Consider the following 57,671-nt stretch of genomic DNA (forward strand, 5'->3'; position numbering starts at 1 on the left):
GCCCGGCCCCGCGGCTCCAACCTCGTGAAACGACCCGAAATCCGCTCATGGACCCGACCCAGCTCAGCCACCACCATGTCCATCACCCGCAACATCATCCACTACCCATGCGAGTGCCGTTGCAGTATTAGGCGGCGACATATCCGGGACGAGACGACGGGAGGTGTCATTGGACGCGGTCTGATCGCATGGTCCAGCTGCGCTGGGCAACCCTGTGCGCCGGCTGGAGTTGACAGCGCTACGCCGAACCCGGTGCAGGCCGACGCGAACACGAGTGCTCGCGTCACGATACGCCGTCTGACCAATATGATCTCTATTGAGCCTATCGATGTAGCAACCAGCTCTACTGAGTGACGACAACAGTCCACTATAGCCACTTACCGTGGCTGCGCCCTCTACCGTGCCTGGACGATCATCGGGAGATGGTTCGGTCGGAGCGCCGCCGCGGGGACTGCGTGAACCGTGGTCTTGGGTGCGAGCGTGAGCCGCCAGTTTCTGACGACAGTGCTAAGCAGGATGCCCATCACAAGGCGCCCGAGGTGTTCCCCAACGCATCGATGGTGGCCGATGCTGAAAGGAAGGAACGTGTTCTTGATCGGCGTGGAGTCCCACCGGTCCGGGTCGTAGGTCATGGGGTCGGCGTAGAGGGCCGGATCGCGGTGAACGGCCAGTGCGCTGAAGAGGACCGTCGCGCGAGCGGGCAACTGGATAGCTCCCACCTGCACGGGACGCAGGGTACGCCGTGTCTGGATCCACGACACGCTGTGCAGGCGTAATCCTTCGTCGATCACTTTCCGCAGGTAGGGAAGGTTGGGAAAGTCCGTCACGGTCGGTGTGCGATCTGCCAATACGGTGATGAGTTCATTATATAGGCGTTCTTGGATATGCGGGGCTTTGGCGAGTTCGTAGAAGATCCACGCCAGGCTGGATCCGGTGCCATTGGGGATTCCCATCAGCAGTGACTTCACCTCGTCACGCATTTCTACCCGGGTGAGGGGTTCTCGGGTTCCGTAGCTTGTCGCTGCCGCGAGCAGTGGGAGGACAGTGGCGGTCCCTGTTGTTGGGTCCTCGTTGGCGTCGATCAACCGATCAGCCAGGTGGTCGAGACGGGCGCAGTGTTCTTCCCAGCGGCGGTTCCAGGGAAGCGGCAGCCTTTTCGCCGAGGGCGGAGTCAGTATTCGTGGGACGACGGCTCTCTGAATCGCGACGATACAGGTGGTGATTTCGTCTGCCAGGCGATTATCCACGTTGGCGCCGAACAGCGCTTTGTATCCCATGGCGGCGCCGTGGTCGCGGAGTTCCTGGTCCATGGCCAGGTTCTGCCCGTCGTGCCAGGACGATGCCATGGCTTGGGCTTCGGGCAGCATGACCTTGACATAGGATGCGAGGCTGTCTTGATGTGCGGTGGGAGCGATCACTCTGCGCTGGTACAGGTGCAGGGGTCCGTGCGTGGTGCCCAGACCGTTGCCCATGGCTGATCGAAGTTCCTCGTACATGCGGCCTTTGCTGAAGGCTTCCGCGTGGGTGACGAACATGTCGTGTAAGAGCATAGGAGAGTTGATCAGGTAGACAGGTTCTCGGCCGATGTAGCACACCACGACGTCGCCGTGGCGACGCAGCGCTTGGAACGCGGCGACGGGATCGCGCAGCAGGTACGCAATGTGGCCGAGCCCTGCGAGACGCCATGGCGCGACAGGCAGGGGGCCGGATGAACCGGTGGTGGCGGCCATGGCCGTCCCTTCGTGATCGGCGAACTGTGGTCGGTCGCTGGGGAACGAGGACGATCGCGTGGCCTACGCGAACAGCACGGCGTGCCCGTCATCGGCAGATCTGGATCATCGAGGCCAGGGAGAAGCCGGCAGATGGATTTACATGGCGCCTCTGAAGTGGTGTTCGGTTTGACTTGGCCGAGGTTGGACCTTCGCGCAGCGGCAGCGACGGGTCTCGTCGGCGGGCTGGCGGAGTTCTAGATCTGTTGGCGTCATCACCTCGACGGCACCAGTTGCGTATCAGGCCGCGCATTCCGTCCAGGCGACCGGGCCGGCCAAGTAGCTGCGAGCGCCGTGAATCCCAGGACGACACCGGGGCGCGCTTGTCGGCGCTCAGGCGATATTTGCCCATTACCCGCGGCACGTTCCTATCGACGAAATGATCCAGCTGGTGGCAGGCGCGCGGCGATCAGGTCGTTGGCGACGAGTACGGCCTCTTGCGGTGGCACGCGCAGGAAGCGAAACCAGGACAAGTACGAGATCGTGGCGCTCGCCCTCGTTCTTGGTTTCTCGCTGGCAGGAACGATGTCATTCGAGAGTCCCGTCCAGTCCATGAACACATCCAATGACCTTGGTGCGGCCGCCGGGCCGGGCTGAGGTGTGGCAGGAGGTCATTGCGCGGTCCATCCACCGTCCACGGCCATGGCGTGTCCGGTGACGAACGAAGACGCGTCCGAGCACAGCCACGCGGCTGCCTCAGCGATCTCTTCAGGGGTGGCGAACCGACCCACCGGTTGCCTCGCCAACAAGTCCTGTTCAGGGACCAGCCCTTTCCGGATGGCTTCGTCGAGCATCGCGGTGCGGACCCCTCCCGGACAGAGGGCATTGATCCTGATCTTCTGGGTGGCGTACTCCAAGGCGGCCTCCTTGGTCAGACCGACCACACCGTGCTTGGCCGCGACGTAAGCCGAGAGCCGCAAGGAAACTCCGACCACGCCGGCAACTGAGGCGGTGTTGACGATCGCGCCCGATCCTTGGGTGAGCATCTGCCGGATCTCGTACTTCAGACACCGCCAGACTCCGGTGAGGTTCACACCAAGCACTTCGTCCCAGTTGTGTTCGGTGGACTCGTGCAGCGGCGCTATCTGTCCATCGATCCCCGCGTTGTTGAACGCGCAATCCAAGCGGCCGAAGTGCTCGAGCGAACACTGGACGACCGCGGCAACGTCGGCGTCGGACCGCACATCGGTCCGTATGAACACAGCCTGGCCACCGCGCGTCTCCACTTCCGCAGCGACGTCGGTGCCGCCGGCGACATCGGTGTCGGCCAAAACCACGCTCGCGCCATGTGCAGCGAACACCGCTGCCGCGGCCGCACCGATTCCCGAAGCAGCACCTGTGATCAGTGCTGTCTTCCCCTGCAGCAGCGAACCGTCCATACCAACGTCCTTTCCCGTGCCCGCAGGTGCGCGGCACCTCGTCCTTCGTGGTCGTCCGGCTGAGACGGAACCGCACCACAGCCATTTCGAGGTCGCCGCCAAGCGCGAGGATGACCCGGTACCGTCCCTAGAGCGGTGCCGCTGCCTGGGGCGTCACCAGCGTGTCGTACACCGGCATCGTCCCCACCGTCAGGACCCGACCGAGAACACTGACTCAAGCGTGCATGGCGCGATCCCAGCCCTCAGTTTTCGAGGCGAACTGCGCCCGGTAGTCCATGCTGCTCCTGCACACCGCCAGTGTAGGCAGCCGGGCGGTCTGTGCGTTCACGAGAAATGCGGCGCACGTGTTGAACGTGTTGAACGTCAGCCGGCCGTCTCCCAACTGGAGCCCTTTCAGGAGATCGTGACCCACACGGTGGCCATGGCAGTACTGAGGAGAGAACACCCGCCCACGATCAGTTGGCGAGGCTCTACGACAACACGGGAGCCCTCGGTGTCAGTGGCGTCGTGCGCGCTGCGGAGCCAGTGAAGACCGCAGGCGGCCGAGAACGGGTCGAGCATGAGGCGCACCGACGGGTTCGTGCTGCTGTGCAGTGTCTGGACCGCGTCCGCGCTCACCCGGAAGGTGCGGCAGACCTGCGGATCCTGGCCGACTTCCTGATCCGCAGGAAGCATTGATCGCCACGTCCTGCCCAGGCGTCGATGAGCGATCGGAAGCCGTTCGACCTCGATGTCTCGCGCCGGGCAGCGGTGATGAGTGGCTCGTGTCCATCGAGAGGCCTGCGCTCATCAACACACCTCAGTACCGTGCCGCCTTGATGTGCCACGCGAGTATGCCGGACAAGTAGTCCCGCGCACCTTCGCCCCAGGCGGCGAGCCCGGCACATTCGGCGTCATTCAGGTTCAGCCGTGCGGCAGCCTCGGGAACTTCCACGTTCAGCGTGTATTCAAACTGACGCAAGCGCGCACCAACAAGATCGTTGGCGATGGTCACAGCCCGCCACAAGGGGACACCCAGGAAATTCTTAACGATCAAGACAAGGTTGGTCGCACATCCTTCGTCGTCAATTTCTCGCTTGTACGAGAAGATATCGTTGCTCAACGCCATGTAGTCCATAAAGGCACCGAGCAGTGTCTGAATTTCCCGACTAGCCCTGATCTTATCGGGAATCATTACGCCAGTAGAAATGTCCACATACAGCGCCGCAGTGTACGCACCGAATGTTTCCCTCCTGAGCTGCACATATTCAACAAGATCAAGTATTCGCCCTGTTGAAAGGTGAATTATTTCTTGGATCGCACTGTCGCAAAATCGGTTTATCCCGTCCTTCCAGTCTCCGCACCATCGTTTTGGTCGCGCGAAGATTAGTCGAGGCCACAAGTCCGCCAACCCTTCCTCTACCGCGTTACTCGGCGAGGGAACGGGCTCATCTGACGCCAGAGGCATGAAATTCGACAGGCGTTGGACATGCTCTCGCGCACCGTCGATATCCCTCGCAACCTTGTACTGAAGCTGAAAATGGTCGTCGAATGCGAAGTACCAGACCATGGCATCGTGGATCAGTGCGGCTTCATGAGACGGCGCGACAGGCCAGCAATATGCAGTCAACTCAGGGGCGGCGATCGCATGGAACATCGACAAGTTGTCCCAGATCATCCAGCTGTCAGGATGCCCGCCACCGCTGAGCATGCCTGTGGCACGGGCCCAGTTTTCGGACCGCTGAAGCAACACGTCCAGATGCGGATTTACCCGCATCTGGAACGGCATGGGAAACTCAGGTTCTTTGAAGACATTTTGATCATCGTGGTTCAGGTTCATTAGATCCTCCACGGTTCTCGACTGTCCCGGAGTTAGGCAATCGTACGCTTCTTCGTCCGAAGCGGCACCGCCCGCCTGAGTCTAGGGACAACTCCTGGGAGACATCGGGTAACTCGGCGACCCTCACCTGTCGACGGTCGTTGTCGTCAAAGACAAACGCCGCTCTACAAGCGCAACCTGCCGCTTAGTCATCAACAAATGGTTACAGCGGAAACATCAGCAGCTACTGGCACGTTCACGAGCTCCCTACTACTCCAGCAGCACTTCGTGATTATGGTTGGGTAGTCTGTCGATCTTGTGTTGACCGATGAGGATCTTGCTGTCTGGATCGCCGGGCTGGATGACCTGTTCGCGCGGGTTGCGGGTCGTTTCGCCCGGGTCGAGCCACGACGCCGTGCCCGCGCGTACGTGCGTGGCCTGTTGGCGCCATTGGCGGGGAAGAACGGCTGGACCTTGGCCGAAGCCGCCGGTGACGCCACCCCTGACGGGATGCAGCGCTTGCTCAACGCTGCCTCCTGGGACGCCGACGGAGTCCGCGATGACGTGCGGGCCTACGCCATGGAACACCTCGGCGAACGCGATGGCGTGCTCGTGGTCGACGAGACCGGATTCCTGAAGAAAGGCACCCGCTCCACTGGCGTACAGCGTCAATATTCGGGTACCGCGGGCCGGATCGAGAACTGTCAGCTCGGTGTGTTTCTTGCTTACACTACAAGCAAAGGACGCACTTTGATCGACCGCGAACTCTACCTGCCGAAGTCCTGGACCGGTGACCGGGAACGATGCCAGGAAGCCCGTGTGCCCGACGAGGTCGAGTTCGCCACCAAGACCATCCTGGCTCAGAACATGCTCGCCCGGGCACTGGACGCCGGTGTCCCCGCGGCCTGGGTGACCGCCGACGAGGCCTACGGCAAGGACTACAAGTTCCGCACCTGGCTGGAAACCAGGCACATCAGCTACGTCGTGGCAGTGGCTCGCAACCAGACCATCCCCGCCACGGCCGGCACGTCACGGGCTGACCTTCTGGCAGCACAGGCACCCGAGGACGCCTGGAAACGCCGCAGTTGCGGCGACGGCGCGAAGGGGCCACGGTTGTTCGACTGGGCGGTTGCCTCGTTACCGGTGTACGAGGACACCACTCCACCAGGCTGCGCACGATGGCTATTGGTGCGCCGGCCCGGGTGGGGGTTCATCGGACGATGGTGGGCAAGTGGCGTGCCCGGTTCGCGGTCGGGCGCCTGGATGCCTTGATGGATGAGGACAGGCCGGGTCGGCCGCCGTCGATCACGGTGGATCAGGTCGAAGAGGTGATCGTGGCGACGCTGGAGGAGACCCCGCGCAACGCCACGCACTGGTTGCGGACGTCGATGGCGGAGAAGTCCGGGTTGAGCAAGTCGACCATCGGGCGGATCTGATTCACGCAGCCCTCGGTCAAAGATCCTTCTCTCGCAAAGAGAATCATCAACCCAGGGCTGCGTCCATGATCAACCGGGGTGCCCGCCGACCATCGAACCGTTTAAATCACAAGCTTAAGCACGGCACCGAAAAGCAGCGGAAGGCGATCCTGCCCAAGACGGCCAGCGGAGAAGCGCGGTTCTCCTTCGCCATCACCGAGCCGGACGCTGGCACCAACACCTTCAAGATCACGACCAGCGCGAAGCGCCGGGAGGATGGCAGCTACAAGCTCAGCGAATCCAAGCACTTCATCACCGGCTTCAAAACATCGCCGCACTGCCTGGTCGTGGCCCGTACGGACGCGTATGACGACTCCGCGCGCACCAAAGGCCTCACCCTGTTCATCATCGACCCCCATTCGCCCGGCATCGAGGCCACCGAGATGGACCTCGGCATCCACCTCCCGGAGAAGAACTACGACGCTCTCCAGCGACACCCGTTATTACAGTGAGTCACCACTCGCGATCGACACCCCGGATCAACCAATCCGAACAATCCTCATATCCCAGGTCGCAGCGACGTCCTGGCCACGACCGCCTTAACTGAGAGTCACGATCCTGTCTCAGTCACCGCCAAATGGTGTTCATCGTACGCAAACGGGCGCACCGTGACCACACGGCATTCGGACAAATGGCTCACCGGGGCTACGCCATCCCCTGGGCCGCCCTGCCTCAACTGCCCCACCCCCGGGCAAAGGACAACCGGTGAGCAGCCAGCCACGCCCAGAGACGGAAGGAACCCTCATGGCACACCACATCCGCAACACCCTCGCCATCACCGCGGCCGCAGCAGCCGCAGCGACCGCCGCGCTCCTACTCGGCGGCACCACCACCGTCCTCGCCACAGATGGCGTCCACGCCACCGTACACGTCAAGACCGAATACGACGCAGTCAAAGAAATGCATGATGGTATCGCCGAACTAATCAAAATAGAAAAAGAACTCTGACGCCCCGACTGCGACGAATACCCCCACTTCCCGATGTGTAGCGCCGTCCACAGCCTGCGGCCCCTGGTATCCATTTCAGACCCGTGAACGGTGACCGTGGCGAGCTTGTCTCAGGGGACAGTCCGCCAGCGGGATTCCAGCTCCCGGGCGACCCACGCCGCAGTGCGCAGGTGATCACGGACATGACTGAGCCCGTACACCTCGAACACGTCCGCCGACAGCTGCAGAACCATGGTGGGTGAGGGAAAGAGCCGGGCCCGGCCCGCAGGTGCGTCATAGCCTTTCCCTAGCCCCTTCGCCGTGTCCCGATACAACACGCGGACGTGCTCGAGCTGCATGGTGCACCGGAGGATCGCGCCGAGCAGCGCGTCCCACAGGTCACCGGACCGATCCGTCGCCTCCAGCAACGCGGCCAGTATGCCGGGCTCGTCGTACGTGTGCCCGGCATCCGGCACGATCACCAGTTCCGACTCCGGCCACGCTTCGTGCAGGTCCCATGACGACCACCAGACCGAAGTCCCGCGCTGGCTGCAAGCCGACGACTCACTCGACAACGCCGCACAAGCCCTGACCGCCTACGCCGACACGCTGGCGTGGGCGCAGGGGCAGGCCGCGGAAGCGATCACCCAATGGCAGCAAGGCGATACCGCGACCCAGCAGGCCACACAGGCACACGACCAGGCGGTAGTCGAGGCGCGGACACGAACACAGGCCAACGCCGAGCGAGGCGACCCCACCGTCGTCCAGCCGTCGGCGTTCACCGACCCCGGCGAAGCACTGCGGCAGACAGCACGCGACATCCTGAACCGCGCACACCAGCAACTGACCGGAGCAGGCGACCGCTGCGCGGACGCCCTGCGGGTCGAGTCGACCCTGGCCCCGCAAGACTCCCGCAAGCAAGCCGACGCCAACTTCTACGGCGGCATCTGGGACTCGATCTCCGGCGCCGATGAAGCACTCTGGGGCGCGGTCTCAGACCCAGGCGGAACGGTGGCGGCAATGGCACACAACGTCATGCACCCCGTCGAGACCTTCAAAGCCATCACCGCCTGGGACGACTGGGCCAACGGCCACGGCGACCGCGCCCTCGGCAAAATCACCGGCGGCATGCTCCTGGGCCTCGGGTCAGGAAAACTCCTCAAAGACCTACTCGGCCGGACACATCACGACACCGACGCACCGGCCGAACACCGCCCCGGCACCCCTGCCAGCACACCCGAAGCCCGCATTGAGCGGGTGCAACAGGCTGTCACCGACGACCATGGCAATCTGCTCGGTGTCGAGGACAGCAAAGGGGTCCGCATGGTCAACGAGGCACAGCTGAGCCAAGTCCGGCAACACTTCCACGACAACCTCGGCGAACCAACGAAGGTCATCCAGACACCGAAAGGCACAGTCGAATACTGGAAGATCAGTGACGACCCGAAGCAGACAGTCTCATTCCGCACATACAGCGACTCAGAGGGAAATACGATCCACGTTAACGATGTATCCGGTGTTGATATGAAGAGATTCCACGTGGGCGGCTGATCAATGAACACTGAATCCGAGAAATACCGCGAAGACCTGGACTACTTCACCGACTACGCTCGGGACGACTGGGTTCCCATTCACAACGTGTTCGTGTCCGCGAGTAACATCCTCGGCGCTGGCGCCAGCCTGCACCAGATCACCGAGGCCGCCGGGACCATGCTGGAGGCCTTGTTCGCACGCAACGTTCGCGTCGGAGACCTCACCGCCACTGAGCCCGGCTTTCAGACCTGGCCCGGCGCACCCCGCGAGTGGCTGGAGCGAATCCGCAAAGACGTCGAACAACGCGGCGACATTCCCGACCCAGGCGAACTCGGATGGCTGCACATCCCGGCATAGCCGCCACATCCGCGCACACAGCCGATGTCGGTCGACAGCATGACGACGGACAGTTTTCGGGACGGGGTCTGTCAACCAACGGCTCTGGCGCACTTTTGGTGTTTTCGGCCCGACACGCCGGGGTGAGATCCGGCGGGATGGGCACGGAGTGTAATGAATGTTGATGCTATGACGGTGCGGGCATCGAGGAAGAAGGCCGCGGCGCCGGCTGGTGAGCAGGAGCGGCTGGTGGCGGCGATGGTCGCTCAGGCGCAAGAGTCACCTACAACGTCGCCAACTCGGTCGCGATCAAACGCGACCCGGACGGCGTGATCATCTCCTCCACCAGCGCGGCCTACATCCAGGCCCGGATGATCGAGCAGGCCGGGCTCGGTCCGGGCATGAGCGTGCTGGAGATCGGGTCCGGCGGCTTCAACGCCGCCTTGCTGGCCGAGATCGTCGGTCCGGACGGTCGGGTGGTCAGCGTGGACATCGACTCGGAGGTGACCGACCGCGCCCGTGACCTGCTGGAGCAGACCGGATACGGCGACCGGGTCGACGTGGTGCTCGCCGACGCCGAGAACCCGCTGCCGGGGCTGGACGAACCGGTCGACGCGATCCTGGTGACGGTCGGGGCCTGGGACCTGGCACCGGCGTGGCTGGAGCACCTGTCCGAGGGCGGCACGATCGTCGTTCCGTTGCGGATGAACGGAATCACCCGTGTCATCGGCTTCCGCCGCGAGGGCGACCACCTGGAGAGCACCTCGTCCGAGGTGGCCGGGTTCGTCCCGATGCAAGGCGAAGGCGCCCGCGACGAACGGGTCTTCCTGCTGCCCGACCGCAACGGGCACCACGTCAAGCTGCGCTTCGAGGGCGACGTGCCGCCTGAGGTGAACCTGCTGGACGGAGTGCTGGCGACCGAGCGCACCGAAGCCTGGTCCGGCGTCACGATCAAGCACGGCGTGTCCTTCGCCGACCTGCACCTGTGGCTCGCCGTATCCCTGCCCGGCTTCTGCAAGCTGGCCGTGGACGAGGGCACCGACCTGGCCGCCGAACGCAAGGGCTTGGTTCCCCTTCGGCGTGGTGCACGGCGACTCGTTCGCCTACCTGTCCGTCCGGCCCCTTCCCGAAGGCGGCGGAGCGGAGTTCGGCGCGCGCCTACGGAGTACACGGCGACGCCGCCGCCACCGCGATGGTCGACCAGGTCCAGGCCTGGGACCGCCAATCGGTGATCCACAGGTCGTCGAACCACGAGGGACAGCACGCGGCCATGGTGAGGATCGCCTTGCGCAGCAAAGGTTGCGCGGCCTTCAGCCGCTTGTGATAGCCGGACTGGCCCAGCATCGCGGGAAACATCGCGCGCCACCCGGGATCGGCGTGGATGTGCCGGATCCAGCGTCGCTCACTGCCGTAACGCTGCAGCACCTGCGCCACAGCCATCGTGATCAGCTCACTGTCAGTCACCTCCGGACGCCGCCCCCGGCCAGCGCGGGGTGGCACGACATGGTCATCGACCAGCACGTACAGTGCGGTCAGGAGGGTGTCCAACTCATTCGTCACAGTTTGATCTTGGACACCCTCCTCCCATGCCCACACAGCAGCCCCTTCACACAACCTTCACGGAATCACTCATCTAGTGCCCTGCCGTGGCGGCCTCGGCGACCACCGCCAGCTTGACGACCTTGTGGTAGTCGTCGGCAAGCAGGTCGCGGCACTGCTCGCGCCAGGCAACGGGATTCGGCTGACTACGGCCTCACGCTGCCGATAGCCTGGCGTGAAAGGAAAAGGCCACCGTGACGGCGGCGCGGGAGCCGGGCCTCCAGCCCCGCCCGCCGCTAGCGAGTCTTGTCGCTGGAGCTGGCTGAGGCCGGACGTTCCGGGCGAATCTCGTCGACGGGACGGGTCGCAGACACCATCACGGACTCGATTTCCCCATACCGGCGTGGCAACGGCTCCTACCTCCTGCACAACACCTGTTCGATCGTGATCACTACTTAAGGGCACAATGACACACTCGCACGAATACCGGTACTTCGTGGCCTCCGACCGCCCCTTGTGCCTGCCGGGCAATCTCGCGGACACTTCAGCCGCCCAGATGAGGATGACATGACCTCCGTAACGCCAGAGTGAGCGATTCATGCGTTGGCCGCAGCGTTACATCGGCGGCCAACGTTCAGATAATCGCGGCCAGGAAAGGCACCTCAACTTTTACGGTCCTCGTACCTTCCGACAGAACCTTGAGTTGACCATTATGCATCTCCTCGGCAACACAAGGCCGAGACGTCTCACAATAACTGTCGAGTGATTGGTATTCTTCCAAGACATAGGCCACTTCCAGCGTGGCCGGTTTATTGTGCGCGATAGTCACGCTTCGACTCAAGTTGCCGCATATCACATCAGAGTAATGCAAATTTTGAGGCCGAACGACACGACAGTCGGCCGTGTGCGCTTTGTCATCCTGCCATATCACCAGCGCAGCACTCAACACCTTTGGACCAAGCTCGGACCATTCACCCTGCGAATATTCAATTCTTGCGGTAATAACCCCAGCCTCGTAGAAGTCGACTCCACCTTCTGGGAAACTATAGGTAACGGGCGTTCGATCGCTGTTGTACTTCGTCCACACGGAGTTCATGAGCAAAGACTGTGTCGCGACGAGCTTGTTCTCCGAGAAAATCAGGTTTGCCGGCATGCCTTTGACGTTGCGATGTGTCCATGTCAAGTTGGCGCCGGATTCGAAGAGTTCTTTGGCGGTGCCGGGCGGGTCGGCGATCCAGTCGCGGGGTCGGGCGAGGAAGAAGTTCCAGATGATCTTGCCGACGTTGTAGATCGCGAGCCCCACCGCGATCACGGCACCCGCGGGCGGGAACACCAGGCCGATGGCGGTGGCCGCGACACCGATCACCGCGACCACCCCCTGCTCGATGTTCCCGCTCGCAACGGCATCGGCCAACGCGAAAAGATCACCCAGTGGCGGTGTGCGGTTGAGCGCAAGGTACAGCGCGCCCTTGGCGAATTCCACTGCCGTAGACTGGGACAGCACCAGTCCGGCCGGGACACTGACACTGGAAGCCATATCGGCGAACTCACCGGCCTTGTTCACCAGGTTCCGCACCGCCGGGTTGGGACTGGCATTCATGATCTTGGTCAAGAACGTGGCGAGCGAGTCGGCGGTCCACGGTGCGGCGCGACCCTCAGGTGGGGCCACAGACTTCGCCAGCTCGGCCAGGTCCTGGGCTTCCTTCTCCAGATGAGGCTGAAGCTGGTTGATCTGCGGCTCGCTCATCGCGCAGAGCCGGTGATCGAGTTTCCCTTTCTCACACTCGGATTCCGCGACGAACCGCAACTCCTCCGGGGTGGCGTCCTCCGCACCGGGTAGCACATTCTCCAACGGCGGAGGCGGTTCCTCATTCGCCCTCAACAACGCCCTCTGGGCTGCGCTGTGCCCTCCTGCCACAGCGGGCGCCATGACCTCAGACCTTGCCGGCCCGGCAACAGCCGGCGCACCGACGGCTGACGACAGCCCCACAACCGCCACCACCCCCACGACCACGCACTGCCACCCTCGGCTCCGCACCGCCACGACGTCCTCCAACTACTGGGAAACCCATGAGTCCTCGGCATGTCTCCGCCACGACAACAGTGCGCCGCAGCGGCAAGGCACGGCATGCGAAGAAAGAATCCGGCCAACCCGATCCAGCCGGCAATGCACCCGCCCTTCGACCCTAAGCACTCGTTTCCACATTGTCGATCAACCGGCACCCATCGAGTGACCCCACTGATTGAGGTTCCCTCACTCCCGACCACCGATTCCCCGAGTGTCAATGGCCAGTTTGTTCTCCCCGTAGGCGGCCAGGTGGATCTCCCCAACGACGGCCAGATAAGTCCCTGAGCTGCCTCGCGTCTTCCGGACAGTCGCTTAGTGGTTTCTCATGCTGCAAGTCCTCGGCCAGCGCCTCGGCCGCGGTCCGCAACTGCTCCGCGCTTCCGTGGTCGATCAGGATCCTGACCCCCTACCGGAACGAGTACAAACCGGACCCAGGAGCTCACGCCTGCAGACTCGGGATCTCCGTAGGAGGAACGGCCGCACCCTGGACCGGCGCTGCCACAGCGGCCGCCGTCTGCCCTGCCAGCGCGGCACTGGCGACCGCGCAGCCGCTGAGTGTCAGAAATGCCGACGCGGAATCTCTACCATCGCGAATCCCCTTGAGTTTAGAACCTGAAGATCATCAGCAACCTACGACCGGTACAACAAATCCGGACACAGCGGTACCTGCGGTGACTCACTCCACCGCAGGTACCGCTACACAACTTCTAGCGGGCGTCTGTGATCAACTCGGCCTGGCCGCGATCGCCCAGCGTTGATTCGCCGCTCCAGAGCATTGCTGGATGACCAGGCCATTACGTCCCGCGTCCAGACATTTGTCGGACAGCGGATTGGTCAGTGTGCCGTCGGGTCGCCGCACCCATTGCTGGGCATTGCCGCCGTTGCAAGGGTACAGGGTCACCGGAGTTCCGTTCCCGGTGCCGCTCCCCGCCACGTCCAAACACCGATCATAGGCGCGGATCGTGCCGTCACCTAGCCTGGTCCAGTGCTGGGCATTACCGCCGTTGCACCAGTACATGATCACCTGGCCCGCTGCGGGGTTGCTGCCGGCGACGTCGAGGCACTTGCCGTCGGTCTCACCGTCGGTGATACCGACAATGGCGCCCTTGCTGACCGCCTGCGCCGAGAAGTGCCAGCGTTGCAACGCCCGCCCGACGCAGTCTTCGATGGTCAACTCGGCCCCGGGTTCCGCTGACGCTGCGGTCAAGCAGCGCTGCGAGTGCGGGTTGACCAGGCCACCGTCCGGCCGCTGCAACCATTTCTGCGCTTCGCCGCCATTGCAGTCGAAAAGGATCACCTTTGTGCCGGCTGGAGTAGCCGAATTGCTGACATCAAGGCACTTACCGAAAGCACGGACGGATCCATTGTCTACTATGGACCATGCTTGCGGAGCATCGCCGTGGCAAGGATAGACGATGACCGAACCGCTGCCTGGCCTGCCGCCTGCCACGTCAAGGCATTTGTCACCCACCAGTGCCAGGGCGCCGATGGTAGCCGCTCGCAGCGACGGACGCCAGACCTGCTGCGGCTGGCCACTACAGTTGTCGATGGTCAACGTACTGCCATCGACGCTGCCGGTCGCATTGAGGCATTTTCCGGACCGGTTGTTGACCATGCTTCCGTCGGCGCGCACTATCCATTGCTGAGCATCGACCCCGGTGCACTCCACCAACTGAATCGGAGTGCCGGCTGCGGTGTTGCCGTCGCGGACGTCCACACACTTCGAGTAGGCCCGGACAGTACCATCACCGGGTAGCGTCCAGGTCTGCGCCCGGTTGTTCGAACCCCAGCACCCGTACAGCAACACGGTGCCGTTATCGGGGTTCCCGCCTGCGACATCGAGACACTTGTTGTTCAGCCCGACGAATGGGCCTACACCGGTGGCCGCATTGGATTTGATCCGGATGTTGCGGAACCGGACCGGGTCGTTCGGCCCGTTGGTCTGCAGGCCGATGAAGCTCTGCGGGTTGATCCGATCCGGCTCGATAGTGGTGTATTCATTGACCTTCTGTCCATTGAGGACAACGGTTACCTTGTTCCAGGACAGGGTTATCTCATAGCTGTTCCACTCCCCCACGGGTTTGGCCGCGGCGACATCCGGCGCCCGCTTGCCGGCAATGGCGCCAGTAGCCCTATCACCGCTGGTCACGTTCTGAGCGATCTGCACCTCGAGGCCACGGTTGATCGGCACGGCCCCGTTCCCCGCAGGGTGATTGAAACCGACGAACACTCCGGAGTCGGCTTGAGTCGATGTTGCCTTCCAGTCCAGCCTCAAGGTGTAGTCATTGCTGTAAGTGGCAGCCGAATTCCATCTGACACCGGTACCGGACGTCACCCACTCACAGCCTTCTTGGGTCAACCGTCCGTTCTCCGTTTGCTGCCAACCCTGTGGCCCGGTCTCGGTACGGCCGTCGAAAAGACTGGTGAAACCGGTCTCACCGGTGGCCAGCGCACAGCCATCGCCGCCGGTGACCAAGCTAGCGCCGGTGAAGTATCCCTGCACGTCGACGGTTGCCTGTGCTTGCCCACGCTCGTTGCGGATACCCAGCCTGCCGCTGGCACCCAGCGGCGCGAACACCGAACCCGCCGCGCTCTCCCGCTGGCCGACGGACACGTTGGTCACCGGGGTATGCCCCAACTCGGTGGGAGCCACCGACAGTTCGGTGCCCACCCTGTCCTCGGCGCCGGTCACGGTGAGCACTGCGGCACTGGCCGATGAGCTCACTCCGGCCAAGCCGCCCACCTGCACACTAGCCGTGTCGCCTGCTCCGATCGGCCTGCCAGGCACACCGGTCCCCGTGCCGGTATCCGCGATGCGGGCCGGAGTGGTCAGCGCGACGTACTTCGCGCCTTGGCCAGGTGCGAACCAGCCGACCACATCAACGAGGACATTCACCTCCCCACTCTCGTTACGCAGTTTGATGGTGCCGTTCTCGGCGATGCCGACAATGGCGAGGTTGGAGCGCCGGTCGTTGCGTCGCAGATTGAGCGTGGTGCTGGCCCCGAAGGTTTGCCCGGTCGCGGTGATGAAGGTTTCCCCGGTCGCCTCCAACCCGGTGATGTTGACCGCCACTGCGGTGGCGTTGGCTGGAACTCCCGCCACGCCACGGACCTTGAGCGGCATGGTCTCCCCGGCGGTCAGGTGGCCTTGCCGTGGGTTATCGGCGCTACGGCTCTCTGGAATCGCGGTCGGCGGTACGCGGGTATCCAGTACGCGTTCCGGACTGGGCTTCGCGAAGTAGGTCGACGTGCCGTCCTTGCTGAAATAACCGAGTATGTCCACCACGAGCCAGCTGTTACCGGTGTGGTTTCGCAACCGGATCGCCCGGTCTTTGCCCAATGTCGCCACCGTCATCACCGCGGTGAACCCGCCACCTGGCCGCACCTGGAGGGTGGAGGTCTTGGTGGCCGACTGTTCAGGATCGCTTGGTAATACGTCGACCCTGGTCTCGGCATCGGACCTCGCGCCAACGTTGAGGACGACGGCCGTGGTGTCGCTGGGGATATCGGGTACCGGCAACGTCAGCATCTCGCCCGGACCGTAGGGCCGGCTGTGGATTCGCTGGGGATCGGGTAGCGGTGTGTAACCGGCGGGGTCGGCGGTGGGCTTGCTGCCCGGAGTGCCCAGGGACAACGTGCCGTGTCCCCAGTCATTGTCGACCCGGTCACCCTTCGCCCGCGATTTGAGTTCGGCTTCCAGTCGCGCGGCATCCAGTTCGGGATAAGCCGACTTCAGGATTGCGGCGGCGCCGGCGACGTGCGCGGCGGCAGCCGACGTGCCCCGGAACTCCTGTGTGCCATAGGTGGAGGTGCTCACCTGATCGAAGCCGGTGATATCCGGTTTGGTCCGGCCGTCGACGGTGGGTCCACGGCTGCTGTAGTACTGCAGCGCGCCTGATCCGGGCTGGCTGGCGCCCACTGCCATCGCGTATGGCGAAGAGGCCGGTTCGACCACGCTGCCTGCCGGCGTGAAGTGCTGCAGTTGACCATCGCCGCCTGCGACGAACAGGTCCAGTTTGGTGGTGAACCGGGCGTTGTTGTTCTTGAGGTAGACGTAGTAGGTGCGTCCGGACTCATCATTGGTGAAGGTGATCGACTCGGTGGGGCTCAGCCCACCACTGGTTTCGGCCTGCGCCCGAATCGACCTGGCCTTGATGTTCGGGTCGTTCGGCCCCTCCGGCGGACGTGCCTCCTTCATGACATAGAGGTCGAGGTCTTCATTGGTCTTGGGCCAGGCGTCCCAGCGCAACGCGACGGTGACTTCCTGGTTGCGGCCTGCTGGAAATCCGTTGTTCTGGCTGGCCCCGCTGAACTCCACCCAACGGTCACCGCTGGTATCGGCCGCGGTGCCCGCGAAGTGCAAGCGGCCCTGGTTACCGGCCGCCACCGACCACAGAATGCCCGCCTCGCGGCTTCGTTTGACGACATCTGCCGGACTGTCGGGCGCACCGGTGCCGTCACCACGTCCGATACTCGGGTTGAGGAAGCCGACCGCCGAGGTGACGACCTGTACACCCTGCTGCCGCAGCCATTCCGCCGCAGTGGCAAAGCCCATGGCGTCGTCAATACAGGCTAGATAGAACTGGGCCTCGGGAGCCATGTCGTAGACGACCTCGGCGACATTGGTCCCGTGGTCCTTGCTCAGTCCGGTGTCGAGGCAGTTCGTGTTGTTGACGGTCAGCTTGGCGTCGGCGGGTAGTTCGCCAGCCTGCTGGGCCTCACGTACCCCGTCGAAACCGATATCGATGATGCCTACCTTGACCCCGGCGCCCTTCTTCCCATCCTGAATCCACAGGTCGGCCTTGGCCGCAGCGACTCCCTCGGAGGTCACCGCCATCGGGATCGCCCGGTCTGGCAGGCGAACCTCGCGAACACCTGCCTGCTTGGCGATGTCATTGAGCCTGTCCTTGGGCACCGCCGCCTTGACCCGGCCGTTGTCAGCCGCGACAACCGTGCCACCGGCCTTGGTCACCGCGCTGCCGAGAACGTTCTCCTGATCACCCTCCACGTAGACAAGAACCCGGCCGTCCTTGTCCTGCTGAACCCGTTGGCCCGGCATGGCGGACTCCGCCGAGTTCACCCCCGGTCTGTCCGGTTCCGCCCACCCTGGCGATGCGACGACAGCCGCCCCCAGCGTTATTCCCACGGCCAGCACGGCCGCCCGTCGCAGTCTTCTCATTAACACTTTCTCCTGATCACTGTTACTTCTGATGTGGTCGTTGAAAATGACCTATTCGTCTTCGTCTTCAGTCACCTCGGCGAGCAGGCTGGCCCGGTCAGGACCGGCCCTTCGCCCGATTTCCCCGGCCTGCTGTATTTCCTGGTCCGTGTCATCCATCGTGATACGGGTCACTTCGTCGACGTAGTGGAGACTGCGATCGATTATTTCGGTCGGTTGCAGGAACACGATCGGATCCCGGAAGAGGGTGACCGTACTTCCAGCCTCCGGACGCTCCAGTGGAGTCATCGCGTTCACCAACCACTGCGGCGGAGGCGGCGGCTTCGGCACGGACTTAACACCCTGACCAGTCACGCTCGGCTTCTTTGATTTCTTGCCCTTCCTGGAATCACTTCGCGACTTTGAGCCACCTGATTTACCAGATCCACTCGAAGGTTTTCCGGTTTTATTCGGCGGGTTAACCACACGGAAACGAGGTATGCCATTTTCGCCGAGCCAGTCCGCCCCAGGGGCAATGTTCGTGGTTGAGCTGCCCGGGATATTCTTCAGAGATTCTTCCAACTCCTTTAATTCTGCTTTGAACATCCTCGCTATTTTTATCCTGATTGCTTGGAGTGTAAGTTTCTTTGCAATCCACACGATTATCCGGCGACCGATTTCCCGAATAATCAACGCAATCAAGAAAGCGATTACTGGGTTGTGGCCAGTTGGGTCGGCGTGGGCGATCGGGTCGCTGTTGCCGTACGCGTAACGGTTGGCGGCTGACGAGGGCTGCGGTGCGTTGTTCCAGTCGTCGCGGCTGGCGAAGGTGCCGGTGCCCGGCGAGTACCAGCGGGCCGTCATATTGACCGCACCGGTATCACCATCGGTCCAGTCGCCCTGGTAACCGATGTTCGAGGTCTCCACCGACGAAGCCGTCACCTTGCCGAACGGATCGAACGTGCGCTGCCCATCGACGCCTGCGCCGAGGTACCGGCCCACCACGTCGCCGTGCTGGTCGGCGAACAGCATCTTGCCTGGCCCAGTCGCACCGACCGCTTTGTCCGATAACGCCGTGCCATCGGGCAGTCGGCTCACCAGCCGTTTACCGTCGGAAACCGTCTCGTTGGACGTACCCGCGTACTGGAAGGCCGTGCCATTGCGGTCGGTGACCCGGTCCAGGCTGTCGTACCGGTAGTTCGTCCCGCCATCACTCGCCAGCCGGTCGAAGGCGTCGAAGCTAAGTTTGCGGGTCTGGCCGTTCTCGGTGACCGAGGAAAGCGTTCCCCGCGCGGTGTAGTCGTAGGTCGCGCCGCCACCAGACCGCAGCCGGTTGCGTTCGTCGTAGGTGAAGGTCGTGTCCCCGGCCGAGATCCGGTTACTCGCCTTGTCCCAGCCGTAGCCGGTGGCCTTACCGGCCGGGTCGGTCCACGACGTCAACCGGCCCGCACCGTCGTAGTCGTAGCGGTTGGCCGCCGCACCGGCCGAACTGACCGAAGTCTTGGTCTTCAGCTTGTCATCGAGGTCGTACCCGTATTCCACGCCGAGCGGGGTACGCGGTGGCACACCCCCGTCATAGGTCTGCACCACCTTGTCCGACGACAATCTGCCGAACTCGTCGTAGTCGAGCTTGCGGGAGATCCGCGAGGCGACCGCCCGGTCGGTCACAGTGGACAGTCGACCCGCTTGGTCATAACCCTGATCCACGGTTCGACCGGTCAGCGAATCAGCAGTACTGGTCAGCCGTCCCGCACTGTCGTAGCTGAAGCTCGCGGTGCCACTGGCATCGGTGCGGGCGGCCAGCGTGCCGTCGCCGTTGTAGGAATACCTCCCATTGCCTGCTGCTCCGGCCGAGCCGATCAGATTGCCCCGGTCGTCGTACCCGTAAGTCGATTCCCCGGCAACACCGCTGACCTTCGTCGTCCGTCCGTCGGCGTCGTAACCAAAGGTCCGTTCGGTGGTCGCGACCTCGGCCCCCATGCCCTTCTCCACGGACAAGCGACCCTGGGCGTCGTACTCACGCACCCTGGTCACGCCACCCGGCGCGGTGTGCCGAACGGCTTCGCCACCCGCGTTGTACGCGGTGGTCCAGGTGCGTGCGGACAGTTCTTTCCCGTTGGCGGTCTCCGGATCGACCGTCGTCTCGGTGAGCCCCCAACTGTTGTAGGTGTAGTTGGTGGCCCGTTGCTCACCATCGACGAAGCGGCTTCGGTTACCCAGCAGGTCATAACCGAGCGAGGTCTCGATGGACTTGTTCGCGTCGATCCGTTCGGTCTGCGCCACCGGCCGGTTCAGCGCGTCATAACCGTGGGTGGTTCGCCGGCCTTCGGGCGTGGTGCGCGCTACGAGATTGCTGTTCTCGTCATATTCACTTGTGGTAGCGCGCTTTTCCTGGCCTCCGATGACATGCGCGGTACGGGTCGGCCTGCCGCGCAGGTCGTACGTCGTCGTGCTGATCAAGCCAGCCGCGTCGGTCACCGTGGTCGGTCTACCGAGGTCGTCGTAAGCCGTTGTCGTCACGCGGCCGGTGGCATCGGTCTGCTTCGCCATCTCGTCGGCCGCGTTGTACGTGGCACTGGACACGAAGCCCTGCGGCGTTCTGGTCGACGTGACATTGCCTGCGTCGTCGTAGCCCAGCTCGGTGGTGTAGTAAGCGGTCGGCCCTGGGAATCGGTCGACCTCGGTGGCGGTGATCTGCCGCCCTAGCTCGTCGTAGGTGAACCTGCTCTCTGCCCCACTCGGACTGGTCTTCGAGACGAGTTCGCCGTTGCGGTCGTAGCGGCTGATCCCCACATTGGGGGCCGCACCGACCTTGGGCAGCGTGATACTGCGTATCCGGCCGTAGGGATCGTAGCTCTGCTCGGTGACTCGTCCCAGCGAGTCGGTGGTCTTGGTTGGGTTACCGGCCCGGTCGTACTCAGTGGTCGTCCTGGCGTCACGGATGGTCTGGCCACCCGGCGGCGTGTAGTCGGGCAACACCCCACCGGTCGGCCTGCCCATCGCGTCGTGTTCGGTCCTGGTTACCCCACCTGAACTGTCACGAGCCTGAGTGATCTCGCCAAAAGCATTACGCCCCAATACTTCCGCACCAACGAAGCCAGCACGTTTGACCCCATTCACCCAGGCATCGACCGGCGGGTTCGTGGTGGAGACCAGTTGACCGGCCGGGTCGTAGGCGTACCTGGTGCTATGCAGGCGACGGTCCGTCATCTGCTTGAGCAGACCGCGCTCATCTCGATCGTACACAGTGGACAGTGCAACCCCAGAACCGAGTTCAGCATCTTCTCTGGCGATCTGATTGGCGGGGTCGTATGTGTATCGAGTGACCTCGACGCGTCCCGGTGCAACCGCCCCGGACCTTTCGATCCGCTCGGCGTTCCCGTCGCGGTCCCGGAAGTAGGCTGTCGTACGCTTGAGCCCAGCCGGATCGACGGTACTGCGTGATTCATAACCTGCCGCGTCGTACTCCGTGGTTGTCTTGCGATCACCGGCGGTGATCAATTCGGTGACATTGCCGGCGGAGTCGTAACCACGCCGCTCCAGCACGACGTCTCTGGTCTGCTGATCCGGACCGACATAGCCGTTGCGGGTGGTGGCGGCCAGCAAGTCATCGTCGTAATAGCTATAGGCCGTGCGCCTGCCCATCGCGTCACTGACCGAGGACAGCCGGCCGACTGGGTCGTACTCCCGGAGTTCCAGGGTAAGTACGGTCGCCGCGGGGTTATCCGGGTCGACGTCCTTTCCGGACACATTCCTGGCGCGCAGTCGTCCCCGGTCATCGAACTGGGAAGTCCAGCTGAACCCTCGAACATCGGTGATTGTCTGCTCGAGGTTGTTGTTGCGGTACGACTTGGTTTCCCGGCCGCCGTCCGAGAACGTGGTGCTGGCCAGCCGATCGTGTGCGTCATAGCTGAACGTGGTGCTGCGGGTGGCGTCCCCGCCCTTGTCGACGGCCGTGGTGTCTCCGACGGTGGTTTCCACCGTATTTCCGTTGCCGTCGTAGCGATACCTGGTCACCTTGGCATGCGAGACGCCCGTGATCGGGTTGAGCACGGCGGGCTCGGTCACGGACTCGACCTGCGAACGGGCGGTGTAGGTGTACTCAGTGGTACCGAAGGGCGCGTCCGCGCCGTTGGTCACGCTGACCTTCTTCTGCCGTCCCAACTGATCGTAGCCATACTTGGTACGAAGGCCGGTCGGCGAACTGACCTCGGCGAGATCGCCGTTGCGGCGGTAGAAGTACGACGTGACCTGACCCCGCCGTCCCATGTCCTTGAGCAACAGTCCGGCCGGTACGGTGCCCCCATCGACCGCGGCCTCGGTGCCCTTTGTATAGCTGCGCGTTTCGATCGGCTGCCCGGACGCCCCCTGCGGCATAGGCAGAGTGGTCTGCTGCAACCTGCCCAGGGCATCGTAGGTATACGTCGTGCGGAACCGAGTATCGTCCGCGCCGCTGGAGCGGGCATCCGAAGTGGACTCAAGCTTGTCGGTTCGCGGATCGAGCCGGTCCGAACTCGGCTTGAGGTAGGTGGAATAGCTGGTATTACAAGAGTCCTTGGTGCGACAAGACTTCTCACTCAGCACGTTGCCACGGTCATCGGTGGTCTGCTCGGTCCGGTGACCATTCTCGTCGATCACCACCGACGAGAAATCCTTGGTGTTGTACTCGTATCTTCGGCTATGGCCCGAATGTGCACGCTCGACGAGCCTGCCACCGTTATCCGGGTCGAAGATATAGGTCCAGTCCGGATACGGCCCGCGCAACACCACGTTACGACGTGCGGTGGTCTTGTCTCCCACAGTAGTCTCGGTGACTTTCGGGGTATCCAGTCGCCATTCACGACCATCGTGGTCGGTCAGTATGGCAACGCGATCTTGCACGTCGTTGTAGGTGAGCTTGGCGAAGAGCCGGTTGTCCTGCGGCAGCGTGATGCTCGCGAGCTGGTCGATCGGCTGGCCGACCGCGTGATGCTGCTTGGCCGCCAGTGCCCCCAGCGGGTGCTGGTAGAATGCTACCTCGTCGATTGACCCCCCGAAGTAGAAGTCGGCACCGTTGGTAGCGGGCCAATCCTTGCCACTGCCCGCGCCGAGCACCAGGTGACCACGGTTTCCGTGGTCGACATAACCGTTGGCCTGACCTTGTTCGACGCCGTCCAGGTACATCTTCTGGTGGTCAATCGCCGCGGAAACCACCGCATGGTGCCAATTTCCGTCGTTAACCGGCCGTTTGCTGGCTACTTGCCGCGGACCGCTGACCTCACGCATGGAGAATCCGCCATACAGCAAGCCGTCGGTGCCGACATACAGCACCGGTGTGCTCTGCCCCGCGTGGTCGGAGAAGGCCCGATCCGCGTGCGCTATCAAGACACCATTGCGCGTGGTTTTGAACCACAGTTCGACGGCCAGCGACATGCTGCCGGTGGTGAGCTTCTCCGGCAGCGTGACAAAGCTACCGTTGCCGTCGAACGTCGCGGCCTTGTCGACGGTGCCACCCACCGCGCCGTCCGCCCCGAGCACGACGTTGTGGTACTTGCCGGCATTCGCGCCGTCGGCACGGGCCACCGCGTTCGCGGCCGTGTCACCGGTCGTCTCCGCTAGTCGCCAATATGCCTTCGGATTGTCGTCGATTACCGAACTGCGGTAATGCGAACCGACCTGGTAGCCGTAGGTAGTACAGTTCGGTGCCCCACCCGGCGCACACGCCTTGGTCAGCCGGTCGCCCTCGTGTGCGTAAGCCCAGACCAGTGGCTGCGCACCCGGCTCGGGCGCTTCGGTTTGTACCTTCTCGACATGCTTTCCCCGCCAAATCAACGAAAGCGAACGTTTGCTGACGTCGTTGGTGATCGCGACGACCTGGTCGCTGATGTTGTACTCCAGCCGTTCGGTCAACCCTGCCGGATCAATGATCGTGGCCAGCCGTCCCAGTGCGTCGAATTGCCAGCGGCTACCAGAGGCATCGCGCAGCGTGTAGACGGCATCGCGCTGGTTGTAGACCAGGGTGATGTTCTGGCCCGCCGGTGGGGCGTAGTTGCGTTGCTCGCCTGGACCGTCCGGGTTGCGTCCCAGCCGAACCTGCCGTCCGCTCGGAAAAGTGACGACCACGTTGCCGGAGCTGTCGCCGTCTTCGGCCAGCCGCATGTCCAGCCGGGAGGCCCAGCCGACCCCGAAGGCGGTGTCGCGGCGAGGATCGAGACTGTTGTAGGTCCTGGTAATAGTCAGGTCCGGCCCGACGGTGGGCACCGACACATCGGTGGTCGCCGTCGAGTAGTTCCCGATCTGCGGGTCGAGACCAGGCCCCTCAGTGGATCCAGGACTACCGGCCAAATGCGCGGTGATCTGCGGTTGCGGCACCCTTGTGGTCAGCACCAGTGGGCCGACCCAGTTGGGAGTCTCGGCCACGTTGTCATGCACCCGCACGGCCCAGTAGTAAGTACTGCTCCATTTCAGGGTGTTCCGAGGTGGTGCCCAAGACTGCCCGGTCCAGCCGGACTCCTGACAACCTTCGGTCAACTCCTGGTTGGCACAGATGACGAAGCGGTACTTCAGACCGCTGGCAGGCCAGTTGTCCGGATCGATACCCTCGGCGTAGAGCGTCGGAGTCAAGGACTCGACGGTCGCTCCACTGCCCGGCTGCTGCCGGTTACTGGTCGGCGGCACGTTTTCGACCTTGAGCCTGAACGTGCCGTACGGAACCCCGTACTCCTGGTTGAATGCACGCCCCTGTGGGTCGAACATGGTGATCTCTACGTCATAGACCGCCGGAACGAGATTCTGCAGCGGAACGATGAAGTTGCCCTTACCACCTGGCCCGATGTCGACGGCGGGCCCGGTGCCCTGCGAGGTAGCCACCACATTGCCGTCCTGCTTGACCACATAGCCGAGCCGGAAGCCTCCGCCAGCGGGCCAGAGCGAGGAGCCTTGATTGGTGACAACGGCACGTATTTCGCCGTGCCGGTTGGCTGTCGGCAAGGTTACACCGGTGACCTCGTATGCCGCGCCCTCCGAGGAATAGGTGACATCCAGGTACGGCTTATTGGCCGAGTCCACCGCGGCGAACCGTTTCCAGCCATGACTGTCACCCTCATTGGTGGCGCGCAGGCTCAGGCCATGAAACGGTGCGCCGTGAGTCCACTCGCTGACCCGGCGGGGCTCGAGAGGGAATGCCTCCCATGCCGGGTTGACACAGCTACCGGTCTTGCCCGCGTGCGCGAACTCCCTGGTGGACAGTGCTTCCCCCACCGCGGCTCCCGGCCAACGCATGGCCGCGCCTGACCACGGTTCGCTGACCTCGAAGACGGTGACGGGCCTCGGCTCGCAGGTCTGGGACTCGATGTTGTCCACTACCAGCGAGGCGCCCACCACATACTGGTTACGCAGTCGTGTCATGGCGTCGCTGAAACGCAGGTAGGACCGGGAAATGTCCTTGCCACCGTTCGAGCTGCCGACTTCCAGACCGGGCTCACGGGAGTGGTCGGCGGTACTGCCGGTCCGCACGAAGGTGTCGTCGGCATCGGCATCGAACCGCCCGGCCGAGGAGGTGACAACGACCGGGAAGACCCTGGCAGGGTCGTGCAGCCAGGCACTATCGACGTCGGTGCGCAACCGCCACGTGGCCGCGTCGAGTTTGTCCAACGTGTACCGCACACCTTCGGACCGCGCCGGGCGCCCGGCGGAGTCGACCAAATACCCGGTAGGTAGCAGGGCATGGACCTTGCCCTCATCGTCGACCAGATTTACCGCACCGGATGCGGGGTCCAGCCGGGGTTCGAGGCCTCTCGGCCGCAACAGCGAGGAGAACGACGTGGCGGTCTGCGGACCCGCCAGGACCAGGTCTTCGGTGAACCCGGTATTGGTCGCGGCGAACCGCAGATCGACGCCGGGAAGAACGCCTCGATAGCTGACCTTCGAGCCGTCCACCTCGGCGGGTGCGTCGGCCACGCTGTTCGGCCGGTAGCCGAGCCCATGCCGGTCATCGAAGGAGAGGTTCGCGGTGTTCTCAGCGGACATACGCCCGGCGAAGCGCACGTCGGCACGACCGGTCTTCGGCGTGAGCACGCCGCGCTCATCGGGCGCCAAGCCGAGATCGACCGGCCGTAAACTACCGTCCGGCTGACGTACCTGCTTGTCATCGGTGTGCACACGCAGCGTGCGGGTGCCATCCGCGTTGTGGAACGTTTGGGTGCGTTCGGTGCGCTCAGGGACCTGCTCGACACTGGTGTTCGCATCGAACCCGCCGCCTGTACGCGGCTGGGGGGCCACCGCGGGGGTGACCGTCTGTGGGCTGTGTTCGTATCCACGTATCTCGGGCAGGTGCGCTTGGTCGGGCACCGCTCCCGGTGGTCGCTCGGTGTTCCGGGCCGCCACCTCAAGACCCTGCGCCGCGCCGCCCGCACGGACATCACCAGCGGTACCGCTACGTTGACCGGGCGCGGACCCACTCGCGCCTGCAGGCAGCGGACCGGCTGGTGCCAGCTGTTCCACCGCCGATCCGGCAAGCGGCAGCACCACAACCAACACCAGCAAAACCGAGATCCATCGACTCATCGGCCAAACCGACATCGCCAAACCCCCATCAGCACCGCGCTACCTGGACATGCGCATGGGGTTGGACACAGCCCTCAGGTGCGCTCCGGCACTATCACTCCAGCTGACGTTGTCTGGTTCGAAGCTGATCGTTAGACAAACAACTCCCAGACAACCGCTGGGAAACACGAGGGGTAGGCAGCGCATGCCAAGACCGGAACGTCCGCTTGATCCGGATGCCGATCCAATCCAGCGCTTCGCCTTCGAGCTGCGGAAACTCCGGCAGCAGGTGGGCAGCCCCAGCTATCGGGTGCTGGCTCGCCTCGCGCATTACTCCCCCGCGACCTTGGCGGACGCGGCAGGCGGGCGGCGACTGCCCAGCCTCGCGGTCACCCTCGCTTACGTACGGGTGTGCGATGGCGACGAACAAGCCTGGGAAGCACGATGGCGGCACACAGCAGCCGAAGCCGAGGGCATTCCGGCAACACCGGACAACCACAGGGTCGCCGAGCCCGCGCCCTACCTCGGGCTCGCCCGGTTCGAACAAAGCGACGCGACAAAGTATTTCGGCAGAGAGCACCTTGTCGGCGAATTACTGGCCGCAGTAGACCAGCAGCGATTCGTCGCCGTCATCGGTGCGTCAGGGTCCGGTAAATCGTCTCTGCTGCGGGCCGGGCTGCTGCCCAACCTGGACTGCGAGACCCTGCTGATCACACCCAGCGAACACCTCGCCGACGAACGCCGCCTCACCGACGCGCTGACCAGCCACGGCGATCGAGAGTTCGTACTGGTGGTCGACCAGTTCGAGGAGATCTTCACGCTCTGCCAAGACGGTGCCCGAAGACAGGCGTTCATCGCAACACTGCTGGCCGCCACGAAAGAACCCAACAATCGGGCCAGAGTCGTGCTCGGGCTGCGGGCCGACTTCTACGGCCACTGCGCCAGACATCCCGAACTGGTGCCAGTCCTGAGAAACGGACAGGTTCTCGTCGCCACGATGACGACCGACGAGCTGCGGGCGATGATCACCCAGCCCGCGCATCGGACCGGAAACACGATCGAAGGCGCGCTGGTGTCCCGACTCATCGGGGAAACCTCCGGACAGGCCTGTGTCTTACCGCTGGTGTCGCATGCGCTGTTGGAGACCTGGCATCGACGCCGAGGCAATGCGCTCACCCTGGCCGGCTACGTTGCGTCGGGTGGTATCGCCAGCGCGGTCGCCAACTCCGCCGAGCAGGTCTACGCGGCGTTGCAGCCGTCCCAGCAGCGCCGCGCCAAGGACATCGTCCTGCGGCTGACCGCACTCGGCGAAGGTACCGAGGACACCAAACGCCGGATCGCGCGCACGGAACTCGACGACGATCCCGATACCGCGATCGTGCTGCATGCGTTTGCTCAAGCCCGGCTGTTGACACTGGGCGAGGACAGCGTGGAGATCGCCCACGAGGCGCTGATCAAGGCTTGGCCGCGGCTGGGCGACTGGCTGGCCGCGGATCGCGATGGCCTGCGGGTACGGCGGCAGCTGACCGAGGCCACCGATATCTGGGAATCGCACGATCACGATCCCGGCGCCCTCTACCGTGGCGTTCGCCTCGCGGCCGCACGTGAATGGATCGGTCGCGGCAAGGCCGTGCTCACCGTCCGCGAGAGCGCTTTCCTTGAAGCCAGCACGGCCGCGCAAGCCCGGTCCCGCAATACCGCCAAGCGGCACGCCCGGCAGTTCCGCTGGCTTGCCGCAAGCCTGGCCGTACTATTGGCGGCCGCGGTGGGTATCAGCATCGTGGCGGTCGCCGACAGCGAGGTCGCGACCTCCCGTCAGCTTGCCGCCGAGGCACAGAACGAGGCAGGCCGCGATGTCGCCAAGGCGATCCGGCTCGGCCTGGACGCCTACCGCACCCACCCCACCACCGAAGCACGCAGCGTGCTGCTCAGTTTGGCCTCGCGACGTGACTACCAGGCACGACTTGTGCCGCCCGCAGGGAACGTTCCCGACGCGGCGCTGTCCTCCGATGGCCGCTGGCTGGCCGCGGGTGGCGAACCAGGAAAAGTCGTACTCTGGGACGTCGCCTCGCGCAGCCGTAGCGTGGAATTGTCCGGGCAGTTCTCCTTGGCGCTGACGGCTACATTCAGCCGGGACGGGCAGCGGCTCGCCGTCGGCACCGACCGCGGCGAACTGTTGATCTGGAACATTCCCTCTCGCACCTTACTGGTCCGCGGCACGGAGCCCGGTCTGATCTTCACCAATCTCGCCTTCAGCCCAGACGGCCGGTCGCTGGCATCGATCACCGGCAAGAACCTCGAGACCAGCTTCTTCCGGCTCTGGGATCCGCTCACCGCGACGCCGGTGACCACGCTGGACACCCACCAAGGCTTCTACGCCAAGATCGCGTTCGCACCGGATGGCGGGACACTCGCCACCACCGAACCGAACGGGCAGATCACCCTGTGGGAGATGGCCTCCCGATCGCCCCGCGCGGCGCTACCCGGTGGGGCCGGGCCGGCCACGGCCGTGGCGTTCAGCGCCGACGGCCGGCTGATCGCCACCGCGACGAGCGCCCACACAATCCAGCTCTGGAACGCCGAAACCCGCGTGCTGCAAGCGGAGTTGCCCGGGCACCGGGCTGAGGTAACGAGTCTCGCCTTCGTACCGGAAGGCGGAAGGCTGTACTCGTCGGACGCCGATGGAACCCTGCTCGTCTGGGACGCCGTCAAGCACGCTCGGATCGGCCAGTTACGCACCGGTAAACCAGCGTGGCTCAGCCTTGGTGGGATCAGCCCGAATGGCCAACTCGTCGTCGGTATCGACGGCTGGTCCAGCTTTCTGGTCTGGGACCGGACTCAGCTACCGTTTCTCGGCCACACCGGCGCGGTCACCGGGGCCGCCTACGCACCGGACGGGAGAACTCTCCTCAGCGGTGGTACGGACGGCACGCTCCTGGCGTGGGACATCCAGCAGGGAGCCATAGCCACGGCCGTACCGAACGCAGTGAGCAGTACCGCCTTGTCACCGGGCCCGGTGTTCAGCCCGGACGGGAAGCTGTTCACCACCGTCAGCGGCAGCGCCGAGGTCAGCGTGTGGGAGACCAGCAGCCTGCGAAAGGTCATCACACTGTCCGGGCACGCTTCCTCCGTCCGCAAAGCAATCTTCAGCCCGGACGGGAAAACCCTCACCGTCGCCGACAACAGCCAGAGCCTCGTGCGATGGAACACTGCCACCTGGCAACGCACCGACGTGCCGCTCGGCGAGGTGACCGCGGTAGATATCAATTACAGCCCGACCGGGCGGCTCTTCGTTGTCGCCACTCATTTCGGCGCGATCCAGTTCAGAGACAGCGCCAGCCATATCCTTTTATCCACAATGGATACACATGCAGGTCTGATCAGCGCGGTCGCGTTCAGCCCGGACGGAAACACCGTGGCGACCGCGGCTCAGAACGGCACCATCACCTTTTGGGACACCACAGACCCCGCCAGGCCGAGGCACCTCAGCGATATTTCCAGCTACACCAGCCTGATCCACACCATGGCCTACAGTCCGGACGGCAAGAAACTCGCGATCGCCAGTGGCGACGAGACCGTAGCGCTATGGGACACCGGCGACCGCAGCCGATGGGCCACCCTCACCGGACATACCGAGCCGGTCACCTCACTGGCGTGGAATGCCGATGGAACCACGCTGGCCAGCGGCAGCAAGGACCACAGCATTACCCCGTGGACGATCGACACCGAGGCAGCGACCCGGAAGCTGTGCGACGTCCTCGCCCATAACTTCCCCGGAACTCAGCCTGCCCCGCAGATTTGTGCCGAGTGAGAACAAGCCTGCGGAGAGATCGGAAACTGAGGCGAGGTCAATGCTGGTGCCGGTCGCGGTGATGACGCCAACACCGGCCAGGCCGGTGACGATTCCGCCGACGGCGGTCCAGATACGAGCGGCCGAGCGCGCGGCGGCCCCCAGCGGGAACTGGTCGGTCATGCTGCGGTCCCCGTCCCTTTAAACCTTTACGTTGACGCGATGCCATCTGCTCGTCGACAGAAGCGAGCGTTTGAAGTCATTGGTTCAATGAATCGGGCTGGGAACGATCTCCGATGTGCATGCCGAGTTCCGCAATTATCCGAGCGAGGTCATACTCGAGGTTGTCATGACGCAGCCGCAGGTACTGACACTTGACGAGGTGACTGATGTCGTCGGGAAGCGTGGCGTTGGTCAGGCGTTCAACGTCGTTGATGAGGATCGGTATCACGCGTGTGCCGCGCGATAGGGCTTCTGCGATCTCGCGTCGCACCCAATCAGTCCGGTGGTCGACGGCCCTCCCGCCTGACTCGTGCGGTGTACTGAGCCAGCGAGGCCCGATGACGGCTACCAGCACCTGAGCGCGGCGGACTCCGTCAAGCAGCCCGAATTCGTAATTGTCCCCGGGGCGAATTGTTGTGCTGGCGTAGAAGACCACTGTGGTGCCGAAGCACCTGCTCAGTTCGCGCTGCAAGAGAGCCGCGAACCCCGGTTCGTCCTGTTTCCGGAAGTTGATGAATATCCCGCTCATGACGGCAACCACAGCACAGCATGGCGGCGTGCGACCGGCCGTGGCTGGACAGTTCGCGAAAGTGCGCCATCGCGTGCTTGCCCCGATGCTCGACGCTCCCCACACTGTGGCCCATGGGTGTCGACTCAGGTGGTGTGCAACCAGAGCGGGTTGTGGTCGCGCGGGTGTCGAACGCGATCACGGCCGACGACGTTCGTTTGATTCGCCGCCTTCTCGTTGATGATCTCCGGCGAAACTCGCCTATGTACGGATGGCGGTGCCTTCCCTCGGCGATCGCGCTGGCGGTTAGGGATCTGACCTGCGCAGAAGTCCGGACGGGCCTGGTGTTGTTGGCGATCCGGTGCAAAGCAACGGGTGCTCTCTCCGTGGCGGATACCCGACTGTGGATCGATTCAGCCGGATTGCGAGGTGTCCGGGTCGGTGTCCGGACGCTGGCCGAGCAGCTGCGGCTCTCCGTTGTTCGTGCAGTATTCGGCGAACTCGCCAGGGATATCTCCGCACCAGCGCTGATTGACCGCCTCGGCGGTGAAGTCGCGGCCGATCAGGTCCGGTGTCGGAACCGGGGCGTCGCCAGGGATCGTGGCGCGTTTCCACGGCTTGGGGTGTCGACCTCGCAGACCGGCGTCGCGCATGAGCCGCCAGACCCGCTTCGGGGACACGGCGTGCCCGAGCGGGACACGCCCAGCTCGCGGCACATGAACTCGACAGGGAAGCCATCGGAGTCCGCCCAGTCCGCGATCGCAGCGAATTTCACTGCTTGTCTCATCCGAACCAGGTCGCTACTTTTTGCGAACTCGACCTGCATCTTCAGCTCGGCGTTCTCCGCCCGCAACCGCTCCAGCTCGGCTCGTTCGGAATCCTCCAATGGCTTGCCTGCCGAGTCGTCGGACTTCCTGACCTTCTTCACTCAGATGATCTTGACTTCGGGGACGTACAGAATCCAGCGCCCGCCGGCGTCCCGGAACTGTTGTTCCTTCGCCATGATCTCCTCCGCGTGGTTCCAGGCGAAGAGCAACGCATAGTCAGGATAGGGGTCGGCGAACGCCGTGACCGGACGGACCGGCAGGTGCGAGCCGGGGGTGAGCCTGCCCTGCTTGACCAACGTCGTGTCACAGACGAACGGCACCAGGTCAGGGCCGATACCACAGTAGTTGGCAACGGTCGCGCTTTTCGCGGTCGCGCCGTAGGCCACCACCCGGCTGCCCTCGTCGCGCAGCCGGCGCAGGAGGGCGATCAGATCGTCCCGCACCTGTCCGACCGCGTCCGCGAAGTGGTCGAAGGTGGTGCGCTCGGCAAGGCCCCGGGCCTGTTCCTCGGCCAGCAGCTCGGCCGTCGCCGCGGAGGGGGTACGGCTCCCGGCACGGGCGATGGTGTAGCGGACCTCGCCACCGTGCACGGCCAGCCGCTCGACGTCGACCAGCTCGAAACCGAACCGCTGCGCCATCGCTCCCACGGAACGAACCGTGAAGAAGAAAAAGTGCTCGTCATAGATCTGGTCGAAAGCGGTGCGCTCCACGATGTCGCCCAGATACGGGTCCTCGAACACGAAGACACCCGCTGCGGACAGCAGCGCGTCCACCCCACGGAAGATCGACTCGATGTAGGGAATATGGCAGATCGTGTTGGCCGCGTAGATGACGTCCGCGGGCCCTTCGGCCGCGCGGATCTTGCTTGCCGACGACTCCTCGAAAAAGTCGGTACGCACCCGCACACCCTCGCTCCTGGCCAGTTCGGCGACACCACCGGACGGCTCCACACCGAGGTGCCGAACGCCGGCCTCACGAATGGTCTTGAGCATGATGCCGTCGTTGCATCCGATCTCCACGATGAAGGGATCGGCGCCGGTCAGTTCGGTCTCGAGAAAGTAGTGGGCGGTCTTGGCGAAGTGTTTGCTCATCACAGCCGAACCCGAGGAATGATAAGGATATTCCTGGTGGAACATGCGGTCGCGGGGCACTTCCTCGACCAGTTGTACCATCGTGCAGGACTCACATATTCCCACCGCCAGCCGGAAGAAGAACTCAGGCGTGCTGTCGTCGGGCTTCCGGAAGGCATCGGAAAGCGGTTGACGACCAAAATCAATGAACTCGGAGAGAGAACCGGCGCACACGCGACATTCGATCATTTTGGCAGCGTACGGCCACTCACGCAGAAGAACACTAGAGCGTCGCTAGTGCACCCGCCCTTCAGTGATATACGAGTTTTCCTGGAGGAAGCCAATGCCCGGTTTCTAGGATCATCTGGTTCGCTCGGCGAGGATCACAGGACTCCAGGGAGACAAGGCGCATCCATGACCATTCTCGTGTGGGACTATTTGCAGGAGTACGAGAAAGAACGCGGGGACATCCTCGACGCCGTCCAGCAGGTCTTCAGCTCCGGCCAGCTCGTGTTCGGCAAGAGTATGCGGGGCTTCGAGGAGGAGTTCGCCGCATATCATGGTGTTTCGCACTGTGTGGGTGTGGACAACGGTACCAACGCCATCAAACTCGGCCTGCAAGCTCTCGGAGTCGGACGCGGCGACGAGGTGATCACGGTGTCGAACACGGCGGCTCCCACCGTGGTCGCCATCGACGCGATCGGCGCCATCCCGGTGTTCGTCGACGTCCGCGAGGACGACTACCTGATGGACGTCGGCCAGGTCGAGGCAGCCATCACGCCGAGGACGAAGTGTGTACTGCCGGTACACCTCTACGGCCAGTGCGTTGACATGGAACCCCTGAAGGCATTGTGCGCCCGGCACGGCCTGGTCGTACTCGAGGACTGCGCGCAGTCGCACGGCGCTCGCTACAACGGGCTGCTCGCGGGCACGATGGGCGACGCCGCTGCCTACTCGTTCTACCCGACCAAGGTCCTCGGCGCCTACGGTGACGGCGGCGCCACGATCACCTCGGATAGCGTGGTCGAGCGGCGGCTGCGGCGGCTGAGGTACTACGGCATGGAGGACCGGTACTACGTCGTCGAGACACCTGGGCACAACAGCCGCCTTGACGACGTACAAGCCGAGATTCTGCGCCGCAAGCTGCGTCGCCTCGACGCGTACATCGCGGGCAGGCGTGCGGTCGCCGAACGCTACGCCGAGGGCCTGGGCGACACCGGTCTCGTGCTACCCACGGTCAACCAGAGCAACAATCATGTGTACTACCTGTACGTTGTGCGCCATCTGCGGCGGGACGACATCCTGGAAGCGCTCAAGGCCTACGACATCGTGCTCAACGTCAGCTACCGATGGCCCGTGCACACGATGTCCGGCTTCGCCCATCTCGACCAGGAGGCTGGTTCGTTGCCGGTGACCGAGAAACTGGCCGACGAGATATTCTCGCTGCCGATGTATCCCTCGTTGTCGCCAGATGCACAGGATAAGGTGATCGACGCCCTGCGTCAGGTTCTGGCGGCGCTCTGACCCAGAAGTCTCGCCGCACGCACGAGAGAACGGACGACCGATTCCGGCACGTCCGTTCGTCTCGCGCACTGGTGCCCCGTCAGGTCTCCGGTCCGAATGCGATCGAGTCGAAGCTGTCCGGCTGCGCAAGCGGAATGACCTCGAACCGCAAATGCGGGCTGAGCGGGTTGGCGTACAGTACGGACAACAGCTGTTCATGCGAGTCGACGTCGTAGATGTTCAGGCCACCCGCGGCCCCGACCCGTATCCAGCTGTGCCTGATGATCCCCTTTTCCACCAGACCCCGGGTGTACCCGAAGCCATCCGGTAGCCGCCGACGGAATTCGTCCGCGCTGATTCCGGTTGGGTCCTGCGTTGCCAGAACGGCGAACAAGGCCATCTGTTCCTCCTCTTTCAGGATTTCCCCGCCGCGTGGCCGCTTTCCTGCCATTCGGCTTGCGTCGGGCGCGGCATCCGGGCTCGCTCACGCCCGCCGCTCCGCGTAGTCCTTGGCGTGTGCGAGTGTCGTCAAGCTGTTGGTGCTCAACGCGTTCCTGACATAGTCGCGGGCGTCCTCCACGGTGGCCGTTGCTCCGAGAATCGTGGAGATGTTCGCCGGGTTGATCGCCACCGTGTGCTGTGAAGTGACCGAAACCAGGTCGTCGTGTTCCTCGAACAGCCACTGTCCGGTGTGCAGGTCCATCAATGCAGGCACCACGACCTGCTTGTACACGATCTTTCTGCCTGCGAAGCACACCCGTACCGACTTGGTCGTGTGCACCGCCCCGTCCTTGGTCTCGGTGTCCATCTCCAGCAACTGCAGCCCGGGGCTGCTCTCCGACAACGACACCTTGGCAACGTGTGGCAGCCGCTCCGGCCACAGGTGCGCCTCGTTGATGAAGCCGTAGACGTCCTTTGCCGACCCGTCGACCGACACCGTGTCCGCGAACGAGAACGTCAGGTCGTCCCCGTCGATGGCCCGCTCGGCGTTGACCTTCAACGCCGCCAGTTCGGCGGTGCTGTTGCGGTCCACCGCGCGCTCGATCCAGTCCAGTTTCACCGGATCGTCGTCGGCCGCTCGGTAGTCGTGCAGCAACCGAACCCGGCATTCGGTCGCCGATCGGGGTTCGACCAGCCACGTACCGCCCATTTCGGCGACCGGTGGCTGCGAACGCTCCTGCCGGAACTCGACCCGGAGCGCGGCCGGGTCCAGTCGGCGGCGCGAGGTCCAGGTCTTCGCCTCACCGTTGGCGGTGGCCCAGATCTGGATCCGCTCGTCCGAGCCAGTGTGTTCCAGGCGGTCGGCGTGCACGGTCGGCGGGAAGAGCCGCGGCCAGTTTCGTACGTCCGCGATGAGTTGGTAGACCGTGTCCGCCGCGGCGGACACGAGGATTTCGTGCTGTGCCTCACGGGCATCGGACTGCGACATGGCATCTCCTTGTCGATTGTCGTGCTTCCGGGCTGACCTGGTGCCCATGTCCCGGTCAGAAGTTGCCGAGGCCACCGCAGACGTTGATGGCCTGAGCGGTGATCGATCCCGCTGTGCCGGAGACCAGATAGCCGACCAGCCCGGCGACCTCGGCCGGGGTGGAGTAGCGACCCAATGGGATCTTCTCCTGGAAGCGCTCGAGGATCTCTTCCTCGGTGGCGCCCCACGCGGCCGCATATCCCTGCCGCACCCGCTGCGCCATGGGAGTTTCGACATAGCCGGGACACACGGAGTTCACGGTGATGCCGGTGGTGGCCAACTCCTTGCCCAGTGCCTTGGTGAAGCCGACCACCCCGTGCTTCGACGCGGAGTACGGAGCTCCCAGCACCACCCCCTGCTTGCCGGCCGTCGAGGCGATGTTGACCACCCGGCCGCGGTCCTTCGTCAGCATTCCGCCGGTGGTCAGCACCTCACGGGTCATCCGGAACACGCTGTTGAGGTTGGTGTCGATGACGTCGAACCACAGCTCGTCCTCGATCTCCGCGGTGACGCCGCCGCCGCTGCGACCGGCATTGTTCACCAGGATGTCCACTGGCCCGTAACGGTCGACCGCGGCCGTCACGTACCCTCGCACGTTGTCGGCCGACCGAACGTCGCAGGCAGTCCCGTCGACCTCGAAACCGGATGCCCGCAACTGCTTCACCGTCGTGTCGACGTTGGCCGCATCGCGTGCGCAGACGAAGACGCTGATCCCCTGCGCGGCGAGGTTTTCGGTGATCGCCAGGCCGATACCGCTGGTGGCGCCGGTGACAAGAGCCACTCGCCGCTCAGGATCCGACATTTTTCCTCCCAAGACCTTCGATGAGGGCGGGCACATCCGATGTGAAAACCGGGATCGAGCATTCAGCTCAGGAAAGGAACGCGGCTCCGTCCAGCGGCAGCACGATGCCGGACGCGTAGCCCGCCTCGGGTTTCGTGAGCTGCATGATCCACCAGGCGATCTCTTCCGGCCTGCCGGTCCGGCCCGCCGGTATGCTCGCCCGCCGCTGCTCCAGGTGGCGCGCGTTCTCCTCCGGGCTCCAGCCCATTCGTTCGCCGATACCCGTGTCGATCACGCCAGGGGCAATGGCGACCACCCGGATACCGCGCGGTGCGAGTTCGACCGCCCAGGTCCGGGTCAGAAAGTCGAGCGCGACCTTTCCCGCGCCGTATACCGACATTCCCCGCCAACCACGACGGCCGAGGGATCCGGCGGTGCTGATGTTGACCACCGTGCCACCACTTGCCTCCAGTGCCGGAAGCGCGCACTGCGTGAGAAAGAGCGGAGCGTACAACGTGGTCGCGATCTGCTTTTCCGTCGCGGCCCTGTCGATCTCTCCGAGAACGGCGGGAGAGATGACCACGGCGTTGTTGACGAGCACGTCGATTCTGCCGACTTCCCGCTGGGCGAAGTTGACGATCTTCTCCGGCGCGTCCGGCTCGCTGATGTCGGTCACGAGGTAGCGAATACGACGGCACCCGGCTGCGGTTTCCGCCAGGGTCGACTCCGAGCGGCCGACGATGAGGACATCCGCCCCGGAATCGGCGAAAGCCCGTGCGGTCGCCCGGCCGATCCCCGTGCCACCACCGGTGATGACCACGCCACTCCCCTGGTCGCTCCCGCGCGTTGGCCTCATGACGGCAGAAGATAGCGGCCGGCGCCCGAATCGGGGTCAAGCGACAATGAGCGACTTCTGTACCCCGCCATCACCGGGCTCCGTGGCGCGCGGTGCGTTCTTCGAGTTCCGCGACGATGTCGTTGGGGTTCGGGATGGCCAGCAGTCCGCGGCGATCACGTTCGGCTTTCTCCCGGAATTCCGGTTCATCCAGCAATCTCAGGAGTGAACTTCGCAGTGTAGCCGCAGTGAGTTCGCCCGGATCGACGAAGAGGCCGATACCTCGGCCTGCCGACTCCCTTGCCTTGGCATAGGTGTCCCAGTCGTCCTGGTTGGGGACGATGAGCTGTGGAACACCAGTGGCGAGCGCCGTTCCGAACGCGCCCTGGCCGCCGTGGTGGATGATTGCCGAGCAGGTCGGCAGGAGCACGTTCAGCGGAACGAAGTCGACCAGGCGAACGTTCTGCGGAATTTCCGGAACCTGCTCGACCTGTTCCGCGGTCAGGGTGGCGACCACCTCGACATCGAGACCCTCCACAGCTTTGATCATGTCGGCGACCGGCAATGTGTCGCCGCCGATGACCTCACGCCCCGACACCCCGAGCGTCAGGCACACCCGGGTTCGGGCCGGCCGTCGGTGAACCCAGTCCGGGACCGACGACTGGCCGTGGTACGGGACGAAACGCATGGGGACGTAGTCGAGATCCACCGGTAGTCGCAACCAGGACGGCATGGTGTCGATGGTCCACTGGCCCACCGCCATGTCCTCGGTGAAGTCACAGCCGAACCGCGCCAGTATCGGTGTCAGCCATTCACGCAGCGGGTCGTCGCGCAACTCGGGTGGCCTGCGCTCCAGCAGACGGGTGAAGGCGGTGCGCATGTTCGCCATGAAATCGAGTCCGAACAGCATGCGGGCGTGGGCGGCCCCGGTGACCTTGGCCGCGACCGCGCCGGAGAAGGTCAGGGGATCCCAGACAACCAGGTCCGGCCTCCACTGCCTGGCGAACTTCACGATATCGTCGATCGTCCGGTCGTCCGTCATGCTGGGCAACACCAGTGAGCTGTACACAGTGGAGACACCAAGGGTGTACTCCCAGGTGAGCTTCTCAGCACGCGTTTCGGAAATATCGATACCGAGGCTTTCGAACGACTCGTCGCTGTCAAGCTCCTCGTGCAGTTCTTCGTAGGACTCTTCCAGCTTGAGTTCTTCGCCGATCGGCACCGCGATCAGACTGGCCCGGGTGATCTCGTCCACGAGGTCCGGCTGGCTGGCCACCCGGACCTCGTGGCCCGCCGTGTGCAGTGCCCACGCCAAGGGCACCATGCTGTAAAGGTGTGGTTTGGCCGCGAAGGTGGTGAACAAAACGCGCATCAGGCTTCCTAACCGGAGAGGAGATCCGCACTACGCCGGAACGACCGTCAGAGGTAGCCGCTTGACCCCCTGCATGCTGTACGGGTCGTGGTACTCGATCTGTTCCTCGGGCGGAACGACAAGCCGCGGGTACCGGTCCAGCAGCTGACCCAACGCGACTTTGGTTTCCAGCCTGGCAAGGGGGGCGCCGAGGCAGAAATGGATTCCCTTGCCGAACGCGAGATGATGGTTCGGCGCCCGCCGGATATCGAACAGCTCCGGGTCGGAGAACACCTCGGGATCCCGGTTCGCCGAGCTGATCCACACATCCACCATCACGCCTTCGGGGATCTCCCTTCCGCCGATGGCCACGTTCTGTTTCGTGACGCGGTCCACCCACGGAAACGGCGAACGATAACGCAGCACCTCTTCGATCATGCTGTCGGACAAGCTCGGGTCGGCACGCAGATCCGCGGCCGCCGCGGAGTTCCGGCCGAGACACATCACCGAGTTTCCGAGCAGTGCGGTCGTGGTCAAATGGCCGGCGACCAGAAGCAGCGAAAGGAAACCGATGATCTCCTGATCCCCGAGTCGTCGGCCTTCCTCTTCCACCGCAAGCAGTTTGCTGATCAGACCATCGTCCGGCCGCGCGCGATGACGACGGATATGGGCCAGGAGGTACTCGTTCATCTCGTTGATGACCGGCACCATGGCCTCGACACCCGCTTCGCTGAGGATGGCGTCGACACCGTTGTCGACCAGCATCGTCGAGGCCCAGTTCTGGAACATCGACCGGTCCTCGGCCGGCACCCCGAGGACTTCGGCGATCACGATCACCGGCAGCGGATAGGCGAGGTCGGCGATCAGGTCGAACTCGTCCTGGTCACGCACGGCGTCGAGCAGTTCGGTGGTCACGGCCTCCAGCCGGGGCCTGAGTCCAGCGACGAACCGTGGTGTGAACACCTGGCTGACCAGTCCCCGCAGATGCCGGTGCCGCGGTGGGTCCATGCCCTGGAAATTGCCCTTCTGGAAGGCTTCCAGCGCCTCGTTCTCCGGAATGAAGGCGCTGAGGTCGTTGGAGAAGACCGTGAAATCGGTCAGCACCCTCCGGGCGTCCTCGTACTGGAAGACATGCCATCGTCCGGTTCGCTCGTCGAAGCTGACCGGTTCACGTCGCCGCATGTCACTGAGCCAGGCGATCATGTCGTCCATGTCACGGGCCGTGCTGGGAGTGGTCGTCATATCGCCCTCTCTCGCTGGATGCCTGACCTGGTCACCCGTGTACCGAGTCCTTCAGGACACCGACGAGCACCCCACGGCCCGACAGCCCGCCGGGCAGTCGTTCGACCGTGCAACCGGCCTGGACGAACGAATCCTCGTACTGCTCCCCGGTGAAGAGGGTCACCCGGGTCGTTTCGGTCAGGTGACGAATCCCTGATTCCGATTCGGCCACCAGACACTGCACTTCGATCACCGCCGCATCGCCATCCCGGGTCGAATGAGACAGTCTGCTCGCAGCTCGCCCGTCGACCGCGACGGAGTCCGCGGTGACGAACCCCGGAATGAACGAGTCCGCGGACCAGAACGGCTCGACCAGGACGACTCCGCCGGGATTGAGATGGCGAGCGAAGGAACGCAATGCGGAGTTCAGGTCGTCAACGGTCGGGAGGTGCGCGATCGAACTGAACAAACAGGTCACCACGTCGAACTTGCGCCCAAGATCGAACTCGCGCATATCGCTCTGATACAGACGCACTCCGGGCAACTTCGTCTCCGCGAGCGCCAGCATCCGGCCGGAGATTTCCAATCCCTCGACATCATCGAGTTCTTCACGGAAGTGCAGCAGGTGGCTCCCGGTCCCGCAGGCGACATCAAGCAGTGAGCTCACGTCGGGTTTGCGGGACCGGATGAGGTCGAGGGCGGTCTTCGCCTCTGCGACATAGTTCTTCCCCCGGCCGCCGTGGATGAAGTCATACACTTCGACGTACTCTTCTTCGTAGATCTTGTTCTCCTGCATGTGTCCCGCCTTTGCGGTGTTCGTTCGAGTGGGATTGGGTCAACGGTGTTCGACCGTCAGTTTCTCGAGAAGAGGCACGAAGTCGTTCGGACTCGGTTCCGCCAACGTTTCCTGGCGCAGTCTTCGGGCGGCCAGGGTGAACGACGGGTCCGTAAGCAGAAGCTCGACCTTCGCCCGCAAGGCGGCTGCCGTCAGTTCCGCCGCCGGGACACCGAACCCTGCGCCGAGCGCGGCGATGCGTTCGGCGGTGACCATGGTGTCCCATCCGTACGCCAGGATGATCTGTGGCACTCCGTGCAGCTGCGCCGTCGATCTCGTGCCACACCCGCCCTGGTGCACGATCGCGGCACAGGTGGGCAGCAGGTCGTTCATCGGGACGAAGTCGACCACTCGGGTGTTGTCCGGAACGTTGGGTACCTGCGCACGCTGGGAGGCATCGAGTGTCGCCACGACCTCCACGTCCAGATCGGCCATGGCGTCGAGGACTTCGCTGAGCGAGACTATGGTGTGGCCCATTTCGCGTGCGGTCAAGCCGAGCGTCAGGCAGATCCGGGGCCGGTCGGGCGGCGTCCGCAGCCAGTCCGGCACGGTCGAGGGCCCGTTGTACGGGACGTAGCGGACGCCGGTGGTGCGCAGTCCGAGATCGAGGCGCGTGCTGCGTGGCGTGGTGTCGATGGTCCACTGCCCGGTCAGCAATTCTTCGTCGAAGTGGCGGTCGTAGCGCTGCAGAACGGTTTCCAGCCACTCACCGGTCGGGTCCTCCCGGTGTTCCGGAGCCTGGAGCGCGCCCTGCCGCAGGAACTCCTGACGGGCACGCAACGCGATGTCCGGCCCCCAGATGAGGCGCGCATGTGCTGCCCCCGTGACTTTCGCCGCGACCGCGCCGGCGAACGTGAAGGTCTCCCAGACCACCAGGTCGGGTTGCCACCCCTGGGCGAAGTCGACAAGATCGTCGATCATCGGAAAGTTGTTCATGGTAGCGAGCAGCGCGGAAACCATGACGTTCTCCACGCCAAGCAGGTGTTCCCAGGTCCACTGTGCACGGTCGCGGCCGGTGAAATCGAAACCCTTGACGTGTTCGGTGCCCTCCTCATGAACCATCTCGAGCAGGTCCGGCGCCCAGGGGTCGTTGCTGGACCAGTCCGTTGGCCCCACCGGTACCGCGGTCAGACCGGTCTGCGTGATCGTGGGGACCAGGTCGGGCTGGCTGGCGACGCGGACCTCGTGCCCCGCCGTACGCAGGGCCCACGCCAACGGCACCATCGGATAGTAGTGCGTGTTGTGCGCGAAGCAGGTGAACAGCACCTTCATGGGAAGTCTCTTTCTCTACCAGATGGTCACCAGGTATTCGCCCCAAAATGAACCTGGTTCGCGCAGTTTGGTGACCACGTTGCGGCCGAGTCAATTGACAAGACTCGACACTAGGGAGACTGGTTAGAGGGGTACTGAAGAAGAGCTGAATACAGTTGACTCAGCACACGGCCACGCTGAACTTCTTCAGCGGGGACATAGCGGGATACGAGGAGTGTTCCAGCGTACGTGTCTAGCGTGTGCTTCCATGGCTGGATTCACCACGGCAAACCAGATCGATCCGCGGCACTTCGACGACAGTGAGCTGAGCCTGCATCTGCTTACCGCCCGCGGGCTGCAGTGGATGTTCGGCTGCTACGGCGACGATCCGTATGCGTTGATACTTCGCGCTGAAAGCGACGAGCCGCACACGTTGCACCAGCAGATCCGGCAGCGGAGCGCACTGACCCACAGCAGGGTCGGAGCGTGGGTCACCGGCCGGTACGAACTCGCCGCCGAGGTCCTGAACGATCCGCGACTAGGCGCCCGCCTCGCAGGCGGCACGGTACCGGAGCCGGTCTCGTTCTACGCGTTCGAAGGCCTGGAACTGAGCCATCTACTGACACTCGATCACCAGCTGATCGAGCTGGAACGGAACGACCACAATCGGTTGCGCGGCCTGACCGATCCCGTACTGGGCCCGGCAGGACTGCTCGGTCGTCGGGCCGTGCTGGAACGAAACTGCCAGGCCGTGCTCGGCCGCATCGGCCCTGAGTTCGATCTGCTGGCCGACTTCGCCCGGCCACTCGCGGTGGGAGCCGTGGCCGACCTCGCCGGCCTGCCGAATGGCAAGCGTGAGTTGTTAGGCAGGCTGTGCGCTGACGCCGCAGCCGCACCCGATGCGCTGCTGTGCCCGCAACAGCTCGAAACCACCCGACGGCTCACGTCCGCGGTCGACGGCATCCGCGACCTGTTCGCCACGCTGATCGCAGCTCGTGCAGTGGGTACTGACGATGATCTGCTCAGCGAACTGTCGCGCGCGGCGGCGAGTGCCGGGAGGCAAGCCGACGAGGTGCTCGCCGCGTGGATGCTGACCGCGGTCGTCGGTGTCGACGTCACGGCGAACCTGATCTGCAACACCACCATGGCGTTGCTCGAGTTCCCGGAGCAGTGGGACCTACTCAGGGAAGCGCCTGCCCTCGCCCCGATGGCGGTGGAAGAAGCCCTCCGCTTCGACCCACCGGTGCGGCTGGAGAGCCGGATAGCGCACGAGGACGTCGAACTGGCAGGCCAGGCGGTGCGGGCAGGCGAGCAGGTGGTGGTGCTGGTCGAGGCCGCCAATCGCGATCCGGACAGCTACCGCGACCCGGACAGCTTCGACATCGGCAGGCAACCCGAGGTACCGCACCTCGCACTGACCGGCGGCATGAACAGCGCGTTCGTCGCACCTTTCGCCCGATTGCAGGCAGAAGTAGCCATGCGAGCGGTCGTCGACCGCTTTCCGAACCTCCGCATGGCGCCCGCGGGAGTACTGCGCAGACTGAGGTCGCCGGTCACTCGCGGCGTACTGCGGTGCCCGGTGGTGAGCGCCTGATCGGGCGGACCACCACCGGGCCGCGGTGTCAGTTCTTCCGGTGGTAGAGGTACATCGTTGTCGGGGCGAACACCGCGATCACGACGGCCGAGGACAGGAGCACGAGGCTGATCTGCCAGGGGGTCGCCGTTCCGTGCATGAGGCCCCGGGCCGCGGTTGACGCGTGACTGATCGGGTTGAGGTTGACGATGGTCTGCATCCAGGTCGGCATGGTCAGCGAGCTCACGAAGATGTTGCTGGTGAACACCAAGGGAAACATCGTGATCATGCTGGCGAAGGCGACCGACTCGGGTTGCTTGACGAGCAGACCGATGGTGGTGAAGATCCAGCCGATGGCGAACGCGAAGAGCAGGATGAGCAGGATCGCCAACACCGCACCGAGAACCCCGGCGTCCGGCCGGAATCCCAGGGTCAGTCCCAGCACGATGGTCAGGAGGAGCGCGATCAGATAGCGCCCGATGTCCGCGATCATGGTTCCGACCACGGCGGCAGGCTGCCAGAACGGCAGTGTCCGGAAGCGGTCGAAGATTCCCTTGGCGATGTCTGTGTTCAACGCCGTCCCGGTGCTCGCGGTGATCATCACGACGGTCATCACCAGAACTCCGGGCAGGAAGTACTGCAGGTATTCCCCTGTCGATCCGGCGAAGGCACCACCGAACAGGTAGTTGAAGATCAGCAGGAAGATCACCGGCATGAAGAGAATTTCGATCAACTGCATGAAGATGGTGTGCTTGATCTTCAACAGCGTCCGCCAGGACAACGTCAGTGACGCGGCAAGTGGGTTCGGCCGGGGCGGTCGTTTCCGGGCCGCCAGTGTTGAGCGCAGCTTGGCGTCGATTACCGGTTCGGTCGTGGTCACGGGGGTGCTCATGCGGCGTCCTCTCCGGTGGTGGTGTCCTGCGCGGCGCGATGCCCGGTCAGCGCGAGGAAGACCTCGTCGAGACTTGGCTGGCCCAGTGCGAAGTCGGCGACGTCCACACCGGATCGGGCCAGTGCGCTCAGTGCCTGCCCGACTCGGTCGGCGTCAGAGGTGGTCACCGAAAGCGCCGCGGGTTCGGGATCCAGATGTATCGGCGCCGCAAGGGTTTCCGACAGCACGCGTTCCGCGGCGGGCCGTTGGTCCGGGTCCCGTAGCCGGACCCGGACCGTGCCCGACCCGATCGATGCCTTGAGCTGACCGGGCGTGCCGTCAGCGATGATCTTGCCCTGATCGATTACGGCGATCCGATCGGCCAGATGATCGGCCTCCTCGAGGTACTGCGTGGTCAGCAGGACAGTCGTCCCGGTGGAGACGATCGCTCGGACGATCGCCCAGAGTTGGGCGCGGCTGCGCGGATCCAGCCCGGCGGTCGGCTCGTCGAGGAAGAGCAACTCCGGCGTGACGATGATGCTCGCGGCGATGTCGAGCCGTCGTCGCATACCACCGGAGTACGTACTCGCCCCGCGGTGGCCGGCCTGATCCAGGCCGAACGCCTCGAGCAGATCGGTCGCCCGCTGTTTGGCCTCGACTCTGGAGTGACCGAGCAACCTGGCGATCAGCACGAGGTTCTCGTACCCGGTGAGGTCCTCGTCAACCGAGGCGAACTGCCCGGTCAGGCTCACCAGGCTGCGGACCGCGTCCGCCTCACGCTCGAGATCGAGCCCGAACACCCGAGCCGTGCCCGCGTCGGGCCGGAGAAGCGTGGCGAGCATCCGGATGGTGGTGGTCTTCCCTGCCCCGTTGGGCCCCAAGAAGCCGTACACGGTGCCTGCGGGTACGGCAAGGTCGACACCGTCGACCGCACGAGTGTCGCCGAAAGCCTTGACCAGACCAGATGCCTCAATGGCCAGCGTTGAACTCAACATTCCCTCCAAGAATCCGAACCAGAACAATGACCCGAAAAAGACGCGACCAGTAACTCAAGAGAGCACGACAATGCCCTGCGAGTGGCCTGGATATGTCGCAGATCCGGTCGACCTTCTTGCGCTTTCATCAATGTCAGAACGGGGTACATCAAACGGTCCTTTACGGCGAACTCAACTGGGCTCATCGCCCGACCGGGACGCTACCCGGTTTCGCCACGGCTCGCCTATGAGTCGTTTCCGCCGAGGTGAGCATCATCTTCTCGGGGTCGCCTCACTGCTCTCCCGACACGTCATACGGCCGGGGATACAGGCATCCCCGGCCGTATGTGGCGGCTGTTCGCGATCCCGGACCGGATCAGGACCGAGGCTGAACGGAGTGATGTTCAGAATGCGCCGGAGCGGTCCGGTATTCGGCAGTCATCTTCTCGAGCAGTGGAACAAGGTCGTTGGGAGTCGGTTCGGCCAGGATCTCCGTTCGCAACTGCATCGCGTTCTCCGCGAACGACGGGTCGTCCAGTACCTTGATGATTTTCTCGCGGAGTGCGGACGACGTGAGTTCTTCCATCGGCATGGTCAGTCCTGCGCCGAGTTCCTCGATCTGCGCCGCCCGGACCGCGACCTCCGCGCCGTACGCGAGCGTGATCTGCGGGACCCCGTGCAGCTCGGCCGTCGCCCTGGTTCCGGTGCCCCCATGGTGCACGATCGCCGAGCAGCTCGGCAACAAGTCGTTGAGCGGTACGAATCCCGCCAGCCGGACGTTCCCGGGAAGCTCCGGCAGCGGATCGAGTTCCGCCGGATCCACAGTGGCGATGACCTCGGCGTCGACGCCGTCAAACGCCTGCAGGGTATCGGCCAGCGCCTCCCCAAGGCCCTCGACCGCCTCGCTGAGCCCGAACGAGAGACACACCCTTCGCCGCGATGGCGGCGTTCGAAGGAACTCCGGCACCACCGAGGGCCCGTTGTGCGGGACGTACCGCACGCCGATGGTGCGACCGCCCAGGTCCAGCCGGGTGCTCGGCGGCGAAGGGTCGATGGTCCACTGACCGGTGAGTATCTCGTCGTCGAAGTTCTGACCGAACCGATTCAATGTCCATTCAAGCCATTCGGCGGTGGGATCCTCACGATGCTCGGGCGGCAACGTCATCGCCTGGCCGAGGAACTCCTGACGGGCTCGCACGGTGATGTCCGGCGCCCAGAGCAGTCGTGCGTGCGCCGCTCCGGTAGCCCGCGCGGCGACCGCACCGGCCATGGTGAACGCCTCCCAGATCACCAGATCGGGTTGCCAGCTCCGGGCGAAGTCGACCAGGTCGTCGATCATGGGGTCGTTGTTGACCGCCGCGAGGAGTGAGGGAACCATGATGTTCTCAAGCGTGAGCAACCGCTCCGGTGTCCAGCGTTTCCCCTCCCTGTCGTCGAAGTCGAACTCATACACGTACAGCGCGCCCTCTTCGTAGATCTCCTCCAGCAGCTCCATCGCGACCGGGTCGTCCAGGGTCCACTCGGCCTCGGCCGGACCCACCGGCACGGCGGTGAGCCCGCTCTCGGTGATGGTTTCGGCGAGATCCGGCTGACTGGCCACCCGTACCTCGTGGCCTGCCGTCCGCAGCGCCCAGGCCAGCGGCACCATCGGGTAGAAGTGAGTGTTGTGCGCCAAGGTGGTGAAGAGCACCTTCATCGAGAAGTCCTTCCCCCGCTGCGGTCAGCTCTTGCTGGCTGGAAGCCGCAGGAGTCCTCTGGTCGTCGACGCCCGGCGACGCCGGAGCGGGGGGCCGGACCGGCGGAGTCCGGGTAACCGCGAAGCCAGCACGCGTAGCACGCCTTCGGCCTGCACCCGGGCCAGCGGGGTGACCAGGTGGTACACCGAGCCGGGCAGCAGCGGCCGGGCAGGCGCGGTTTCCCGCTCGTGATCGAAGCGCCCGGGATTCTCGAACACCTTCGGGTCCCGGTTCGCGCCGCCGACCAGCACCACGACCGAGCTACCCGCTTCGATCCGCTGTCCGGCGCATTCGAAATCGCTGTGCGCGACTGTCGCGTGTAATCGCACCGGCGGATCAAAACGCAGCGTTTCCCGCACCACCAGGGAGGCGCGGTCCGGATCGTGCACCATCCGGTCCCACTCCTGACGGTGGTCGAAGAGGGCGAGCATGGCGTTCCCGATCAGCTCGCAGGCAACGCGCGCTCCGGCCACCGCGAGCAGAACGTACACCGCCTGGGCGTCGGCCGTATTCGGCAACTCGCTCAGCAGATGGCTCTCGGAACCCGCGGCCTCCCTGCCGAAAAGAGTTCGGAGATCGGCAATGGCCTCGTACATCTTCAGTGTGTGCACCAGCTTCTGCGGACACAGCAGGCTATCCAGTGCCACGGTCGCCGCCGCGCAGTCCCGCACGAGCCGCTCGCGTCCGGGAGCGGAAAGGCCGGACAGTTCGGCCACCAACTCGACCGGTACCGCGGTCGCGATCTTCTCGATCAAGTCGAATTCGTCTTCGACGTCATCCAGTATTCGCTCACATATCCGCTCCACATCGGGCAGATAGCGGCTTGCCGCGCCCGGGCCCAGTACAGGAGCGGTGAGCTCCCGGAACCGGTCGAGCTCTGGTCGTTCGATGTTGAAGAAGGCCTCGTCCAATGGCGTGACCTGTTGCACGACCGACGTGCCGTCGGCTCTCCGCATGCCGAGTGCCGGATGGTCGACCAGCTCCGTCCCGACGTGGTGGTGCGCGGTCACCCACGTCCCGACGCGACTCTGCCATAGCTCCCCTTGCTCGCGAACCCGTTCGTAGCCGGGAAAAGGGTCGTCGTCGTATCCGCGGAGCATCGACGCGTACGCGTCGCCGTTGGCACCGTACAACCACTGGATTCCCTGAGTGAGTTGCAGACGTCGTCCCAACCCTTCGGCAGCCAACACCACGGGGCCCCTTTCCTGTGCGATATGAGACCGAGTTCGTATGTGTTTCCCTCGTTCTGTGGGCAAACGCTATCGACCGGCACTGAAAGTTGACTGAAGTCCGAACAGGATCTGACGCAGCGGAGTCCGATCAGCGCTCGATCAGGGTCCTACCCTTGTGCGAGGCAGGGACTCGAAGCTGAAACGAAGATCTGACCCGGTACGCCACACCGTCTGGACGGGGAACGCCGATGCGCGTGCTATTCACCACGTTTGCCGCAAAATCTCACCTGTATGACATGGTCCCCCTGGCTTGGGCACTGCACACGGCAGGGCACGAGGTGCGGGTCGCCAGCCAACCGGATCTGGCAGAGGACATAACCCGGGCAAGTCTCACCGCGGTTCCGGTCGGTGAGGAACTCAATCTGGATCAGGTTCTCCAGGAGGACACCAGCGACGAGGACCCGTCACTCGCCGATCTCGACATCGCCGAGAACCGGCCGGAGATGCTGACCTGGGACTACGTTCTTCGGGTGTTTCAGTGGTACAGCCCGGTGATGTTCGAGGGCCTTGCGGGTGAGGCGGTGATGGACGACATCGTGGAGTTCGCCCGCGAATGGCGTCCCGATCTGGTGATCTGGGACCCGATGACGTTCTCCGGCCCGGTGGCCGCCCGCGCCAGCGGCGCTGCTCACGCCCGCATGCTGTTCGGTCAGGACTTCATCGGCCGGATGCGCGGGCATTTCATGCGACTCAAGCTGCAACAGCAGCCAGGGAATCAGCAGGACCCGATGGCAGAGTGGCTCGACGCCACGATGAAGCGGTTCAACAGCAGTTTTGCCGAGGAAATGGTGGTGGGCCAGTGGAGCATCGACTCCACACCTGCCTGGATGCGTCTCCCACTCGACATAAACTATGTTCCGGTGCGCTTCGTTCCCTACCACGGTCCCGTCGCCGTTCCCGAATGGTTGTCGGAGCGCCCCGCCCGCCCGCGCGTCTGCCTTACCGCAGGCATCTCTGGTCGCGAGGTGATGGGAGGTGACTGGGTTCCCATTCCGCAGATGCTCGAGGCGGTCGCCGACCTCGACATCGACGTGGTCGCCACACTGGACGCCAGTCAACTCGAGGCTGTCAAGGCGATTCCGGACAACGTGCAGCTGTTCGATTTCTTTCCACTGAACGTTCTGATGCCGACGTGCTCGGCGGTGATCCACCACGGCGGCGCCGGTGCCTTCGGGACCGCGCTGGCCAATGCTGTGCCGCAACTGATCATTCCCAACCACATCTGGGACACGGTCGTCAAAGCCGAACAGTTCGCGGAGCGCGGGGCCGGCCTCTTCCTCGATCCCGAAGGACTGACCACCGACACACTCAGAAGCAAGTTGCTGCGGCTACTGGAAGATCCGTCCTTCGCCGACGGTGCCGCCCAAGCTCGAGACGATTTCCTCGCCACCCCGAGCCCCAACGACATCGTGCCGGTTCTCGAGGAGTTGACCGCGAAGCACCGGGTGCGCTGATCCACATATGCGTATTACCGATCTCCGCTGCTACCTTCGGATTTCCGGGCTACCCGAACAGCTCGGTGGAGTTCCACAGCGCTGGCCAGATCGTAGCCGGGTGGGTCCTGTCGAGGCGCGAAGCCAGTGCCCGCCCCGACCAAGAACACGAGGCGATACATGAGCTGTCCGACATCGGGTAGGCAACCGGTCGTACGTGGTGGAGGCAGCGTCGCGGAGCGCGGCCTCACTCCCGACCTGGCTCGTGGGGCCATGCTGCTGCTGATCGCGATGGCGTATGCCGGTGTGCACGCCGGCATCGCGTTCGGCTTCCGGCACACCGGCGGCTCGACAACCGACACCGTCTCACGGTTTCTTACCGTACTCCTTCTGGACAACCGGGCTTTCGCGATGTTCGCGATCCTCTACGGATATGGAATGGGCTGGATGGTAGGCCGCCAACTCGCCGCAGGAGCGAGCGAGCGGATGGCCCGGAGGACACTGCTGCGCCGCAGCGCCTTCCTCGTACTCCTCGGCGCCGTTCACGCGCTGGTCGTCTTTCCCGGCGAGATCCTGGCCTCCTACGGGGTCGCCGGACTGGCTGTCGGTTGGCTACTCTTCCGCTCCGAACGCACGCTCACCAGGACCATTGCGGTCCTCATTCCGGTTTACTGCGTGACCGTCACGGCAGCCATGATTGCGACGAGCACCGGCACCGAGGCCGAACGGAGAGGTGCGTGGGCGCAGCCAGGCTACCTCGAGGTCGAGGACTGGCTGGTGCGGCTCGGCCTGCTGCCGGTGAATCCGCTGTACATCGCCATTGTGTTTCCGTTGCTCCTCCTTGTGACGACAGGGATGTGGGCCAGTCGTCACCGACTACTGGACGAACCGGATCGAAATCGGGTGCTTCTCCGCAGAATCGCGATCGGCGGCACCGCGATATCCGTTGCAGGCGCAGTGCCCGCGGCCCTGATGACGGTTGGCATCATCAGGGCCGGCCCGATCCACGAAGGACTGATTCTGGCACTACAGACCCTCACCGGGGTCCTCGGCGGAGCGGGCTACCTCGCGCTGTTCGCCCTACTCGGCGCGCGGCTACAGGAACGCCGGAACCCGCTCATCCGCGCCGTCGCGGCGACCGGTCGACGGTCACTTACCTGCTACCTCTTCAACTCCGTCCTCGTCACGATCATCCTCCATCCAGATCTACTCGGGGTCGGCGCGCACGTGAGCAGCTTCGGCGCCATCTCCGTGGCCTTCGCCGCCTGGCTCACGGGAACCTGCGTTGCAGGATGGATGGAACACACTGGGCGAACGGGGCCGGCGGAGCTCCTGCTGAGGAGGTTGGTCCACCGTAGAACCACGGCTGATTGAGAGGTGTCGACCAGGTTCAGTACAGCCGGGCGCTTCCCCATGCCGACGACCCGACGATTTCCCCCAGTGGCCGGTCGGCGCGCACCTCCGCGTCGAAATTGGCATCCGACTTCAGGATCGCCCGATGGAGTCGCTGCACCGGCGCACCCGGTTCGAGACCGAGTTCGTTGACGAGACTGGCTCGCAACTGATGAAAGATCTCCAGCGCCTGCGCCCGGCGGCCGCAGAGATAGAGCGCCCGCATGTACTGGATGTGCATGGCCTCATGCAGTGGGTTCTCGACGGTCAACGCGGCCAGTTCGGTGAGCACCTCGCGATACATACCCAGTCGGAGCTCCGCGTCCACCAGGTATTCCAGCACGACCAGGCGCGACTCTTCGAACTGCCTGCGTTTGGATTCCAGCACTCGCCCTGACGGTACGTCCACGAGCGCGGGACCACGCCACAGGCGGAGGGCGTCACCCAGGTGTTTGACCCCCCTTGTGTCGTCGCCGGTCGAGAGTGCCTCCCGCCCAGCGGCGACCAGCGTGTGGTACTCGTGGATGTCCAGTTTGCCGATGCCGCTCTGGAACAGATATCCGCCCGCACGCGTGACCAGAACCTCCTTGGTGATCGTGGTGGAGGGCAGTCCGGTGGCGGATGCGAACAATTTCCGCAAGTTCAGAATGTAGGTCTGCAATGTGGCGAGACCGCTGTTCGGTGGTTCATCTTCCCATAATTCTCTCATCAATGATGAAACTGGCACAACATGATCGGCATGGACGAGAAGCATGGCGAGAACATTGCGCAGTTTAGGCGCACTTGGCGCACTGACGACTGTCTGCGAGCGAATGTACAATGGTCCGAGAACACCAAGTTCCATGTGACAACCCCATGTTTAGGTAACTCGATTGATTCCCCGTATATCTTCCGAGAGTACCCCTCCCCAGTGTTGGTGCCAACGTGCTTAATTTGCTTTGAACAAGCAAATCGGGTGTATAGAAAGCCCACTCACTTGCCATCGGCCGGGCGGGTGAAACGGCGGAAAGTCGGCGGCCCTGACCAGTTGATCTATTACCACTAGGTTCGGCCAACTGGCGGACAAGGCCCGCCCCGAATATCGTCCTGAGGAGTGGCGTATGCGCATGCTCAGAAAGAGCAGGAAAGGTCAATCCGTCAAAGCGATGAACCTTCGGAGATGTCGACTGTGATGCAAATCACTGCCCGAATGGTAGTTTTCCGGTCGCCACGGGACGAAACACGCGTAGTTCCTGCCGTAGGAATTACGACGTGTCCCGCCGTATCGCGAACTCCTGCTCCGGCCGACCCCGCGTTGGGAAAATCCACCCGGCGCTATTCCAGCGAACTGATCAGCACCCAGCGGCCTGCAACATCGGATCCGTCGACGAAAAAAGCTCGTCGACCAGCCCTGCGTGGTGTTTTACTGAGGAGAACTCCGGGGTTTGCAGAATTCCGCGAAGAAATGGGATGGCCGTGGCCACACCGGTACCGGCAATGCCTGTGCCGTTTTTGGCATCTGCATCAGTGAAAGCACGCTCTCCTGCATCCTGTCGCCACCCGATGCGCTGACCAACAGCATTGAATCGCTTCCCCGGTCATCTGCGGTCTTCGATGGCCTGGTTCACCAGGCCGAGAAGCGCGCGAGGGGTTTTCGCATCGGTCACAGCGTCATCGGGCAGGTTCACCCCGTGATCGCGCTGGATACGCGCTGCCGTCTCCAGCAGAGCGATCGAGTCATAGCCGAGGTCATCGAACAAGATGTCCAGTACGTCTCCCCGCAGATCTACTTCCTCGCTCTCACCAGCACATTCCCGCATCATCTCAGTCAGGTCGGTCAATGTCAGCTTGCTCATGTGCCTGGCCTCCCAAGCTCGTAGGCTGTCAAGATCTTTCCCTGGTCACGACCATCGCGGCGTTGAACCCGCCATGCCCTCGCGCCAGCACCAGCGCGGTCGACACCGCCGTTGTCCGGCACCGCGTCACGAGATCGATCTCGTAGTCCGGCATCGGTGCAGGCACGTTCACCGTCGGCGGGATGACCCCGTCCCGCATCGTCAGCATGGCGGTGGCCAGATCCAGCGCCGCGCCCCCGGCGCCGAGCCGGCCGGTCATCGTCTTCGGCACGGTGACCGGCACTCCATGGGGCCCGAAGACGGCCCGAAGGGCGGACGCCTCGATCCGGTCCAGTTCCGGCGACCCCGCCCCGTCTGCGAACACGACGTCAACGTCGGCGGCTTCGATACCCGCGTCGGCCATCGCGAGGGCGATCGCCCGGCGCAGCCCGGGGGGACGTCCGCTGCCCGGCGGGGGATCGAAGGTGGCCGCGTATCCGGCGATCGCGCCGTACCAGGATGTGATGCCCCGCGCACGTGCCGCGTCCTCGGACTCGAGCACGAACAGCGCGCCCCCTTCACCGGGTACGTGACCACGAGCGCCTGCACTGAAAGGCAGATAGGCACGAGCCGGATCGTCGGCGGTGCTGATCCGGCCACCGGCCAGCTGGGCAACCCAACCCCAGGGACAGTTCGAGCCGTCCACACCGCCGGTGACCGAAAGCGAAAGGCCCTTACGCAACTGTCGCCTTGCCTGCGCGACGGCGTCGAGCCCGCCCGCCTGGTCGGTCACCAGCACCCCGCTCGGCCCCCGCATGCCGTGCCTGATCGAAATCTGCCCGGTGTTCACCGCGTAGAACCATGCGAACGACTGATACGCGCTGACGTGTTCGGGACCCTGGCTCCACAGCTTGTGTAGTTCCCGATGGCCGAACTCGAACCCGCCTGCCGAACTCGCGGTGACCACACCCATCCCGAACTCGTCGACGTCGCCGGTCTGCACCTCGGCGTCCTCGAGTGCCCAGTTCGCCGCTACCAGGGACATCCGCGTCATGTGATCGGTCTGCGGTATCAGCCTGCCCGGCAGGTGCTGTCGTGGAACGAAATCGGGTGCCTCGCCTGCCAGCTTGCTCGGGTACTGCTCGGGATCGAATCGGGTGATCCGATCGATGGCGCCCGCCCCACGCAACGTATTGGCCCAGTGCGCCTTCGAACCGAGCCCGGTCGGGGCGATCACTCCCATGCCGGTGACCACGGTGGCAGACGTCATCCGGCTGTCCTTTCCAGGCCCCGGAGCACCATGGCGCTCTGAAATCCACCGAACCCGCTGCCTACCGTGAGTACGGTGTCGACGCGGTGTTCCCTCGCCTGGAGCGGCACATAGTCGAGGTCGCAGTCCGGGTCGGGTTCGTGCAGATTGGCGGTCGGCGGAACGACGTCGTGTTGCATCGCGAGCGCGCACGCGGCGATCTCCAGCGAACCGATCGCGCCGAGTGAGTGGCCGATCATCGACTTGATCGAGCTGACCGGAGTACGGTATGCGTGCGCACCGAGACTCCGTTTGAAGGCCGCGGTCTCGTGCCGGTCGTTCTGTGTCGTGCCGGAACCGTGGGCACTGATGTAGTCCACTTCTTCCGGCGCGGTCGCCGACTGGGCCAGCGCGGCCCGGATCGCCTCCGCCATCTCCCGTCCGTCGGGGCGCAAACCGGTCATGTGGAACGCGTTGCAGCGGGACGCGAAACCGGCGACCTCCGCGTACACGTGCGCACCCCGTCGTCGCGCATGGTCCATTTCCTCGAGGACGAACACGGCCGCACCCTCACCGAGCACGAATCCGTTCCGGGTCCGGTCGAACGGACGAGAGGCCCGTGCCGGGTCGTCGTTGCGGGGAGTGGTCGCTTTGATCGCGTCGAAACAGGCCATCGTGATCGGGGATATCGGCGCGTCGGTGGCGCCGGCGACCACGACGTCCGCGGCTCCCTCCTGGATCAGTTCGGTGGCCTGACCCACCGCGTCGATACCAGAGGTGCAGCCGGTGGAAACCATCGACACGGTACCTTCGGCGGCGACTTCCCAGGCCACCTCGGCGGCGATCGAGCTCGGTACGAAATAGCCGTAGAGGTGGGGAACGGCGTAGGTGTGGTCCACCAGCCATTCACGGCCGCCGTTGCTGACCACGGCGTACTCCTCCTCCAGGCCCATGGTGCAGCCGACCGCGCTGCCGATGACCACCCCGGTACGCGTCGGATCGAGTGCCTCCAGATCCAATCCGCTGTCCCTGAGTCCTTCCCGCGCACTCACCACCGCCAGTTGCGTGGCTCGGTCGGAACGTCGAACCAGCTGCGGAGAAAGGCCTTCCCGTATCGGGTCGAAGTCGCATTCCGCGGCCACCTGTGAACGAAAGTTGGACGGATCGAAAAAGGAAATCTTCCTGGTCGCGGTGCGTCCTGAGGACAACAACTCCCAGAAACACTTCACGCCGATGGCTCCAGGGGAGACAACCCCTATCCCGGTGATCACTACTCGACGACTTGTCATGCTGACCTCGCTGCAACCGTGGCGGGGGTGTTCCGGTTCCGGAAATCCGGTGCGATCCGACCGCCGGATTCCTTTTCCTGAAGGACTTCAACGAATTCCGTTCACTTCACCGCGTAGGCCTGCCTCGGCGCGTACAGGTGACCCTCGTTTGTCGACCGCGCCCTGATCTCCTTGGCGTGCGGCTGGAAATCCGGGTGGTTCACTGCCCGCTGCCAGGATTCGACGTCGCGCCACAGCGCGATGTTGACATAGCGGTTTTGTTTGTCCTCGTCGATGTGCCGGGAAAGCCTGTACTGAATAAACCCCGGCCGCTCCGACATGAACTTCGAAATCTTGCTGAACACTCGCTCGAACTCTTCGGGCGACCCCTGAACGTCAAACGTGTTGACAAATGTGATCGGCTCGTTTTCGAGCTCATCCGGTTCGTGGACATCCATGACCATTACCCCTCCTCGACGGCAGCCGTCCGGTACCCGTGTCGTTGATATCCAAAATGCTCGCCGGATCTCGGAACCAGCTCTGATATCGCTAAAACGCATGCTCGAGATGGGTGGCGCAACCGTGCTCCGGTCAATCGAGCCGAAACCGCTGGCCCACGTCCAACTGCCACGCTCGGCGCAGCGCACACATGTCCAGCGCGGAGGGCCAGCCGGGAATCTCCTCGGCTTGATAGCTGATCGTCTCGCCGCCCCGCCGCGCCACTGCCCGCCCGCACACGATGTCGGCCAGTGTGGCGTGCGACAGCTCTGATTCCCCGCTCTTGCCCGATGTCGACCTCGTGGTCCCGATACGCCGGCACTGCAGCACCGCTGGCACACCGTCGGCGAACTGGCTGATGAGCAGAGCCCCCTTTCCCAACCAGGTGGGATCGAGCGGTCGCTCGTTGCCGACGAGGACGACGACGTCCGCACCCGCCACCACGCGCGGACTTTCCTCAGCGGTGACGACGAGCCCCGTGTGTCGTACGGCCGAGGAGGCGAGTTCACGTGCCGTGGTCAGGTCTCGGCCGTATATCCGGATCAGCGACAACGACGGGAGAGCAAGAGGGAACACGCAAAGACTGGCCCAGGCGCGTGTTCCGGTACCGTAGAGCCCCAGCGAGCGCGCTCCGGCGGGCGCGAGATACCGCGCGGCCAACCCGGAGGGCGTTACGGCTCGCCATGAATCGAACGCCTCCGCCGCCGCGACCGCGAGGAGGGAACCGTCCGCCGTGACAAGAAACTCGGCCCGCTGGGCCGCGAATAGCGATGTCCGGCACACGTGGTTCGGCGAGTCCTCCCCCGACCCACAAGGCTGCCCAGAGGGCGCAGCGGGCACAGTCGGCGCGGACCAAGACGGCCGCGTCGAAATCCCCGCCGGCAAACGATCCGAGCCGGGATCAACCAGGAGATCATGTACCGTCTGAAAAGCCTCCTCCAGAAAGACCGGGTCCTCGAAAATGACATGTAGGTCTCGTCGAGTGAGAATGAGTGGCACAGCGATATCCCTCCGCAGCGACCGAGTCGAATCCACACGCAATTCGGCAGTCCCAAGACCGGAGGCTCGATACTAGCTGGCCGTGCACGGATGAGTCCTATGAGTAGTCGGTCCGATACGGTTTCCGCTCCAGGGTGTGATTCTTGGATCATGGAGCGTGGCCGCTGCGGTTGACGAAGCCGCCGAACTTGTTCAGGCGATGCTGGCCCCACCGTCCACGGCGAGTACCGTGCCTGTCGTGTAGGCAGCCTGCGGCTGGGCGAGCTGGACTATCCACCAGGCGATCTCATCGGGATTCCCGACACGACCCGCAGGTATCCTCGGTTTCATTTCTTCAAGGAAGCGGGCGTACTCCTCGGGCGTCGATCCCATACGTTCGCCCATTCCCGTTGCGATCACGCCCGGCGCCACCGCGACCACCCGGATGCCGAGCGGCGCCAGCTCCACGGCCCAGGTTCGGGTGAG

Annotated in this window: 41 protein-coding genes and 2 pseudogenes (1 of these 43 running past the window's edge); 12 read left to right on the top strand and 31 right to left on the bottom strand. The window is 64.0% G+C overall.

The genetic code is table 11. The features are described 5' to 3' along the window. Nucleotides 1-395 precede the first annotated feature (395 nt). The 4 genes from ACLARN_RS22970 to ACLARN_RS22985 all read right to left on the bottom strand — a co-directional run bounded on the left by ACLARN_RS22970 (nt 396) and on the right by ACLARN_RS22985 (nt 4,967). A complete protein-coding gene (locus ACLARN_RS22970) occupies nt 396-1,730 on the bottom strand; it encodes a cytochrome P450 (RefSeq protein WP_409493508.1) in 1,335 nt (444 codons plus the stop codon). A gap of 650 nt (nt 1,731-2,380) precedes the next feature. Next, the gene (locus tag ACLARN_RS22975) at nt 2,381-3,148 is read right to left on the bottom strand and encodes a glucose 1-dehydrogenase (protein WP_409493509.1); all 768 of its coding nucleotides are present in this window, start codon (nt 3,146-3,148) and stop codon (nt 2,381-2,383) included. Between the two features lie 393 nt (nt 3,149-3,541). After that, nucleotides 3,542-3,823, bottom strand: coding sequence for a hypothetical protein (locus tag ACLARN_RS22980; RefSeq protein WP_409493510.1), 282 nt, complete (start codon nt 3,821-3,823; stop codon nt 3,542-3,544). A gap of 124 nt (nt 3,824-3,947) precedes the next feature. Beyond that, complete coding sequence (locus ACLARN_RS22985; protein WP_409493511.1) at nt 3,948-4,967, bottom strand: terpene synthase family protein; 1,020 nt, start codon at nt 4,965-4,967, stop codon at nt 3,948-3,950. Between the two features lie 300 nt (nt 4,968-5,267). Between ACLARN_RS22985 and ACLARN_RS22990 the strand changes: the two are divergent. The 4 genes and pseudogenes from ACLARN_RS22990 to ACLARN_RS23005 all read left to right on the top strand — a co-directional run. After that, nucleotides 5,268-6,143 (top strand): annotated as a pseudogene (locus tag ACLARN_RS22990) (IS701 family transposase); the annotation flags it as partial. A gap of 74 nt (nt 6,144-6,217) precedes the next feature. Further along, entirely contained in the window at nt 6,218-6,382 is a 165-nt protein-coding gene (locus tag ACLARN_RS22995; RefSeq protein WP_409493512.1) for a hypothetical protein, read from the top strand. A gap of 65 nt (nt 6,383-6,447) precedes the next feature. After that, nucleotides 6,448-6,873, top strand: coding sequence for an acyl-CoA dehydrogenase family protein (locus tag ACLARN_RS23000; protein ID WP_409493513.1), 426 nt, complete (start codon nt 6,448-6,450; stop codon nt 6,871-6,873). 292 nt (nt 6,874-7,165) lie between these two features. Continuing rightward, nucleotides 7,166-7,369 (top strand): hypothetical protein, encoded by a 204-nt coding sequence (locus ACLARN_RS23005; RefSeq protein ID WP_409493514.1) that lies wholly within the window; start codon nt 7,166-7,168, stop codon nt 7,367-7,369. Nucleotides 7,370-7,479: 110 nt separating this feature from the next. Here ACLARN_RS23005 and ACLARN_RS23010 read toward each other — a convergent pair whose 3' ends face one another. Further along, on the bottom strand, nt 7,480-7,830 hold the full coding sequence (locus ACLARN_RS23010) for a hypothetical protein (protein WP_409493515.1): 351 nt from the start codon (nt 7,828-7,830) through the stop codon (nt 7,480-7,482). Here ACLARN_RS23010 and ACLARN_RS23015 point away from each other — a divergent pair. The 3 genes and pseudogenes from ACLARN_RS23015 to fxlM form a co-directional block, all read left to right on the top strand. After that, nucleotides 7,805-8,899, top strand: a complete 1,095-nt coding sequence (locus ACLARN_RS23015; protein ID WP_409493516.1) for a putative T7SS-secreted protein — start codon at nt 7,805-7,807, stop codon at nt 8,897-8,899. The two genes, ACLARN_RS23010 and ACLARN_RS23015, sit on opposite strands and share 26 nt — an antisense overlap. Before the next feature lie 3 nt (nt 8,900-8,902). Then, nucleotides 8,903-9,238: a hypothetical protein gene (locus ACLARN_RS23020; protein ID WP_409493517.1), complete on the top strand. Its 336-nt coding sequence runs from the start codon at nt 8,903-8,905 to the stop codon at nt 9,236-9,238. 272 nt (nt 9,239-9,510) lie between these two features. Next, nucleotides 9,511-10,449 (top strand): annotated as a pseudogene (fxlM, locus tag ACLARN_RS23025) (methyltransferase, FxLD system); the annotation flags it as partial. On the opposite strand, the gene ACLARN_RS23030 reads toward fxlM, so the two are convergent. From ACLARN_RS23030 to ACLARN_RS23045, 4 genes are all read right to left on the bottom strand, one after another. Beyond that, nucleotides 10,376-10,777 carry a hypothetical protein gene (locus ACLARN_RS23030; protein WP_409493518.1) on the bottom strand — a complete coding sequence of 134 codons (402 nt, stop codon included), beginning with the start codon at nt 10,775-10,777 and terminating at the stop codon, nt 10,376-10,378. The pseudogene fxlM and the gene ACLARN_RS23030 sit on opposite strands and share 74 nt — an antisense overlap. 613 nt (nt 10,778-11,390) lie before the next feature. Beyond that, nucleotides 11,391-12,770, bottom strand: coding sequence for a hypothetical protein (locus ACLARN_RS23035; protein WP_409493519.1), 1,380 nt, complete (start codon nt 12,768-12,770; stop codon nt 11,391-11,393). Between the two features lie 778 nt (nt 12,771-13,548). Beyond that, entirely contained in the window at nt 13,549-17,883 is a 4,335-nt protein-coding gene (locus ACLARN_RS23040) for a ricin-type beta-trefoil lectin domain protein (RefSeq protein WP_409493520.1), read from the bottom strand. A 171-nt stretch (nt 17,884-18,054) separates the two neighbouring features. Beyond that, nucleotides 18,055-26,526, bottom strand: coding sequence for a LamG-like jellyroll fold domain-containing protein (locus ACLARN_RS23045; protein WP_409493521.1), 8,472 nt, complete (start codon nt 26,524-26,526; stop codon nt 18,055-18,057). Nucleotides 26,527-26,710: 184 nt separating this feature from the next. Between ACLARN_RS23045 and ACLARN_RS23050 the strand changes: the two genes are divergently transcribed. Then, complete coding sequence (locus ACLARN_RS23050; RefSeq protein WP_409493522.1) at nt 26,711-30,316, top strand: helix-turn-helix domain-containing protein; 3,606 nt, start codon at nt 26,711-26,713, stop codon at nt 30,314-30,316. Between the two features lie 238 nt (nt 30,317-30,554). On the opposite strand, the gene ACLARN_RS23055 is transcribed toward ACLARN_RS23050, so the two are convergent. The 3 genes from ACLARN_RS23055 to ACLARN_RS23065 all read right to left on the bottom strand — a co-directional run bounded on the left by ACLARN_RS23055 (nt 30,555) and on the right by ACLARN_RS23065 (nt 33,171). Beyond that, nucleotides 30,555-31,046, bottom strand: coding sequence for a toll/interleukin-1 receptor domain-containing protein (locus ACLARN_RS23055; RefSeq protein ID WP_409493523.1), 492 nt, complete (start codon nt 31,044-31,046; stop codon nt 30,555-30,557). A 392-nt stretch (nt 31,047-31,438) separates the two neighbouring features. Then, nucleotides 31,439-31,741 (bottom strand): hypothetical protein, encoded by a 303-nt coding sequence (locus ACLARN_RS23060; protein ID WP_409493524.1) that lies wholly within the window; start codon nt 31,739-31,741, stop codon nt 31,439-31,441. Nucleotides 31,742-31,953: 212 nt separating this feature from the next. Beyond that, on the bottom strand, nt 31,954-33,171 hold the full coding sequence (locus ACLARN_RS23065; RefSeq protein ID WP_409493525.1) for a methyltransferase domain-containing protein: 1,218 nt from the start codon (nt 33,169-33,171) through the stop codon (nt 31,954-31,956). A 165-nt stretch (nt 33,172-33,336) separates the two neighbouring features. Between ACLARN_RS23065 and ACLARN_RS23070 the strand changes: the two genes are divergently transcribed. After that, a complete protein-coding gene (locus ACLARN_RS23070; RefSeq protein ID WP_409493526.1) occupies nt 33,337-34,446 on the top strand; it encodes a DegT/DnrJ/EryC1/StrS family aminotransferase in 1,110 nt (369 codons plus the stop codon). A 79-nt stretch (nt 34,447-34,525) separates the two neighbouring features. Here ACLARN_RS23070 and ACLARN_RS23075 read toward each other — a convergent pair whose 3' ends face one another. From ACLARN_RS23075 to ACLARN_RS23110, 8 genes are all read right to left on the bottom strand, one after another. Next, nucleotides 34,526-34,825 (bottom strand): muconolactone Delta-isomerase family protein, encoded by a 300-nt coding sequence (locus tag ACLARN_RS23075; protein ID WP_409493527.1) that lies wholly within the window; start codon nt 34,823-34,825, stop codon nt 34,526-34,528. A gap of 84 nt (nt 34,826-34,909) precedes the next feature. Then, nucleotides 34,910-35,854, bottom strand: a complete 945-nt coding sequence (locus tag ACLARN_RS23080; RefSeq protein WP_409493528.1) for an aromatase/cyclase — start codon at nt 35,852-35,854, stop codon at nt 34,910-34,912. Nucleotides 35,855-35,909: 55 nt separating this feature from the next. Then, nucleotides 35,910-36,695: an SDR family NAD(P)-dependent oxidoreductase gene (locus ACLARN_RS23085; RefSeq protein WP_409493529.1), complete on the bottom strand. Its 786-nt coding sequence runs from the start codon at nt 36,693-36,695 to the stop codon at nt 35,910-35,912. A 67-nt stretch (nt 36,696-36,762) separates the two neighbouring features. Further along, complete coding sequence (locus ACLARN_RS23090; RefSeq protein WP_409493530.1) at nt 36,763-37,530, bottom strand: SDR family NAD(P)-dependent oxidoreductase; 768 nt, start codon at nt 37,528-37,530, stop codon at nt 36,763-36,765. Nucleotides 37,531-37,600: 70 nt separating this feature from the next. Further along, nucleotides 37,601-38,881: an activator-dependent family glycosyltransferase gene (locus ACLARN_RS23095; RefSeq protein ID WP_409493531.1), complete on the bottom strand. Its 1,281-nt coding sequence runs from the start codon at nt 38,879-38,881 to the stop codon at nt 37,601-37,603. A 30-nt stretch (nt 38,882-38,911) separates the two neighbouring features. Beyond that, a complete protein-coding gene (locus ACLARN_RS23100) occupies nt 38,912-40,102 on the bottom strand; it encodes a cytochrome P450 (RefSeq protein ID WP_409493532.1) in 1,191 nt (396 codons plus the stop codon). Nucleotides 40,103-40,133: 31 nt separating this feature from the next. Next, nucleotides 40,134-40,877: a class I SAM-dependent DNA methyltransferase gene (locus ACLARN_RS23105; protein ID WP_409493533.1), complete on the bottom strand. Its 744-nt coding sequence runs from the start codon at nt 40,875-40,877 to the stop codon at nt 40,134-40,136. A 39-nt stretch (nt 40,878-40,916) separates the two neighbouring features. Then, complete coding sequence (locus ACLARN_RS23110; RefSeq protein ID WP_409493534.1) at nt 40,917-42,188, bottom strand: activator-dependent family glycosyltransferase; 1,272 nt, start codon at nt 42,186-42,188, stop codon at nt 40,917-40,919. A gap of 247 nt (nt 42,189-42,435) precedes the next feature. On the opposite strand from ACLARN_RS23110, the gene ACLARN_RS23115 reads away from it, so the two are divergent. Then, a complete protein-coding gene (locus tag ACLARN_RS23115; protein WP_409493535.1) occupies nt 42,436-43,761 on the top strand; it encodes a P450-derived glycosyltransferase activator in 1,326 nt (441 codons plus the stop codon). Between the two features lie 28 nt (nt 43,762-43,789). Here ACLARN_RS23115 and ACLARN_RS23120 read toward each other — a convergent pair whose 3' ends face one another. The 4 genes from ACLARN_RS23120 to ACLARN_RS23135 form a co-directional block, all read right to left on the bottom strand. Next, nucleotides 43,790-44,632, bottom strand: a complete 843-nt coding sequence (locus tag ACLARN_RS23120; RefSeq protein ID WP_409493536.1) for an ABC transporter permease — start codon at nt 44,630-44,632, stop codon at nt 43,790-43,792. Beyond that, the gene (locus ACLARN_RS23125) at nt 44,629-45,606 is read right to left on the bottom strand and encodes an ATP-binding cassette domain-containing protein (protein WP_409493537.1); all 978 of its coding nucleotides are present in this window, start codon (nt 45,604-45,606) and stop codon (nt 44,629-44,631) included. Before ACLARN_RS23125 ends, ACLARN_RS23120 begins: the two co-directional genes overlap by 4 nt. Before the next feature lie 355 nt (nt 45,607-45,961). Further along, nucleotides 45,962-47,281: an activator-dependent family glycosyltransferase gene (locus tag ACLARN_RS23130; protein WP_409493538.1), complete on the bottom strand. Its 1,320-nt coding sequence runs from the start codon at nt 47,279-47,281 to the stop codon at nt 45,962-45,964. 24 nt (nt 47,282-47,305) lie between these two features. After that, nucleotides 47,306-48,514, bottom strand: a complete 1,209-nt coding sequence (locus ACLARN_RS23135) for a P450-derived glycosyltransferase activator (protein ID WP_409493539.1) — start codon at nt 48,512-48,514, stop codon at nt 47,306-47,308. Between the two features lie 227 nt (nt 48,515-48,741). Here ACLARN_RS23135 and ACLARN_RS23140 point away from each other — a divergent pair, with 227 nt between their 5' ends. Beyond that, complete coding sequence (locus ACLARN_RS23140; RefSeq protein ID WP_409493540.1) at nt 48,742-50,007, top strand: activator-dependent family glycosyltransferase; 1,266 nt, start codon at nt 48,742-48,744, stop codon at nt 50,005-50,007. 252 nt (nt 50,008-50,259) lie between these two features. Then, a complete protein-coding gene (locus ACLARN_RS23145) occupies nt 50,260-51,360 on the top strand; it encodes a DUF418 domain-containing protein (protein WP_409493541.1) in 1,101 nt (366 codons plus the stop codon). 16 nt (nt 51,361-51,376) lie between these two features. Here the strand turns inward: ACLARN_RS23145 and ACLARN_RS23150 are convergent, their stop codons facing one another. The 7 genes from ACLARN_RS23150 to ACLARN_RS23180 all read right to left on the bottom strand — a co-directional run. Next, complete coding sequence (locus tag ACLARN_RS23150) at nt 51,377-52,222, bottom strand: BTAD domain-containing putative transcriptional regulator (RefSeq protein ID WP_409493542.1); 846 nt, start codon at nt 52,220-52,222, stop codon at nt 51,377-51,379. Nucleotides 52,223-52,955: 733 nt separating this feature from the next. Then, nucleotides 52,956-53,213, bottom strand: coding sequence for an acyl carrier protein (locus ACLARN_RS23155; RefSeq protein WP_409493543.1), 258 nt, complete (start codon nt 53,211-53,213; stop codon nt 52,956-52,958). A 28-nt stretch (nt 53,214-53,241) separates the two neighbouring features. After that, a complete protein-coding gene (locus tag ACLARN_RS23160) occupies nt 53,242-54,462 on the bottom strand; it encodes a ketosynthase chain-length factor (protein ID WP_409493544.1) in 1,221 nt (406 codons plus the stop codon). Continuing rightward, a complete protein-coding gene (locus ACLARN_RS23165; RefSeq protein WP_409493545.1) occupies nt 54,459-55,730 on the bottom strand; it encodes a beta-ketoacyl-[acyl-carrier-protein] synthase family protein in 1,272 nt (423 codons plus the stop codon). The genes ACLARN_RS23160 and ACLARN_RS23165 overlap by 4 nt, the downstream gene beginning before the upstream one ends. A 101-nt stretch (nt 55,731-55,831) precedes the next feature. Beyond that, on the bottom strand, nt 55,832-56,173 hold the full coding sequence (locus ACLARN_RS23170) for an antibiotic biosynthesis monooxygenase family protein (protein ID WP_409493546.1): 342 nt from the start codon (nt 56,171-56,173) through the stop codon (nt 55,832-55,834). A 127-nt stretch (nt 56,174-56,300) separates the two neighbouring features. Beyond that, nucleotides 56,301-57,242, bottom strand: a complete 942-nt coding sequence (locus ACLARN_RS23175) for a hypothetical protein (RefSeq protein WP_409493626.1) — start codon at nt 57,240-57,242, stop codon at nt 56,301-56,303. A gap of 156 nt (nt 57,243-57,398) precedes the next feature. Further along, nucleotides 57,399-57,671: the 3' end of an SDR family NAD(P)-dependent oxidoreductase gene (locus ACLARN_RS23180; protein WP_409493547.1), read on the bottom strand. The gene runs 459 nt beyond the window's last position; 273 of the gene's 732 nt are visible here — the last part of the coding sequence; the start codon falls outside the window, past its right edge; it ends in the stop codon at nt 57,399-57,401.

This window comes from Amycolatopsis sp. cmx-11-12, from assembly GCF_046269425.1.
Taxonomy (GTDB): Bacteria; Actinomycetota; Actinomycetes; order Mycobacteriales; family Pseudonocardiaceae; genus Amycolatopsis.

What these genes read in the sequence shown, in the direction of transcription:
- ACLARN_RS23145 (WP_409493541.1), top strand. Translation starts at nt 50,260, where the DNA reads ATGCTGCTGCTGATCGCGATGGCGTATGCCGGTGTGCACGCCGGCATC.
- ACLARN_RS23155 (WP_409493543.1), bottom strand. Translation starts at nt 53,213, where the DNA reads ATGAGCAAGCTGACATTGACCGACCTGACTGAGATGATGCGGGAATGT.
- ACLARN_RS23075 (WP_409493527.1), bottom strand. Translation starts at nt 34,825, where the DNA reads ATGGCCTTGTTCGCCGTTCTGGCAACGCAGGACCCAACCGGAATCAGC.
- ACLARN_RS23045 (WP_409493521.1), bottom strand. Translation starts at nt 26,526, where the DNA reads ATGAGTCGATGGATCTCGGTTTTGCTGGTGTTGGTTGTGGTGCTGCCG.
- ACLARN_RS23065 (WP_409493525.1), bottom strand. Translation starts at nt 33,171, where the DNA reads ATGATCGAATGTCGCGTGTGCGCCGGTTCTCTCTCCGAGTTCATTGAT.
- ACLARN_RS23105 (WP_409493533.1), bottom strand. Translation starts at nt 40,877, where the DNA reads ATGCAGGAGAACAAGATCTACGAAGAAGAGTACGTCGAAGTGTATGAC.
- ACLARN_RS23085 (WP_409493529.1), bottom strand. Translation starts at nt 36,695, where the DNA reads ATGTCGGATCCTGAGCGGCGAGTGGCTCTTGTCACCGGCGCCACCAGC.
- ACLARN_RS23040 (WP_409493520.1), bottom strand. Translation starts at nt 17,883, where the DNA reads ATGCCGGGCCAACGGGTTCAGCAGGACAAGGACGGCCGGGTTCTTGTC.
- ACLARN_RS23115 (WP_409493535.1), top strand. Translation starts at nt 42,436, where the DNA reads ATGGCTGGATTCACCACGGCAAACCAGATCGATCCGCGGCACTTCGAC.
- ACLARN_RS23050 (WP_409493522.1), top strand. Translation starts at nt 26,711, where the DNA reads ATGCCAAGACCGGAACGTCCGCTTGATCCGGATGCCGATCCAATCCAG.
- ACLARN_RS23000 (WP_409493513.1), top strand. Translation starts at nt 6,448, where the DNA reads ATGATCAACCGGGGTGCCCGCCGACCATCGAACCGTTTAAATCACAAG.
- ACLARN_RS23140 (WP_409493540.1), top strand. Translation starts at nt 48,742, where the DNA reads ATGCGCGTGCTATTCACCACGTTTGCCGCAAAATCTCACCTGTATGAC.
- ACLARN_RS23150 (WP_409493542.1), bottom strand. Translation starts at nt 52,222, where the DNA reads ATGGAACTTGGTGTTCTCGGACCATTGTACATTCGCTCGCAGACAGTC.
- ACLARN_RS23130 (WP_409493538.1), bottom strand. Translation starts at nt 47,281, where the DNA reads ATGAAGGTGCTCTTCACCACCTTGGCGCACAACACTCACTTCTACCCG.
- ACLARN_RS22970 (WP_409493508.1), bottom strand. Translation starts at nt 1,730, where the DNA reads ATGGCCGCCACCACCGGTTCATCCGGCCCCCTGCCTGTCGCGCCATGG.
- ACLARN_RS23110 (WP_409493534.1), bottom strand. Translation starts at nt 42,188, where the DNA reads ATGAAGGTGCTGTTCACCTGCTTCGCGCACAACACGCACTACTATCCG.
- ACLARN_RS23125 (WP_409493537.1), bottom strand. Translation starts at nt 45,606, where the DNA reads ATGTTGAGTTCAACGCTGGCCATTGAGGCATCTGGTCTGGTCAAGGCT.
- ACLARN_RS23120 (WP_409493536.1), bottom strand. Translation starts at nt 44,632, where the DNA reads ATGAGCACCCCCGTGACCACGACCGAACCGGTAATCGACGCCAAGCTG.
- ACLARN_RS23170 (WP_409493546.1), bottom strand. Translation starts at nt 56,173, where the DNA reads ATGGTCATGGATGTCCACGAACCGGATGAGCTCGAAAACGAGCCGATC.
- ACLARN_RS23005 (WP_409493514.1), top strand. Translation starts at nt 7,166, where the DNA reads ATGGCACACCACATCCGCAACACCCTCGCCATCACCGCGGCCGCAGCA.
- ACLARN_RS23055 (WP_409493523.1), bottom strand. Translation starts at nt 31,046, where the DNA reads ATGAGCGGGATATTCATCAACTTCCGGAAACAGGACGAACCGGGGTTC.
- ACLARN_RS23090 (WP_409493530.1), bottom strand. Translation starts at nt 37,530, where the DNA reads ATGAGGCCAACGCGCGGGAGCGACCAGGGGAGTGGCGTGGTCATCACC.
- ACLARN_RS22985 (WP_409493511.1), bottom strand. Translation starts at nt 4,967, where the DNA reads ATGAACCTGAACCACGATGATCAAAATGTCTTCAAAGAACCTGAGTTT.
- ACLARN_RS23095 (WP_409493531.1), bottom strand. Translation starts at nt 38,881, where the DNA reads ATGCGCGTTTTGTTCACCACCTTCGCGGCCAAACCACACCTTTACAGC.
- ACLARN_RS22995 (WP_409493512.1), top strand. Translation starts at nt 6,218, where the DNA reads ATGGATGAGGACAGGCCGGGTCGGCCGCCGTCGATCACGGTGGATCAG.
- ACLARN_RS23080 (WP_409493528.1), bottom strand. Translation starts at nt 35,854, where the DNA reads ATGTCGCAGTCCGATGCCCGTGAGGCACAGCACGAAATCCTCGTGTCC.
- ACLARN_RS23020 (WP_409493517.1), top strand. Translation starts at nt 8,903, where the DNA reads ATGAACACTGAATCCGAGAAATACCGCGAAGACCTGGACTACTTCACC.
- ACLARN_RS23070 (WP_409493526.1), top strand. Translation starts at nt 33,337, where the DNA reads ATGACCATTCTCGTGTGGGACTATTTGCAGGAGTACGAGAAAGAACGC.
- ACLARN_RS22975 (WP_409493509.1), bottom strand. Translation starts at nt 3,148, where the DNA reads ATGGACGGTTCGCTGCTGCAGGGGAAGACAGCACTGATCACAGGTGCT.
- ACLARN_RS22980 (WP_409493510.1), bottom strand. Translation starts at nt 3,823, where the DNA reads ATGCTTCCTGCGGATCAGGAAGTCGGCCAGGATCCGCAGGTCTGCCGC.
- ACLARN_RS23160 (WP_409493544.1), bottom strand. Translation starts at nt 54,462, where the DNA reads ATGACGTCTGCCACCGTGGTCACCGGCATGGGAGTGATCGCCCCGACC.
- ACLARN_RS23100 (WP_409493532.1), bottom strand. Translation starts at nt 40,102, where the DNA reads ATGACGACCACTCCCAGCACGGCCCGTGACATGGACGACATGATCGCC.
- ACLARN_RS23165 (WP_409493545.1), bottom strand. Translation starts at nt 55,730, where the DNA reads ATGACAAGTCGTCGAGTAGTGATCACCGGGATAGGGGTTGTCTCCCCT.